The sequence below is a fragment of the Streptomyces sp. NPDC056452 genome, from assembly GCF_042796085.1.
Taxonomy (GTDB): domain Bacteria; phylum Actinomycetota; class Actinomycetes; order Streptomycetales; family Streptomycetaceae; genus Streptomyces.
Window position 1 is genome coordinate 1 of record NZ_JBHTRI010000050.1, and the last position, 43,197, is coordinate 43,197.

The following is a 43,197-nucleotide window of genomic DNA, read 5'->3' on the forward strand; positions in this document are numbered from 1 at the left end:
GTCCTCGGTCGCGTCAGGCGCCGTCGCGCTGCCACCGGTAGAACTGCTGGGCCATCGCGTCCTTCGGACCACGCCAGGTCTGCGGGTCGTAGGGGCTCACGAAGGCGGTGAGCCGGTCGCTGATGGCCTTGAACTCGGGGTGCTGCGTCACCTTGGCGATCTCCGGGCCGGGGGGCCGGTCGGATTCGATCAGGTGCAGGTACACGTCGCCGAACTGGAACAGGGTGCGCCTGTTGACGCCGACGAGGTGGGGAAGCTCGGTGTTGTCGGATTCGGCGAACAGCTCGGCGATGTCCGGGGCGGACTCGGGCGCCATCCGGGCGACGATCAGGGCGTGGTGCATCGGGCTGCCTTTCTGGTACCCGGACGGCCGGACCCGGTGTCGCGGGCCGGCCGTGGACGGGTACGGCGTTCAGTTGGCCGGGACCGAGGCGGAGCGGCGCTCCCGGTCACGCTGCTCGATCTTGTCGCGGATGAGTTCCAGCTGGACGCGGGAGTTGCGGTTGATGTTGTCCGTCATCCACGCGTCGTCGACCGGTGCGTCCGGACGCATCGCGAAGTCCTGGCGCCAGTGCATCCGCGTGCCGCCGGGGACCTCCGAGTACTCCCACCGGATGTCCATGTGCTGGAACGGTCCGGGCTCGACACGGCGGGCGTTCACGGTGCGCCCCGGCCGGTCGGTGGTGCGCTCCGAGACCCAGCTCCAGACCTTGCCGTTGTCGTCCGGGTGCATGGTGAGCCGGAACCTCGTCGTCTGGCCCTTCCGCTCGATCACCTCGACGGACGCGTACTCGCTGAACAGCTGCGGCCAGTGCTCGAGGTCGTTCGTCATGTCCCAGACGAGGTCGAGGGGGGCAGCGATGGTGATCTCGTTCTCCGTGTGTCCGGACACTTCAGGCTCCTGTCACGAGGGTGTTGTTGACGAGGTCGAGGAACTCGCCGGGGGTCTTGCAGCGGTCGGCGTCGGCCGGCAGCGGTCGGCCGAACCGGTTCTCGAGCACGGCCACGATGCCGAGCAGGCCGAGTGAGTCCAGGCCGTACTCGTCGAAGGCCGAGCCGGGACGGCTCTCCATCGCCAGCGGGTCGACCGTGAGGCCTGCGCCGTTCTTCATGAGCGCGGCCAGTTCCTCGTAGGTCAGTTGAGTGGTCATGCGTGACTCCTTCTCACTGAGGGGTGTCGGTGGTGCGGCGCAGCACGAGCGCCGCGTTCGAGCCCATAAGCCCTCGGCTCAGTACCAGCGCCGTCCGCAGTTCCGCGGGGCGCGCGCGGCCGGTGACCACGTCGAGGTCGTGGCACACCTCGAAGACGTTGGGCGTCGGCGGGATGAGACCGTGCTCCATCGCGAGTACCGCGGCGGACGTGTCCAGCACGGGTGCTCCGCAGTAGGCACGGCCGATCCCGGTCTTGGGCGCCGTCACCGGTACGCGCCGTCCGTGCGGGCCCAGCGCGTCGGCGATGGCCAACGCCTCGGCGCGGTCGGCCGAGGGCACACCGAGCGCGTCCGCGAAGACGACGTCGATCTCCTCCGGCGCGCAGCCGGCCTCCTCCAGCGCCCCTTCGATGGCGTGCGCGAGTCCCTCGCGGGACTGCTCCCACCGGGACGCTCCGGTGAAGGTGGCGGAGTGGCCGGCCAGTTCGGCACGGATCCGGGCCCCGCGGTCGAGGGCCGCCCTCTCCTCCTCGACCACCAGCATCGCGCCGCCCTCGGCCGGTACGAATCCGCAGGCGTCCGAGGTGAACGGGCGGTAGGCGCGGGTGGGTTCGTCGCAGGTGCTGAGGTCCTCGTAGCCGAGCTGGCAGACGACCGAGTACGGCGCGAGGGGCGCTTCGGCGGCGCCGACGACGACGGCGTCGGTGCCGCGCCGGATGGAGCGTGCGGCGTGCATGAGCGCGTCCAGGCCACCGGCCTCGTCGCTGGCCACGACGGCGCACGGTCCCTTGAAGCCGCCGCGGATCGATATCTGGCCGGTGCTGGCGGCGTAGAACCAGGCGATGGACTGGTACGGGCCGACATAGCGGGAGCCCTGCCCCCACAGCCGCTGCAGTTCGCGCTGCCCGAACTCGCCGCCGCCGGACCCGGCGGCGGTCACCACGCCCACGCTGAACGGGGCGCTCTCGTAGTCGGCGCGGCCGAGCCGTGCGTCGTCGAGGGCCAGATCGGCGGCCGCCATCGCGTAGTGCGTGAAGCGGTCGGTCTGGACGAGGTAGCGCTCCTCGATGAACGCGACCGGGTCGAAGTCCCTGACTTCGCCCGCGACGCGCAGCGGAAGGTTCTCGCAGCCCTCGCGGGAGACGAGGTCGAGGACGCTGACGCCTTCCTGCGTCTGTTTCCAGAAGGCACCGGCGCCGGTCCCGTTGGGGGCGACGACACCGATCCCCGTAATGACGGATCGCCGGTGTGTCCGGTTACTCATGGGGTCCTCCCGCCTGTTCGGGTCAGAGCGACGGCGGACTGGAATCCGCCGAACCCGCTGCCGACCGAAAGCACGCTGCGCAGCTTCAGGGGCCGTGCGGTGCGCGGCACGTAGTCGAGGTCGCACTCGGGGTCCGCGGTCTCGTAGTTGGCCGTCGGCGGCACCGTCTGGTGCTCGATGGCCAGCACGCACGCGGCGATCTCGATGGCGCCGATGGCGCCGAGCGAGTGGCCGACCATGGACTTGATCGAGCTCATCGGCACCTTGTACGCGTGTGCGCCCAGGGCCCGTTTCACCGCTGCCGTCTCGTGCCGGTCGTTCTGCTTGGTGCCCGAGCCGTGCGCGTTGACGTAGTCGACCTGCGAGGCGTTGATCCGGCCGTGCGCGAGGGCGGTGTTGATGGCCTCGGCCATCTCGAGGCCTTCGCCGGTCAGCCCGGTCATGTGGTAGGCGTTGCCGAAGGTGGCGTAGCCCGATATCTCGCAGTAGACGGTCGCCCCGCGGGCACGGGCGTGTTCGAGCTCCTCGAGTACGAGGACGGCGCCGCCCTCGCCCATGACGAAGCCGTCCCGGCGGGCGTCGAACGGCCGGGAAGCGTGCTCCGGGTCGTCGTTGTTCGCCGAGGTCGCCTTGATCGCGTCGAAGCACGCCACCGTGATGGGGGTGATCGGTGTGTCCGAGGCGCCGGCGATGCAGACGTCGACCCGGCCTTCCTCGATGGAGTGGAAGGCGTACCCGATCGCGTCGAGGCCCGAGGTGCAGCCCGTGGAGACGGTCTGTACGGGCCCGTGGGCGCCGACCTCCTCGGCCACGGCCGAGGCGAGGGTGCTGGGCGAGAACGCCCGCTCGAGGTGGGCGCCCGCCGGCCGGTGGTCGACGTCCCAGCGCTTGCCGCTCCCGCTGACGGCGACGTAGTCGTGCTCGAGGCGGGTGGTGCCCCCGACCGCGGTGCCGAGGGACACCCCGATGCGCCAGGGGTCCTCCTTCTCGGGGTCGAGTCCGGCGTCGTTCAGCGCCTCCCGGGCGGCCACCAGGGCGAACTGGACGTAACGGTCCGATCGTGCGACCAGGTCCTCGTCGAGGCCGTGGGCCGCAGGATCGAAGTCGCACTCGGCGGCGATGCGCGAACGGAAGGCCGCCGGGTCGAACAGGGTGATGCCGCGGGTCGCTGTACGTCCGCTGGAGAGGAGGTCCCAGAACGCCGGGACTCCGATGCCGCCGGGTGCGACGACGCCCACTCCGGTGACGGCCACACGACGGGTCATGACGCAGCCTCCGTTCGTTCTGGCGGGGCTCCGCGCTCGGCGACGTCCGTGTGTTCGGTGTCCACGTGCCCGAGTTCGGGGCGCGGGGCGAGCGGACCGAGGTGGAAGACCATGCGCGCTTCCACGTCGCCCACGTTGCGGAAGCGGTGGCGGACGTGCGGGGGGATCAGCAGCCCCTGGTCGGGCCGCATCGCGTGCGGCTCGCCGTCCAGGTCCACTTCGAGGAGTCCTTGCACGACGTACACGAATTCCTCGGAGTACGGGTGGTAGTGCTCGCCGATGCGCTCACCCGGGTTGACGATGGCCAGCCCCATGAAGCCGCTGGTGGCGCCCACGGCGGTCGGTGTGAGCAGGGCGCGCAGGTCGCCTCCGCGCCTGCGGTTGGGCTGAGTCTCGCTGAGGTCCACGATGCGAGGCCGGTGCGTGGTCATGACTGCTCTCCTCCAGGCGCGTTGTGCGGTGTGACGGCAACCCGGGGCGGTCCCCGGTGATGCCGGTGAAACCGTTCAGGACTCGGTGGCCCGACGGTCGGTGATCAGGCTCATCTCTGCCTGGGCGAGGAAGCGCGCGGCCTCCTGGTCGGTCGTCGGCATGCCGTTGGCACCGCCGTCGAGCAGCCGGCCGAGCATGGCCGCCTTGCGGTTGCCGCCGATGCCCAGCGCCTGGGTGGGCTGGGCGTCGAACGGGCCGCTCACTTCGAGGAGCCGCACCACGATGTCGTCGCGCTGGAAGATGGTGCTGCTCTCGATGGGGCTGGCGACGTCGTCCGCGGCCTCCTCGTCCTGGCCTGCGAGCAGCCGGGCCAGGGCCATGCCGCAGCCTTCCTTCGCCTGGTAGAACAGCGCGTGCCGCTGGACGTCCGCGGCTGCGTGACGGCCGGCCTTCACGTGGTGGACGGTCGGGAGTGCGGCCCGGGTGAAGAACATCCGGGCGGAGTCGGGGTCGCTGAGGTCGCGGTCCTGCTCCAGGTACGGGTTGATGGCCTCCTCGACGGCCCTGACCTCGGGCTGACGCGAGACGTGGCGCAGCGCCGCCATCAGGTCGCCCTCGACCTCGACCGCCCGCACGACACGGTTGCCGTGCATGAAGAGCGAGGTACGGCACAGCCGGGTGTTCTCGTCGACGCGTGCCTGCGGGGAGTCGTAGTCGGAGAGGATCTTCGCGACCATCTCCTCCGTGCCCGGCTTCACCGTGAAGGTGAGCGCGTGGCGTACCACTCCGTCGCCCAGTCGCGGGGCGGCCTGGAGGCGGCCCTTGGCCGGCTCCGGGGTCCGCTGCTCGAAGGCGACACCGGTCTCGCGCAGCACGCTGAAGCGGAGGGAGCGGGTGTCGCGCACGCAGCTGTGCAGCGGCTGCACCGTCGCGACGTGCTCCTCGCTGTTCACCCAGGCGAGGAAGGGCGGGGCGCTCTCCCACTCGCTGGTGATGAGCCACTGCGAGGGGTTCTCGATGGACTGGCACAGCTGGTCGCTGATGTGCCCGGGGATCGAGGCCACCTGGTTCCGCATGTGCTCGTACGCCTCGAGGAACTGGTTCTGGGCGCCGTCGTGCAGATCCAGCAGCAGTATGACCCGGAGCCTCGAACCGTCGAAGGCGGACTGCGATATGCGTTCCGAGAGGGTTGTCATCTTTCGCTCTCCTTCGAGACGGATCGGCGGCCACGTCCCGTGGTCCCTCGTCATCCGTCGGTTTCGGTGGAAGCGGAGCAGGTCCCTGTCCGCTGATGCGTGTGTCGCCCCCGCATCGCGAGTTCGCTCCCGCGACTGATCGTGGAACGCTGGTACGGGCGGCGCGAGATTTATGAACCGTTCAGGTGAGGCGGTGACCGAAGCCTCCGCACGAGGGCATGGACACTGCATCCGTCCTGCGTCCGAGCTGGAGCAACTGATGAACGAGAAGACCGACCTCCGCGTACCAGTCCTCATCGTGGGCGGCTCCCTGGTGGGCCTGTCCGCCTCCCTCTTCCTGAGCCGGCTCGGCGTCCGCCACCTGCTCGTCGAGAAGCACGCGAACACCTCGACCCACCCCCGAGGGCGCGGCAACAACGTCCGCACCATGGAGCTGTTCCGCACCGCCGGTGCCGAGCAGCTGATCCGGGACGCCGCTTCGGTGCTCGAGGACAACCACGGCATCCTCCAGGCGGGGTCGCTCACCGGCGACGACCAGGAGTGGCTGTTCAAGGAGATCGACCCGGGTGGCGGTCTCGCCCGGTTCAGCCCGAGCGGCTGGTGCCTGTGCAGCCAGAACGATCTGGAGCCCGTGCTCGTCACCCACGCCCGTGACCAGGGAAGCGAGCTGCGGTTCTCCAGCGAGCTCCTCACCTTCGAGCAGGACGCGGACGGTGTGACCGCCGTGGTGAAGGACCGGGAGACCGGGGAGCACACCACGGTGCGGGCGGACTACCTCGTCGCCGCAGACGGACCGCGCAGCCCGATCCGGGAACAGCTGCGCATCGGCCAGTCGGGGCCCGGCGATCTGTTCCACAACGTGAGCATCACCTTCCGGTCCCGGCAGCTCGCCTCGGTCGTGGGCGACCGGCGCTTCATCGTCTGCTACCTGACCAACCCGGAGGCGGACGGAGCGCTGCTCCCGGTGGACAACGAGGAGCAGTGGGTCTTCCACGCGCCGTGGCAGCCGGACCGGGGCGAGACGCTGGAGGACTTCAGCGACGAGCGGTGCGCGGAGCACATCCGCAGGGCGGTCGGAGCGCCCGGTCTCGACGTCGAGATCACGGGCAAGGCACCGTGGCACGCCGCGGAGCGGGTCGCGGAGCGTTACGGGTCGGGCAGGGTCTTCCTGGCCGGTGACTCGGCCCACGAGATGTCCCCCACCGGGGCGTTCGGCTCGAACACCGGCATTCAGGACGCGCACAACCTGGCGTGGAAGCTGGCTGCCGTGATCGCCGGCGAGGCGGGGCCCGGACTCCTCGGGACGTACGAGGCGGAGCGCCTGCCGGTGGCGAAGGCCACGAGCGCCCGCGCGTCCGCCCGTTCGGGGGAGCACAGCCACCCGGGTTACGCCGGGTCACCCGGTCCGACCGGTGGGCGCAAGGGCGGCATGCTCACGGTCGCGCTCGGATACCGCTATCTCCGGGGCGCGGTGCTGGGCACGGACCCCAGCCTGCCGGTGGTACCCGAGGGAATGGGCCTGGCGGGCGAACCCGGCACCCGCGCACCGCACATGTGGGTCGAAAGGGGCGGGGTGCGCCTGTCGACGCTGGACCTGTACGAGCAGTCGTTCGTGCTCCTGTGCGACGCCGGCCACCCGGAATGGCGCGCCGCGGCGCTTCGGGCGGCGGAGCGTCTGAAGGTCCGTCTGGAGGCCTTCACGATCGGTTCGGGCGCGGGTGCCGATCTGGAGCCCGCGAACGAGGCGGACTGGAGCGCTGCCCACGGCACGAGCCCCGAAGGTGCCGTGCTCGTGCGCCCCGACGGCTTCGTGGCCTGGCGGTCCGAGGACGGCGTGGCCGACGCCGAGGCGACGCTGTACGAGGCGCTGACGACGCTGCTCCACCGCGACTGACCTGTCGCCCGGCGCACCTCGTCGACGACGACCTCACCCGCCGCTCCTCACCCGACGCCGAACGACCTCAGGGCGGTGAGGAAGGCGTCCGGGTCGTCGTGGTGCACGAGGTGGCCGGCGTCGACGCGGACGTACTGCCCGCCGGGTATCCGGCGGGCCATCCACGCCAGTTGCTCCTGGTCGATGTGGCTGTGGGATCCGCCGACCACGAGCGTGGGCGCGGTGATCTCGCCCAGGCGCTCCCGTACCGCCGGATCGGGGGCGTTCAGCTGGGCGTCGATGGATCCCACCACCGGCCAGTCGAAGCCGAGCTCTCCGGCGGGCCGCTCGGCCGGTGCGCGGGGCGGGTCGAGCGGGAGCAGCGGCGGGGCGTCCTCGATGACGAGTCCGCCGATCAGCCCCGGGTACTGCTCTGCGAGCATCAGGGCCGCCGCGCCTCCCATCGAGTGCCCGACCACGACGGCGCCGGCCAGATTTCGGACCTCCAGGAACGCGTGCAGATCGTCGCGGAAGAACTCGAAGGAGTAGCGGCCGGGCCAGTCGCTGAGTCCATGGCCCCGGAAGTCGAGTGCGTACACCCGGTGCCGTACGGCGAGTCGTTCGGCGATTCCCGTCCAGTCCAGGCTGTTGCCGCCCCGTCCGTGGGCGAGCACGACGGGCGGGGACGCGGGGTCACCCCAACTTCGGTAGGCGAGCCGGTTTCCGCCTGCCTGCACGCTGCTGACGCCGGGGTCGAGGAAGGCGGTGACGGTGCGGACGAAGGCGCCTGGGTCGTCCATCCACGGGTAGTGTCCGGCGCCCCGCTGGACGACGAGCTCGCCGTGCGGGAAGAGCGCGGCGAGCTCGGCCGCGCGGTCGGGGCTGGGGCCGCCGTCGTACTCCCCTGCCACGACGAGTACCGGTGCTTCCAGCTTCCGCAGGGCCTCGACGACTGCGGCGGTCTCCAAGCCGTCCTGCGGGTAGTGGAGCGAGCGCGCCTCGGCGTTGGTCTGGGCGGCGGCTTCGCCGGCGTGTGCCCGGGCCCGGGCGTCCCAGCGCCCGTAGGTGAACGGCAGGGTGGCGGCCCAGACGTCGGCCGTGGCGCGCCCGGCCCAGACCTCCTCCAGCGCGGCCCTGGCCTCGGCGTACCAGGGCTCCTGGCTGCGCAGTTCCGAGGCCTGGCGCCAGTCCTCGTCGGTGACGGGGATACCGGTGGCGCGTGTGCCGGGGGTGACGAGGGTGAGGGTGCGCAGCCGCTGCGGGTACTTCGCGGCGTAGAGGGCCGCCAGGCTCCCGGACGCGGAGTGGGCCAGCAGATCGATCCGTTCGAGGCCGAGGTGCTCACGAAGGGCCTCGACGTCTTCGACGATCCGGTCGCAGCGGTACGTCGAGGTGTCCTCCGGGACTGCGGAGTCGCCGGTGCCGCGCAGATCGAGGAGGACCAGCCGGCGCACGCGGGAGAGCCCGCCGAGGTCCCCCAGGTAGCGGGCGGCCCGCATCGGGCCGCCGGGCAGGCAGATCAGCAGGGGGCCGTCACCCGCGAGGTGGTAGGCCAGTTCGGTCCCGTCGTACGTGCGGAAAGTCGGCATGCCTGCCATCCAAACAGGGCAGGCGGGCGGCTGCGGGCGCATACGCCCACAGCGATCAGGCGGGCACGCGGCCGGGAAGGAGCAACGGGGCTGCCTGCCCGGCACCCCTTGATGGGCGTCCAGCCCCTTGCCATGGCGTCGGCATCCTGAATTACTACTCCCAGGGACATCGACCGAACGATCGGTCGTCTGCTTCGGCGAGAGGATCATCCGCATGACGGCTCTGCTGGACGCTGCCGAGCGGCTCGGCCGCGACGAGCTGGAGGCCCTGCAGCTGGAACGGCTGCGGACCACGCTGCGGCACGCGTACGACAACGTCGGCTTCTACCGGGAGGCCTTCGACAAGGCGGGCCTGCGGCCCGAGGACTGCCGCACGCTCGCCGACCTCGCCCGCTTCCCGTTCACCGTGAAAGCCGACCTGCGGGACAACTACCCCTTCGGGATGTTCGCCGTCCCCGAGGAGCGGGTACGGCGCATCCACGCGTCCAGCGGGACGACCGGCCGGCCGACCGTGGTCGGGTACACCGAGCGCGATCTGGACACCTGGGCGGACGTCGTCGCCCGGTCGATCAGGGCCGCGGGCGGGCGTCCGGGCCACAAGGTCCATGTGGCCTACGGGTACGGGCTGTTCACCGGCGGACTCGGGGCGCACTACGGGGCGGAACGCCTCGGCTGCACCGTCATTCCCGCGTCCGGCGGCATGACGGCCCGCCAGGTTCAGCTGATCCAGGACTTCCGTCCCGAGATCATCATGATCACGCCCTCGTACATGCTGACCCTGCTGGACGAGTTCGAGCGCCAGGGGGTCGATCCCCGTTCGACGTCGCTGAAGGTCGGCATCTTCGGCGCCGAGCCGTGGACCGAGCAGATGCGCCGGGAGATCGAGGAGCGCTTCGCCATCGACGCGGTCGACATATACGGGCTGTCCGAGGTGATGGGCCCGGGTGTCGCGCAGGAGTGCGTGGAGACGAAGGACGGGCTGCACATCTGGGAGGACCACTTCTACCCGGAGGTCGTCGATCCGTTCACCGGCGAGGTGCTGCCGGACGGCGAGGAGGGCGAGCTGGTCTTCACCTCGCTCACCAAGGAGGCCATGCCGGTGATCCGCTACCGGACCCGTGATCTGACGCGGCTGCTGCCCGGTACGGCGCGGGTCTTCCGGCGGATGGAGAAGGTCACCGGGCGCAGCGACGACATGGTGATCCTGCGCGGCGTGAACCTCTTTCCGACGCAGATCGAGGAGATCGTGCTGCGGACGCCGGGGGTGGCGCCGCACTTCCAGCTGAGGCTGACCCGCGAGGGCCGCCTGGACGCGCTGACGGTACGCGCGGAGGCGCGGGCCGGGGCCACGACGGACGAACGTGCCGCCGCCGCCCGGTCGATCGCGGCGGCCGTGAAGGACGGGGTCGGGGTGACGGTCGGGGTCGAGATCGTCGATCCGGAGGTGCTGGAGCGGTCGGTCGGGAAGATCAAACGGATCATCGACCTCAGGGACGCCACCTGAGGCACGGCCCGGTGCGGACCCGGCCGGTCAGCGGGTCGCCGTCAGAGCGGCGAAGACGACAACATTGCTCCGGTACCCCGACTTCTTGGTATAGCCCCCGCCACAGGTGATCACCCGGATCTCGGGGCGGGCCGACGGACCGTAGACCTTCTTGTCCGGGAAGTTCTTCTTGTCGTAGGACTCGACGGCGTAGACCGTGAACACGGCGGTGCGCAGGTCCGCCCGGACGACCTCGATCGTGGCGCCCTTGCGGACGGATCCCAGCCGGTGGAAGACGCCGGGTCCGACACGGGTGTCCACGTGCCCGGCGGTGATGGCGGTGCCGACGGCGCCGGGAGCGGTGCCGTCGGCGTACCAGCCGGCGAGGACCGGGTTGTCGTCGGGCGGAGGCTGCAGCGCCCCCGCCGCGTCGAGGGCCAGCCGGGCGACCGGGGCGTCCACGCCGACTGCGGGGATACGCAGCCGGACCGGGTCCGACGGCGGGAGCGGGTCGACGGCGGGCCGCGCAGCCGGGGCGGTGCGGCCGGGGGACGGGGCCGCCGGGGCGGGAGTCACGGGGGCCGGGGGCACCGGGGCCGGCGTGGCCGGCAGGGGACGCAGGGGGGCCGGACGTACGGGTGGCCGGGGTGCGAGCTCCAGCGGCACGAGGGCGGGGCTCACATAGGCGGGTACCGCACGGGTGGCGCCCACCGGGGCCGTGTAGGCCTGGGAGACCGCCGGTCGCGCGGGAGGGGCGGCGGCCGGCGCCGGAGCGCTGCGGACGGGCGCGGGAGGTGCGGGAGCCGCGATGGCCTGCGTGGCCGGCGGCTGCGGTGGTGTGTCGTCACGCATTCCGCTGATCACGAGCGCGGTGCCCGCGACCAGGGCCCAGACAAGATGCTTGACCGCGGGGAACGACTGCGGTGACGTGCTGGACCTGCGCCCGGTTTCCATCTCGTGTGCCTCTGCTTCGCAGCGGGTGAATTACTGGAGGGGGTGGAAGCCCGCGGGCTCCCGGGCCGGTACGGCATCCGGGGCCCGCGGACAGGACACGGCCGCGATCGGGACACGACACGGGCCGCGGTCGGAACAGGAACGCGGTCAGGCTCCGACGGTGCTCACCCGACGGCGCATCCTGACCACACCTCCGGCGAGGGCACCGGCCAGCAGCACGCTGCCCGCGGCGAGCTGCGTGCCCTTGTCCGTGGGAGCCCCGAAGCCGGCGTCGACGCCGCCGCTCGGAGTACCCCCGCCGTTCGGGGCACCACCGTCGTTCGGTGCGCCACCGCCGCTCTGGACGCGGTCGGCGATCTTGTACGTGTCAGTGATCATGATCCTCGGCGGGCACTTCACGATCACGGTGTCGGTGCGGGCGACGGTCCCCGCCGGGATCTCGAACACGCCGACGAGCGTGCCCTTGCGCTCACCCGCGAAGAGGTGGAACGCCCCTCCGACCTCCGACGTGCCCTTGCCATAGGTCTCTTTCCCGCATGCCCTGGTACTGACCGTGACCTGGGAACCGGGCGTGGCCTTGCCGGGGCTGATACGGATGCTGGGCTCGGCGGCGGGTCCGGCGGCGGCGACCGCGGCCGGGGCCGAGAGCCCGAGGGCACCGACGATCAGACAGATACCCGCACCGACGCGTGTGTTGCGCATGAGGATCCTCCTACGGGAGCAGGGTCCGGCCTGTCTGCGCGGTACCTCTGCTGTGCTCCGTTCCTGAGGCAACCGACAGTCCGTCACATCCGCAACAGGACATGTCGCCGTGCGCGTCACCCGCCCAGGCGCAGGAGGCCGCCCCTGCGTGATCGTTTACGCAGGTCACCGGAGCGGAGGCAGGGACGGGGGAGGAACCGACGGTCGGACGGCGAACGGGCTAAGCGCGGCGGGTGATCCGACCGTCCCGGAGGCGGAGGGAGCCTGCGGCCTACTCCCCCGGCCTCAGGGTCCGGCTGCCGGAATACCGGTCCCTCAGCTCCCTCTTGAGGATCTTTCCGCTGGCGTTGCGCGGCAGCCCGTCCACGAAGAGGACCCTCTTCGGGGCCTTGAAGTGGGGGAGCTTCTCGCGGGCGTACGCGATCAGTTCGGGCTCGGTGGCCTCGCCACGCAGTACGACGATCGCGGTGACGGCCTCGATCCAGCGCTCGTCGGGCAGCCCCACGACGGCCGTCTCGGCCACTGCCGGGTGGGTGTAGAGGGCATCCTCCACCTGGCGTGAGGCGATGAGCACACCTCCGGAGTTGATGACGTCCTTCACCCTGTCGACGACGGTGAAGTAGCCCTGTGCGTCGCGGACCGCGAGGTCGCCGGAGTGGAACCAGCCGTCACGGAACGCCTCCGCGGTCTCCTCCGGCTTGTCCCAGTAGCCCTGGCACAGCTGCGGGGAGCGGTACACCACTTCGCCTGCCGTGCCGTCAGGTACCTCCTTGCCGTGCTCGTCGACCACCTTCGCCTCGACGAAGAGCACGGGCCGCCCGCACGACTCCATCCGGCCCTCGTGCTCGTCGGGGCCGAGCACGGTGGCGAGCGGGCCGATCTCGCTCTGCCCGAAGCAGTTGTAGAAGGCCAGCCCGGGCAGCCGATCGCGGAGCCGTTCCAGTACGGGCACCGGCATGATCGAGGCGCCGTAGTACGCCTTGCGCAGGGCGCCGAGCTCACGCGCGGCGAAGTCCGGGTGGTTGGCGAGGCCGATCCAGACGGTGGGCGGGGCGAAGAGGCTGTCCGCCTGCCCCGCCTCGACCAGGTCGAAGATCCGGCCGGCGTCCGGGGCGTCGAGAATGGTGTTCTCGGCACCCACGGCGAGGTACGGCAGCAGGAACACGTGCATCTGCGCGGAGTGGTAGAGCGGCAGCGAGTGCACGGGCCGGTCGGTGGCGCGCAGGTCGAGCGCGGTGACGGCGCTGACGTACTCGTGGACCAGGGCGCCGTGCGTCATCATCGCGCCCTTGGGCCGGTCCGTGGTGCCCGAGGTGTACAACAGCTGGACCAGGTCGTCGGCGCCGGGCGCGCGGTCGGGAGTGAAGGGACGCGGGGTGTCCAGTTCGCCGAGGAGCGAGTCCGGAGCGTCGCGCAGTGCGCGTACGGCATGTCCGTCGGGGATGCGCGGGGCCAGGTCGGGGTCGGTGAGGACGAGGGCGCTGCCGGACTGTTCGAGGATGTACGCCAGGTCGTCACCGGTGAGGTTCTGATTGACCGGCACATGGACCAGCCCTGCCCGGGCGCAGGCCAGATAGGCGATCAGATAGACGTCGGAGTTGTGGGCGAAGGAGGCGACCCGGTCACCGGGACGCAGTCCGTGTGCGCCGGTCAGCACGGCGGCGGCCGTGCTGACGGACGCGTCGAGGGCCGCATAGGTCCAGGACCGCCCGGCGTAGCGGACGGCGATGTGCTCGGGGGTCCGCCGGGCGCTGCGCGCCACGACTCCGTCGACTGTGCTGCTGCGTACACCTGTCATGGCGTGATCCTGGGCGGCCCGCCGCCGGGGGTCAAGGGCCCGGATACCGACCAGCCGGTTGACAGGTGCACGGGTGGGCTGACTGAGTGGCGCGTGGTTGTCCGGGACTCCTGGGCAACCGCTTTTCCCACCCGCACAGTTGGGAGGACCCTTGCCCCTCCGTAACCGTCTGAGACTCCTCGCGGTCTCCGGACTCGCTCTGTTCACCGCGGCCGCGTCGCTGCCTCCGGCCGCGGCCCGCACCTCGCCCGAGCACCGTCCTTCGGGCGGCGGACTGTCCGCCGTCATCCGGTACACCGAGTACGGCATCCCGCACATCGTGGCCAAGGACTACGCGGCTCTGGGCTTCGGCAACGGCTGGGCGCAGGCCGCCGACCAGGTGTGCGTCCTCGCCGACGGATTCGTCACCGTGCGCGGTGAGCGGTCGGCGTACTTCGGTCAGGACGCCGCCCCGGACGGCTCGTTGTCCTCGGCGACGAAGAACCTCTCCAGCGATCTCTACTTCCGCGGGGTACGCGCGAGCGGCACCGTCGAGAAACTGCTGAAGGTCCCGGCGCCGGCCGGTCCGAGTCATGACGTCAAGGAGACCATGCGCGGCTGGGCCGCCGGGTACAACGCGTGGATCAAGCAGAACCGGATCACGGATCCGGCCTGCCGGGGAGCCTCCTGGGTGCGGCCCGTCACCGCGCTGGACGTGGCCGTCCGGGGCTTCGCGATCTCCGTGCTCGGCGGTCAGGGCCGTGGCATCGAAGGCATCACGGCCGCTCAGCCCCCGTCCTCGGTCCCGGCTGTCCCGGGTGTGTCTCCCGAGGAGGCAGCCGGCGCCGCGCAGCGGCTGCTGTCCACGCAGAACGCCGACATGGGGTCCAACGCCGTCGCCTTCAACGGGTCCACGACGGCCGGCGGGCGGGGGCTGCTGATCGGCAACCCGCACTATCCGTGGCAGGGCGGGCGCCGGTTCTGGCAGTCCCAGCAGACCATTCCCGGCGAGCTGGATGTGGCGGGCGGTTCCCTGCTCGGCTCGACGACGATGTCGATCGGGCACAACAGGAACATCGCCTGGAGCCATACCGTCGCCACGGGCGTCACGCTCAATCTGCATCAGCTGACGCTCGATCCGGCCGATCCGACGGCCTATCTGGTGGACGGCCGGAGCGTACGGATGACCAAGCGGACGGTCACGGTGCCCGTGAAGGGTGCCGCCCCGGTGACCCGCAGCCAGTGGTGGACCCGCTACGGCCCCGTGGTCACCTCGCTGGGGGCGGGGCTGCCGTTGCCCTGGACGGCGACGACCGCGTACGCGCTGAACGATCCCAACGCCTCGAACCTGCGCGACTCGGACACCTCGCTCGGTTTCAGCAGGGCGCGCAGTACGGCGGACATCGAGGCTGCGCTGCGCCGCACCCAGGGCCTGCCGTGGGTGAACACGGTCGCCGCCGATTCGCGGGGGCACTCCTTCTTCTCCCAGTCCCAGGTACTGCCGAGGATCACCGACGACCTCGCCCAGCGCTGCTCCACCCCGCTGGGCAGGGTCACGTACCCCTCGTCGGGACTTGCGGTCCTCGACGGATCCAGGAGCGGGTGCGCGCTCGGATCCGACCCCGACGCCCTCCAGGCGGGCATCTTCGGGCCGGGCAGGATGCCCGTGCTGAAGGACGCCCCGTACGTGGAGAACTCCAACGACAGTGCCTGGCTGACCCATGCGGACACACCGCTGACCGGCTACGAGCGTGTCTTCGGCACCATCGGCACACCACGGTCCATGCGTACCCGCGGTGCGATCGAGGACGTGTCCGCGATGGCGGAGACGGGGCGCCTGACCGTCGGTGACCTGCAGCGCCAGCAGTTCGCGAACCGGGCGCCCGCCGGTGACCTGGCAGCCGGTGACCTGGCGCGTGCCTGCTCGGCGCTGCCCGGCGGCACCGCGTCCGGCACCGACGGTTCACCGGTCGACGTGTCGGCGGCGTGCGGCGTGCTGAGGCGCTGGGACCGGACCATGGACACCGGCAGCGCCGGAGCCCTGCTCTTCGACCGCATCTGGCGCAGGGCCACCGGGACTGTCCCCGCCGACAAGCTGTGGAAGGTGCCGTTCTCCGCCGCCGATCCGGTCCGGACCCCGAACACCCTGAACACCGCGGCGCCCGGTGTCACCGCGGCGCTGGCCGACGCGGTGGCCGAGCTGCGGGCGGCGGGGATCGCGCTGGACGCGCCCCTGGGCAGTCATCAGTCCGTCGTACGCAACGGGAAGCGCATCCCGGTGGGCGGCGGCACGGAGTCACTCGGCGTCTGGAACAAGACCGAGCCCGTGTGGAGCGCCGCGGGAGGCGGCTACACCGAGGTGTCGGCCGGTTCCAGCTACATCCAGGTGGTCGGCTGGGACGGCGGTCCGTGCCCGGTGGCCCGGACCCTGCTCACGTACTCCCAGTCGTCGAACCCCGCGTCGCCGCACTTCAGCGACCAGACCCGGCTGTACTCGGGCGAGCGCTGGGTGACGTCGCGGTTCTGCGAGAAGGACATCGCACGCTCACCCGCGCTGCGGGTCGTGCGGGTCCACGAGAAGCGGTAGGCCTTCCGTCCGGCCCGGGCCGGCCCCTGACGCACCGGCAGGACGCGTCAGGGGCTGATCGCCAGGAAGACGAACGCGGCGAAGATGATGAGGTGCACCCCGCCCTGGAGGAGCGTGGCACGCCCCGGTACGACGGTGAGGGCGCCCACCACGACGGTCAGGGCGAGCAGCACCATGTGGGTGGCGCCGAGGCCGAGGTGGAGCGGTCCGTCGAGCCAGATCGAGGCGAGCGCGATGGCGGGGATGGTGAGGCCGATGCTGGCCATCGCCGAGCCGAGGGCCAGGTTGAGGCTGGTCTGCACCCGCTCCCGCCGCGCGGCCCGTACGGCGGCGAGGGTCTCGGGCAGGAGGACCAGCAACGCGATGACGACGCCCACCACCGATTGCGGCATCCCCGCGGCCTCGACACCCGACTCGATGGTCGGCGATACGGCCTTGGCGTCGCCGACGACCGCGACGAGCGCCACCAGGAGCATGACCAGGCTGAGCGCGGTCGCGCCCCGGCCGGGCAGCGGCGCGGGGTCGTCCTCGGCCTTGCGCGGCCGGCCGTCCTGGGTGAGCGGCAGGAAGTACTCGCGGTGCCGCACGGTCTGAACGGCGACGAACAGCCCGTACAGCAGGAGTGAGGCGACGGCGGCGAACCCGAGCTGGGCGGAGGAGAACTCGGGGCCGGGCTTTCCGATCGTGAAGGTGGGCAGGACCATGCTCAGGGTGGCCAGTGTCGCCACCGTTGCCAGCGCGGCGCCGGTGCCCTCGGCGTTGAAGACGGCCACCCGGGTACGTACGGCCCCGACCAGGAGGGAGAGGCCGACGATGCCGTTGCAGGTGATCATGACGGCGGCGAAGACCGTGTCACGGGCGAGGGACGAGGCCTTCGGCCCGCCGTCGACCATGAGAGTGACCACCAGGGCCACTTCGATGACGGTCACGGCGACGGCGAGGATGAGCGAGCCGTAGGGGTCACCGACCCGGTGCGCGATCACCTCCGCATGGTGGACGGCGGCGAGCACGGCGCCCGCGAGGCACAGGGCGACCACGGCTACGGCGATCGGGGGCAGTTCACGGCCCCAGCTGAGTACCAGCGCGACCGCCGCGATCACCGGTACCGCAACGGTCCACCGGGTGGCCAGGGACCGGACCGTTGCGCTCACGTTCATGGCCACAGGCTGCCAGAGGAGGCCCGGGAGCGCTCGGCGGGACGGCACCCCGCGCACACGGGAACGCGGGGACCGACGTCTTCGCGATCGCCAATGCGCCGTGATCCGCACGCACAGCGTTTCCTGATGTCACGTCAGATTCTTCTGTCCGTCAGAGGCGTACGGGACAGCGGGCGTGACAGTAATCTCTGCTTCGGCAGGAAGTTTCAGACTCGGACGAGATTTCGAAAGTTACTTTCGCGCAAGTGCTTTCCACATCAGGGGAAGGGGTTCCGGATGGCCGGGGACGTGTCGGGCAGGGGAATGAGCCGTCGGAGGCTGGGCGGCGGGATACTGGCGCTGGGCGGAGCCCTCGCCCTCGCGCCGATGCCCTTCGCGGGAGCGGCGGCGGCCGCCGGGCGCGGGGCGGAGGCGGACACACAGTCGGGAGCTGGTACGGGTATGAGGCCGGGGCAGGGCAGGCCCACACTGCGCCGCGGTTCGGCCGAGCGCGCGGGGCTGCTGTCCGAGCAGCTCGACCGGCTCGTCACCGACGCGGAGACGTATCTCGCCGACTCCCCCAAGCACCCCTGGTACGCGGGGGCCGTGCTGCTCGCCGGGCGTGGCGGGACCGTCGCCCTGCACCGGCCCATCGGCAAGGCGGTGCGCTACGCGGCGTACGACGAGAAGACCGACACCGGGGTGGAGTTCCCCGCGGACCAGCAGATCGCGATGGCCGCGGACACGGTCTTCGACCTGGCGTCGGTGTCCAAGCTGTTCACCTCGATCCTGGCCGTGCAGCAGATCGAGCGGGGTGCGCTGGAGCTGGAGGCGACGGTCGCCGCGTATCTGCCGGACTTCGCGGGCGGCGGCAAGCAGGACGTCACCATCCGTCAGCTCCTCACGCACACCTCGGGCTTCCGGTCCTGGATCCCGCTCTTCAAGGAGCCGACCAGGGAGGGGAAGCTCCGTCTGCTGTGGAACGAGGTGCCGGCCTCCGCCCCCGGCACGAAGTACCTCTACTCCGACCTCAACCTGATCTCGCTGCAGCTGGTCCTGGAGAAGATCACCGGCCGCACCCAGGACGTCCTGCTCCGCGAGGAGATCACCGCTCCGCTCGGGATGCACCGCACCCGCTACAACCCGCCCGCCTCCTGGAAGCCGAAGATCGCCGCCACCGAGGATGCCCGGCTGCCCTGGTCCGGCCTGGACCGCGGGCTGGTCTGGGGCGAGGTCCACGACGAGAACGCCTTCAGCCTGGACGGCGTCGCCGGGCACGCGGGGGTCTTCTCCTGTGCCTGGGATCTGGCGGTCCTGGCCCGCACGCTGCTCAACGGGGGCGTCTACGGCAGGTCCCGGATCCTGTCCGAGGACTCCGTGGAGCTGATGTTCACCGACTTCAACACCGCGTTCCCGGGCGATGAGCACGGCCTGGGCTTCGAGCTCTACCAGCACTGGTACATGGGCGCGATGGCCACGCCGCGCACCGCGGGCCACACCGGGTTCACCGGTACCAGCCTGGTCCTCGATCCGACGACGGACTCGTTCCTGATCGTCCTCGGCAACTCGGTGCACCCCGTGCGCAGCTGGCGCTCGGGCAGTGCGCCGCGGGTCGCCGCGGCCAACCGGATGGCGCGCGCCGTTCCTGTCCGTCCCGCCCAAGGCCGTACCGCCTGGTTCTCCGGCACGGCGAGCGCCACGACCGCCACGCTCGCCCTGCCGGCGCTGCGTCCGGCGTCCGCGCACGCGGTGCTGAGCTGTGCGCTCTGGTGGGACACCGAGCCGGGCTCGGACTCCCTGCGGCTGGAGGCTTCCTCTGATTCCGGGGGGACGTGGCAGCCCGTGCCGTTCACGACCGTGCCGAGGGACGGAGGCCGTCCCCCGCAGCCCGAGCCGCACCCGGCGGGCTCGGTGTCGGGCTGGTCGGGCCGGGTCTGGCACCGTCTCGAGGCGGACCTGGCCGCCTGGCGCGGCACGGAGGTCGTGCTGCGATGGCGGTACACCACCGACCAGTTGTACGTCGGGCGCGGCGCGTACGTCGACGGTGTACGGGTGAGGGACGGCGGCCGCACGCTCTTCGACGGGGAGCGTCCCGGCGACTCATCCCGTATCGAGGCGACGGGCTGGATCCTCTCAGCCGACTGAGCTGTCCAGGTGCTTGGATGACGGTATGAATGGAACTCAGTCCATAGATGCCCCGTGGGGCGTGTCGGTGTTCGGTGCGGCCAGTGTGGATGCCGCACCCGACCTGGCGCGCCTCCGCGTCGCGATCGAGCAGACCAGGAACAAGCCCGGTGAGGCCTTCGCCGCCACCCGGAGCGGCGTGAACCGGATCCGGGAGGTCCTGCGCGGGCACGGGGTCCCCGAGGGCGCCGTGTCGACGTCACGGCTGAACCTGTCGTCCCGGTGGAGCTACGGCGACGAGCGCAAGTTCCTCGGCTACGAGTGCACGGCCTCGTTCGTGATCGAGCTGCGGGAACTGGACATCCTGGAGACCGTTCTCATCGATGTCGTCGACGCGGGGGCCAACCAGGTCAAGGGTGTCGAGTTCGACGTGAGCACGAAGAAGGAGCTGCGCGCCCGGGCGCGTACGGCGGCCGTGGCCTCGGCACGGGAGAAGGCCGCCCTGTACGCCGAGGCGGCCGATGTGCGGCTCGGACCCGTGATCCACATCAAGGACGTGGACTCCGAGCAGCTGCAGAACTACCGCGGCCACGGCGGGCAGAGCGGCGGCGGCGAGGGCGATCTGACGCCGGGCAGGGTGTCCGTGTCGGCGGGCGTCGTGATCGGGCTTTCCCTCAGCAGCGACTGAGACGGGCGCGTCGGCGCGAGGAGCACGAAAGGCGGACAGTGAGCGCGGGCCTCCCTGAGGGGGGTCCGCGCTCCGTCATTTCAGGCACCGAAACTTTCGTACCCACTCATGAACGTCTTTCGTAATGCTCGACGGCGATTACGTGAGGCTCCGCCGGATGGATTCCCATACGCACCGGAGTCGCCCCGTCTGCGCAGGTCATATCGCCATCCACTCACAGATGAGCGGTTATTCGCTCGGAAACATTTCGGAAATGCGGCGTTGACGGTTCGTCACGTTGGGCGCATACTCTCCCTCGCGCCCCCTGCTCCCACGCTCGTCCTCCCGCCGCGGGTGCGCCCACCGGGTGCACCCGCGGCGGCTGCACAGCACCTCGAACGGTCCGAACCCCCTTGCCCGGGCACCCAGTTCGCTCCGCCCGGCAACCGGAAGAAGAGGCTGGAAACGTGATGGCCAAGAAGTCCCCCGGCGACACCTTCGCCCGTCCGCACCTGCCGGCCCGTGCCAGACGGGTGGTCTCGCTCATCACGGCGGGTGTCCTTGCCGCGGCGGGCGTGGTCTCTCTCGCCGGTACGGCCGAGGCGGTCGGCACGCTCGGCAACGCCGCCGCGGCCAAGGGCCGGTACTTCGGTACCGCCGTGGCCGCCAATCACCTCGGCGAGGCGCAGTACGCGTCCACGCTGGACGCCCAGTTCGACTCGGTGACACCCGAGAACGAGATGAAGTGGGATGCGGTCGAGAGCACCCGCAACTCGTTCAACTTCTCGTCCGCCGACCAGATCGTCAGCCGTGCCCAGGGCAAGGGCATGAAGGTCCGCGGGCATACGCTCGTGTGGCACTCCCAGCTTCCCGGCTGGGTCGGCGGCCTGGGCACCTCCGATCTGCGTACGGCGATGAACAACCACATCACCCAGGTGATGACGCACTACAAGGGCAAGATCCACTCCTGGGACGTGGTGAACGAGGCCTTCCAGGACGGCAGCAGCGGGGCACGGCGCAGTTCACCGTTCCAGGACAAGCTCGGCAACGGCTTCATAGAGGAGGCGTTCCGCACCGCCCGCACGGTCGATGCCAACGCCAAGCTCTGCTACAACGACTACAACACCGACGGCCAGAACGCGAAGAGCAACGCGGTCTACGACATGGTCAAGGACTTCAAGGCGCGCGGTGTGCCGATCGACTGCGTGGGCTTCCAGTCGCACTTCAACAGCAACTCCCCCGTCCCCAGCGACTTCCAGGCCAACCTTCAGCGCTTCGCCGCTCTCGGCGTCGACGTGCAGATCACCGAGCTGGACATCGAGGGGTCCGGCTCGACGCAGGCAGCCAACTACACCAAGGTGGTGAACGCCTGCCTGGCCGTGTCGCGCTGCACCGGGATCACCGTCTGGGGTGTCACGGACAAGTACTCGTGGCGCAGCAGCGGCACTCCGCTCCTGTTCGACGGCAACTACAACAAGAAGCCGGCGTACGACGCGGTGCTCGCCGCGCTCGGCGGGTCCACCGGTGGGGGCGACGGCGGTGGCGGCACCGGCAGCTGCACCGCCACGTACACCCAGACCGCCACCTGGAACGGCGGGTACAACGGACAGGTGACCATCAAGGCCGGCAGTTCCGCGATCAGCACCTGGACGGTCCCGGTGACCGTGACCTCGCCGCAGAAGGTCAGTGCGACCTGGAACGGCTCCCCCACCTGGGACTCGAGCGGAAACGTGATGACCGTGAAGCCGAGCAACAACGGGAGCCTCGCCGCGGGTGCCTCGACGAGCTTCGGGTTCACCGTCGCGACGAACGGCAACACCTCCGCGCCCACCGTCGGTTCCTGCACCGCCTCCTGACCGGAGTCGGCCACCGGCCGGAACGGGGCGCGTGAAACCCGCACCCACCCGCCCCGTTCCTCATCACCGCCCCGCCCGGTCCCGAGACCTGGCGGGGCGGTTCGCCGTCGCTGCTATCCGGCCTCGGCCAGGGCGGGAGCGGGGGCCGGTGCCGAAGCGGCGGCCGGCGCCGGTGCCGTGGACTCCCGTACCACCAGGCGGGGCCTGATCAGCAGAGACCGCCCGGCACCCGGAGCCGAGTCGATCCGGGCGCGCAGCTGCTGGAACGTCTCGGCCGCCATCTCCGGAAGCGGCTGGCGGACCGTGGTCAGGGGTGGTTCGAAGAGATCGGCGAGCAGGATGTCGTCGAACCCGACCACCGAGACGTCCCGCCCCGCGCGGAGTCCGGCGTCCTTGGCGCCGCGGCAGATGCCGATCGCGCACATGTCGTTGATCGCGACGAATCCGGTGGGCGGGCGCGGCCGCGACAGCAGTTCCCGGGCGGCGTTCCGGCCCAGCTCGGCGGCGTCCTTGTCCCCGAATTCGGTGGTGTCCGCACCGGGCCACACGATCGCGTCGGCCGGGTCGAGGCCCGCCGACTCGAGCGCGGCCCGAAAGCCCCGCAGTCGCTCCCGGCGGTTGACGCTGTTGACCGAGCCTGAGACGAACGCCAGTCTCCGGTGCCCCAGTTCGATCAGATGGCGGGTGGCGAGTTCGGCGCCCATCGCGTTGTCCACACTGATGCTGGACAGCGACGCCGGATCACCCGCCTGCGCGGTCCGGTCGAAGGCGACCATCTTCAGACCCCGGCTGAGCAGCGGGGCGACGTGGTCGAGCGAGGGCAGGGAGGAGCACAGGACCACCCCGCTGACCCCGTCGGCGAGCAGCTCCTCCCCGTACTTGAGCTCACGGGCGGGATCGCGCTCACTGTTGCACAGCAGTACGTGGTAGCCCTCGGCCAGGGCGATGGCCTCCAGTTCTCTCGCGAGCGCACCCCAGAAGGGGTTGGCGACGGAGGGGACGATCAGGCCGATGACCTTGATGCGGCCGGTGCGCAGCATGCGTGCCGCCCGGTTGGGCCGGTAGCTGAGCTGCTCTATCACCTGCTCCACACGAGCCAGGGTGGCCGCCTGCATACGGTCCGTACGTCCGTTGAGGACGTTGGAGACCGTGCTCGCGGAGACTCCTGCTGCCTCCGCGACCTGATGGATCGTTACCCCGCTCATGCCACCTCCGGTTCGGAACGCACTGCTGAGCTTAGTGTACCGATTTACTGAACGCGCTCCACCGGTATACCCGTTAACATCCCTGAAAATTCTTGTGCATCAGCTGTTGACGCCACTCTCAACGCGTTCTTAGCATCAGTGCATCGATTTACCAGCGCTTCCCAGCCATGTCCGGGAGGTCATCGCTGGATCGATCCACTGACTCCACCTCAAAAGGGGTGTCCCATGGAACTCAACAGACGATCTGTGCTCGCCGCCATCGGCGCGGGTACGGCCACTGCCGCGCTCGCCGGCTGTGGTGGCGGCTCCACGGCCGCCGGTTCGGCCGACGGCCCCGCCGAGGGCGAGATCACGCTGCTCACCCCGATCTACGAGGGCGCGAAGGGCAAGGTCCTGCTGGAGCAGGAGATCCTCGGCGGGTTCCGGAAGAAGTATCCGGACGTCAAGGTGAACGTGGACTACACCACGTACGCGCAGCTCAACGAGAAGATCACCACCGGTCTCGCGGGCGGGCTGCTGCCGGACGTGCTCATGATGGGCGTCGGCTGGATACCCCCCTTCGCCTCGAAGAAGGCGATCGCCGAGCTCCCGGAGGCGCTCGCCACCGCGCACGACTACGAGAAGCGCGTGCTGGAGCCGTCGCGTTACGACGGGAAGCTCTACGCGCTGCCCGTGGTCCTGGACACCCGCATCGTCGTGTACCGCAAGGACCACTTCGCGGAGGCCGGGATCAAGAAGACCCCGGCCAACTGGGCGGAGCTGCGCGCCGTCGCGAAGCAGCTGACGAAGGACGGCCGTGTCGGATTCGACCCGTTCTCCATCGATCTGCGCCAGTGCTGGGAGACCTTCCTCTTCGCCAACGGCGGCCAGTTGTTCAGCGCGGACGGCAAGAAGGTGCTGTTCACCGATGCGCGCGGCGTCGAGGCCCTGCAGTTCTTCAAGGACCTGGTCAAGGACGGCTCGGCGGACTACGCGAAGAAGACGGATGCCGGTGCCCCGTCCAACGTACAGACGGGCAGGGCGTCGATGATGATGTCGACGAGCGCCCTGTGGGTGCAGGCCAAGGAGCAGAACCCGGAGCTCATCGAGGGCGACAAGCTCGGCTCGTTCGTCCTGGCCAATCGCAGGCCCGCGATGCTCCAGGGCGGCACGCTCGTCACCCAGTCCGCGCGTTCCAAGCACCCGGCCGCGGCCCGTGCGCTCGTCGAGTACCTCGCGACGCCCGACTCGATCCTCGGTGCGGCGAAGCAGCGCGGCTCGGTACCGGGTCTCCGGGACCTCAACGAGTCCGGTTACGTCAAGGAGAACGAGTTCGTCGACCTCTCCCTGCAGAACCTGGAGCACGCCGTCTCGGAGGGCGGCACCGCGGCCTGGATGGAGATCCGCGAAAAGATCAAGCCGACGCTGGAGCCCGCCATCGTGGGCGGTCAGTCCGCGAAGGACGCCATCGCGGAGCTCGGCCGTCTCGCCGAGGCCGCCATCGGCCGGATGTAAGGACCCGACACTGTGCCAGCAATATCCGTAGTGAAGGCACGGCCCCGGCCGCCTTCCCCTCCCGAGGCACCGAGAACGACGCGTACGGGCCGGGTCCCCACGGGCCCGGGACGGCGTCGGCGCCGTGCGGGCATGCTGATGGTGGCGCCCGCGCTGCTGCACGCCTCGCTGTGGATCGGTCTTCCGGTCGTGGTCTCGGTGGCCCTGGCCTTCACGAAGTACGACGTGCTGACGGCGCCGGAGTTCGTGGGTCTGGGCAACTTCCGGGACATGCTGGACGACGCGGTCTTCGTCAAGTCCATCGGCAACACGCTCGTCTACACCTTCTTCACGGTGCCCTTCGGTATGGCCCTCGGCCTGCTGGTGGCACTGGCTCTGCACACCGGCCTCAAGGCGCGCGGCATCTTCCGCACCGCGGTGTTCCTGCCGCAGGTCACCGCGACCGTCGCGATCGCCCTGGTCTGGCTGTGGATCTACAACCCCGGCAACGGACTGCTCAACACCCTGCTGTCGTTCCTCGGCATCCAGGGGCCCGCGTGGCTCTCCTCGACGACGTGGGCGATGCCCTCGGTGATCCTGGTGGGCATCTGGCAGGGCATCGGTATGAAGATGCTCATCTATCTGGCCGCGCTCCAGTCCCTGCCCAAGGAGCTGTACGAGGCGGCGTCCGTGGACGGCGCGTCCAAGGTCCGGCAGTTCTTCTCGATCACACTGCCGCTGCTGAAGCCCGCGACGTTCTTCGTGCTCATCACCTCGATGATCAGCGCCTTCCAGTCCTTCGACCAGATCTACATCCTGACCGACGGCGGCCCAGCGAACAGCACCACGATGATGACGTACGAGATCTACAAGTCCGCCTTCCGGGAGTTCCGCGTCGGCTACGCCAGCGCACAGTCGCTCGTGCTCTTCGTGCTGCTGATGGGCTTCACCCTGGTCAACAAGCGGATCATGGGAGGCAGTCGTGGCCACAGCTGAGCTGCAGAAGCCGGCCCCGGCTCCGGTGCCGAGGACCACGAGCAAGGGCAGGCCGGTCTCCGCCGGACGGATCGCGCTCTACGTGACGCTGTCCGTGGTCTCGCTGCTGATGATGGTGCCGTTCGCCTGGATGATCCTCACCTCGCTCAAGACGCCGGTGGAGATAGCGTCGCAGGACGCCGGACTGCTTCCGGAACACTGGCAGTTCGGGAACTACGCCGACGCGCTGAAGGCAGCGCCCTTCGCCACGTACGCCCGGAACAGTTTCGTCATCGCTTTCAGCCACACCGTGCTCAACGTGCTGATCGCCTCGATGGCGGGGTACGCCCTCGCGCGCATCAGGTTCCGCGGCAGCGAGACGATCTTCTATCTCTTCATCGCGGCCCTCATGATCCCCACGTACACCAAGGTGCTGCCCGAGTTCCTGATCGTCCGCTTCATGCCGCTGGCCGGCGGGAACGACATCCTCGGCCAGGGCGGAAGCGGGTGGCTGGACAGCTGGTGGGCGCTCATCATCCCCGGCGCCGTCACCCCGTTCGCGGTCTTCCTCTTCCGGCAGTTCTACCTGGACCTGCCGGTGGAGCTGGAGGAGGCCGCCCGGCTCGACGGCCTCGGCGAATTCAGCATCTACGCCCGGATCATGAGCCCGCAGGTCAAGCCCGCGTTCATCACCGTGGCGCTGCTGACCTTCGAGTCCTCGTGGAACAACTTCCTCTGGCCGCTCCTGGTGACCCATACGGACAGCATGCGGGTGATCCAGGTCGGGCTCTCCGTCTTCAAGACGGAGAACGGCACCCAGTGGCACTTCCTGATGGCCGGCACCACGCTCGCCACCCTTCCCATGGTCGTCCTCTTCCTCATCGGCCAGCGCTACTTCGTACAGGGCTTCGCAACCGCCGGTCTCAAGTGACCGGTTCCGGCCCCTCGTGGGCCGGTCACCGAAAGGGCTTCACCCATGTCTGCTGATCTCAACGGCTCCCGCGCACTGGTGACGGGAGCGGGCCACGGCATCGGCCGCGCCATCGCCGTCGCCCTGGCAGAGGCCGGCGCCGACGTCGCCGTCCACTTCCACTCCTCCGCCGAGGAGGCCGCGAAGACGGTCTCGGCCATCGAGGCACTGGGCCGCAGGGCCAAGGCGTTCCAGGCCGACGCGACCGTGAGCGGCGAGGTGGACGCACTGGTCGAGGAGGCCACCGGATTCCTCGGCGGTCTGGACGTCCTCGTCTGCAACGCGGGGCATCTGATCGGCCGCGAGAAGATCGCGGCCATGTCGGACGATCACTTCGACCAGGTCATCTCCGTCAATCTGACATCGGCGTTCCGCACGGTGCGTGCAGCCCTGCCGCATCTGACGCAGTCCTCGGCCGGACGCATCATCACCATGTCGTCGCTCGCCGCGCACAACGGCGGCGGCCCCGGCTCGGTCGCCTACGCTGCTGCCAAGGCGGGCATCCGCGGCTTCACGAAGGGCCTGGCGAAGGAACTCGCGGGCACGGGGATCACCGTCAACACGGTGGCACCCGGCTTCATCAAGGGCACCGCCTTCCACGACACGTTCACCGCTCCCCAGGCCCAGCAGGCGATGGAGGCCGGCATCCCCGTCGGCCGGGCCGGCACGCCGGAGGACGTCGCCCACGCCGTCGTCCATCTGGCCTCGCCCGCCTCGGGCTTCCTCACCGCCACCACGGTGGACATCGACGGTGGCGTGTGGCCGCGTTGAGGCGCATCGCCCGGGAGCGGGGCGGCTGGTGGCACGCGTACGTCTGCCCGGCGCACGGAGTGGAACTCGACCACGGTGATCTCCTCGGCGGAGTCTTCCCCGAGGACGGTGCGCGCTGCGCGCACGGCTGCCGGGTGGACACGGAGGCGGTGCGCGGCGCCTGGGTGGTGCTGTCGCACCAGGCGTGGGCACGGCATCTGCGGGTGCTCGCCCATCGCGGGGAGCGCGCGGAGGCGGTGGCCCGGCTCGTCGAGTACGCCGACGTGTACGCCGGCCTCGCCACGGAGCGGCACGGCGAGGCGCAGACATGGATGCTGCGCGGCCGGCTCTTCCACCAGGCGCTGACCGACGCGATCTGGGCGGTGAACATCGGTCACGCGGTGAACACCCTCGCCGCCAAGGACGCGGAGGGGCTGGCGGCGGTACTTCCGCTGCTCGACGGCCTGGAGCAGGCCGCGCTCGACGCCCGCGACGTGCTGACCGGCCAGGGGCACCTCGCGTCCAACTACACCGCGTGGCTGAACGCGGCAGGTGTGGCCACGAGCCGGGCCGCGGCCGCGGTCCGCGGCCGGGAGTGGGACGGCGCCGGGCAGTGGCTGGAGGGCGCCCACGGCCTGTACGCACATCTGCGCGTGGCGGTCGCCGAGGACGGCTGGGAGTGGGAGGGCAGCACCTACTACCACGGGTTCGTGCTGCGGGCGGCCCTGCTGGCACTGCGCTCCACCGACCCGGCGGCGATCCCGTCCGATGTGGTGGGCGTGCTGGCCGGGATGACGGACGTCCTCGCGGTGATCGCGACGGACGGCGGCATTCTCCCGGCGTTGCACGACGGTCCCTACCTGCGGCCCCCGCTGGCCCTGGAGTGGCTCGAACTGGTAGCCCTTGCCGAGCAGTTGGTGCCGTCCGCGGCACTGGATGCGGTGGCGGTACGCGCACGGGCCGAGCTCGGCGAGCACGACGACGGGCTGGACCGGGAGCTCGGCGGCTGGTTCGCCGGGCCGCCGCTCCCCCGCCGGGCGGCGCCCGGCGCCGTCACCGTTTTCCCGTCGGCGGGCTACGGAGTGGTACGGGCGGCGGGCATCCACGCGCTGCTGGACTTCGGCCCGCACGGCGGTTCGCACGGGCACCGCGACAAGCTGTCGCTGTACCTGTACGGGGACACGACCCCGTGGCAGCCGGACCCCGGACAGGTGCCCTACGCGCACGCCGAGTTCCGCGATCTGTACACGTCGACGGAAGCGCATCCGGCGTTCCGGGTGGACGGCGCCGAGCAGGCGGAGTGCACGGGGGCGCTGCTGGCTTCGGACACCGCCTCGGTGTCCGCCGAGGTCACCACCGCGTACGAAGGGGTGCGCGCGGTACGGCGCGTGGCGGCCGGCGACTGCTACCTGGTGGATCTGCTGACGGTGACGGGCCGGGAGGCGCGCCGGGTCACGGCCCAGCTGCGCCCGGGAACGGCGCTCGACATCCAGCTGCAGGCAGCCGGTCCCGTGCGCACCACCTGGTACGGCGACGAGACCCTGCACGGCTGGCACACCCACACCGCCGGGGTGCCGGTCCGGCCCGTGACCCGGCCCGGCCCGGGGCCGGCCGACGATCCGCAGCGCATGCGCACCCGGGTCGACTTCACCGCCGAGGCCGAGCGGGTCACCTTCGCCTCGGTGTACCAGGCGGCATCGGCGGGGCCCGCGGTGAGCGAGGTGCGACTCGACGGGGAGGAGCTGACGGTGGAACTGGCGGACGGCTCCACCGCGCGCTTCCGGACGGAGGGCTGAGTCGTGCTGCTCTCCGCCACTCCGCCGCCCGGCCCGCGCCCCGCGCAGGAGGTCCGGCTGCGGGAGGAGGCCGCGCGCCACCGCGGTCTCACCCCGCCCCGCACGCACCCCCTGGCCAGCATCACCTGGCTGGGCCCCGCCGCCTCCAACCCGGCTCTGGCGTACCGCACCACCGGCGACCGCGCGCACCTGGACGAGAGCCGGCGCTGGATCGAGGCGGCCGTGCGGCTGCCGCACTGGGGCCGGGCCCATCTGCCGGACCACGACCTGGACGCGGGCTGGCTGCTGCACCACCTGTCGCTCGCCTACCGGTGGATCGGCGACGAGCTGCCGGACGGGGTGCGGGCGCTGCTGCGGTACAAGCTGCTGCTGCAGGGCCGTCGTATGTACGAGTTCGCGGTGGCGAGCGAGGGCCGCTGGTGGTCGTCGTCGTACTGGCAGAACCACAACTGGATCTGTTACGCGGGCCTGGCGACCGCCGGCTACGTCCTGGGCAAGCAGGAGTGGACCGAGCGCGCCAAGGACAACCTCGGCACGGTCCTGGACCTGATGCCGGCCGACGGTTCGCACGCCGAGGGTGTCGTGTACTGGCGCTACGGGGTGCCCTTCCTGGCGATCCATCTGGATCTCCTGAAGGAGGCGGAGGGCGTGGACTGGTGGGAGCGGGGCGGTTTCCTCGCCAACACCTTCCGCTACCGGCTCCACCAGACGGCGCCCGGCTTCGCGTTCAACGTCGACCACGGTGACTGCCACGACCGGCGCAGTGGTCACAGCGCGGGGCTGTACTACCGGCTCGCCGCGCAGTACGGCATCGCGCAGGCCCAGTGGATGGGCGATCTGGCCTCGGGCGAACTGCTGTGGCAGGAGGCGGCGGAGAGCGGGGTACGGCCGGGAATCCTGCCGGAGGCCTATCTGGAGTACCTCTGGTACGACCCGTCCGTACCGGCCGCCCGGCCCACCGAGACCCGTGCGTTCTTCCCTGACCTCGGGCTGCTCGCGGCCCGCACGGGGTGGGACAAGGATGCGACGCTGGTGTCGTTCAAGGCGAGTCCGGGCGGGGGCCACACCGCGTGGGAGACCTCGGCGAAGCACCGGGCCGAACTGGGCTGGGAGACCCTGAACCAGGGGCACCACCACCCGGACTCGGGGTCGTTCGTGCTCATCTCCCAAGGGGCGTTCCTCGCCGTGGACGAGGGCTACAGCAACCGCAAGCGGGCGGCGCACCACAATCTGCTGCTGGTGGACGGGCAGGGGTACGCGGACGAGGACCGTTACCACGTCTACAAGGACATTCCGCACGAGCGGCAGGCCAGGCAGCGCGACGTGCTGGTGGACGCCGAGGCCGGCTGGGCCCACGCCACCGCGGAGATCGCCGCGATGTACGACCCGGACCTCGGTGTCCGGCGTCTGGACCGGACCCTGGTGTTCACGCCGTCGGGCCGGCTCGTGCTGTTCGATCTGGCCGAGGCGGAGACGGGGCGGGAGTGGACGTTCCTGCTGCAGACCGACCGCCCGACGGAGCCGCAGCCGGACGGCAGCCGGCTGATCAGGTCGGGAGCGGCCACCGCTCTCGTACGGCAGTTCGCGCCTCACGACGCCTCGGTCGTCTGCGAGGTCACCGAGGTCGAGGCCAATCCGACGTCCAGTACACCGGAGCTGCGGCTCACCCGGACGCTCCACACACTCCGTTCGACCGCCCCGCGGTCGCCGGGCGGTCTCTTCCTCACCGCCATCACGCCCGGGGGAGCACCGGCCGGCGATCAGATCGCGTGCCTGGAAGGGCGCGGTGTCACGTTCACGGACGCGGAGGAGACCGTCCTGCTGTCCCCGGTCACCCGGCGGATCCGCACGTCACGGGTGAGCGCCGACGCCGCGGCCCTGCTGACCTCCGCGGACGCCCCGCCGTTCGTGGTGCGGTGCACGCGGCTGGAGCTGGACGGGCACGTGCTCCTCGATGTTCCGGAGCCGTACACAGGAAAGGTCGGCTGATCATGCAGGCAACACTTTCGTCCGGCTGGCCGACGCTGTTGCGGCGTCTGGAGTTCATCGCGTACCCGGCCGTCGCCGGGGCCGCGTGCACCGTGCTGTCCCTGGGTGTCGTCACCTGGCTGCCCGCACTCGCGGCCATGGGCCACGCGCTGCAGTTGTGGCGGGCGGAAGGGGACAGCCGCGTGTTCGTCAACGCGTTCGCCGCGTTCCCCCGCTACTGGCGCGCGCTGTGGCGGCACGGATTGCTGTCGACGGCGGCGGCGGTCGTCCTCGGCGCGAACATCGTGTACCTGCTGTCCCGTTCGGAGCCGTGGACGTTCGTCGTACTCGCCGCGCAGGTGGGCATCGCCGCCGCGCTCGTCATCCATCACATCGCGCTCGCCGCCGAGGCCGGACGGACACCGCTGGGCTCGGTCCGCACCTGGTCGGCCGGGGCGCTGGCGCTCGGCTTCGGGTCTCCGGCCCGGGGCACCGCACTGCTCGGCGCGGTGATCTCCGCCGTGCTGCTCTCCCTCGTCGTACCGCTGGGGCCGCTGCTGCTGGGCCCCAGCATCCCCGTACTGCTCGCTCTGTCCTTCGCTGATCCCAGGAGGCACATCTCATGAGCCATGCACTGCGCACCACCCTGGCCGCCGCGCTCGCCGCGGGCACCTCGCTCCTCGTGCCGGCGCCGTCCGTGGCCGCCGAGGCGGCGACGGCGTACTACGTCTCGCCGTCCGGCAGTGACGCCAACGCGGGTACGTCGGCGGGGGCGCCGCTCGCCACGATCCAGAAGGCCCTGGACCTGGCCCCCACGGGAGCGGTGGTGAACCTCGCGGCGGGCACCTACCGGCAGGACGTGGTGACCGTGCGCCCCGGTGTCACGCTCACGGGCCCGTCGAGCGCCGTGGTGAAGGGGGCGGGCGACGCTCGCATCATCCAGGTGCAGCACGACTCGACGACGCTGAGCGGCTTCACGGTGGACGGGCTGCACGGCTCGTCCACCGAGGTGGCGGGCTACCGCCCGAAGCTCATATATGTCATGAGCACGACTGCCGGAAACGGAGTGGGCGGCCTGCGCATCACCGGCATGACGCTCAAGAACGCCGCCGACGAGTGCGTGCGGCTGCGCTATCTGGTCACCGGCGCGGAGGTGGACGACAACACGATCACCAACTGCGGGGTCGCCGACTTCAAGTTCGGCGGGGGCGGCAAGAACGGCGAGGGCATCTACCTCGGCACGGCGCCCGAGCAGCAGGGCGCGAACGGTGCCCCGGACGCCGCGGCGGACATCAGCAGGAACAACCGCATCCACCACAACACGATCGCCACCCAGGGCAACGAGTGCGTCGACGTGAAGGAGAACGCCACCAACAACTACGTCGAGTACAACGACTGCAGCGGCCAGAAGGACTCCAGCTCCGGCGGCCTCGACGCACGCGGCAGCGGCAACATCTTCCGCTACAACACCGTGCACGACAACGTCGGCGCCGGTGTACGGCTCGGCGGTGACACCGCGACCGACGGCATCGACACGAGCGTGTACGGCAACACCATCACCGGTAACGCGGGCGGCGGCATCAAGTTCATGCGCACCCCGCAGGGCCCGGTGTGCACGAACACCATGAGCGGCAACACCGGTGGCAACGCGGTCGGTACGTACGCGAGCGAGTACGAGCCGACCGGTGCGTGCCCGCAGTGACCGGCCGGGGGCCCGCGAGACGCGGGCTACTGACAGCGGCGGCGGGCGTGGCGGCGGTCGCCGTCGCCGCGCCCGGAGCCCAGGCCGCCCCGGCCACGCGGGGCAACGGCGGCGGGGCCGGCAGGTCGCGCTGGGCCACGTCATGGGCGACTGCGCAGACCGCGCCGACCGAGACCGACACGGTGGCGGCCGGCGGCCTCACCGACGGCGTGTTCACTGCCGTCCTGCGGCTGTCGGCCGGCGGGCAGGTACGTCTGCGGTACGCGAACGCCTTCGGCGCCGTACCCGTCCTGATCGGCCCGGTGACGGCCGGCGGGCGTGCGGTGACGTTCGGCGGCCGACGGCAGGCGTGGCTCGCCGCGGGCGCCTCCCTGACCAGTGATCCGGTCGACGGGCTGAGCGTGCCGGCGTCGTCGCGGCTGACGGTGGAGACCCGGCTGCCCGGCCCCACCGGGCCCCTGTCCTTCCACCGCAACACCCATGCCTCGCACTCCGTGGACGGGGTGCGGACCGCCTCCGTGTTCCTGCTGACCGGGGTCGAGGTGACCGGCGCCCACGGTCCGGTGCTCGCCGTGCTCGGCGACTCCATCGCGGAGGGCGTCGGCACACCCGACGACGCGGACCTGCGCTGGCCGGACCAACTGGCCCGGCGGCTCCCCGGATCGGCTGTCGCCAACCTCGGCATCAGCGGCAACCGGCTGCTGCTCGACGACGCCCGTTTCGGGCCCGGCGGGCAGGCGCGGTTCGACCGCGACGTCCTCCCGCTGCCCGGGCTGCGGACCGTACTCGTCCATCTCGGCATCAACGACCTCCAGCAGCCGCCCGCCCAGACGGACCCCGCGCTCGTCCTGGCCGGCTACCGCCAGCTGGTCCTGCGGGCCCGGAACGCTGGGCTGCGGATCGTCGGGGCGACCATCACCCCGTTCGAGGGGTGGATCCGCTGGACGCCGGAACTCGACGCGGTCCGGCAGCAGATCAACCGCGCTGTGCGCACCGGGCGGTTGTTCGACGCGGTCGCCGACTTCGACCACGCGCTGCACGATCCCGCACAGCCCTCGCGCCTGCTGCCCGCGTTCGACAGCGGCGACGGCCTGCACCCCAATCCCTCCGGTCACGCCGCGCTCGCCGCGGCCGTCGACCGCCGACACCTCCTGTGAGGGCCCGACACATGACCCCAGGCACCGGCAGAGGCACCACCCGACGCACCGTCCTGGCCGGAGCGGCGGCGCTCGGCGCGGCCGTCACCCTGCCCCTCACCCTCACCTCCGGGGCCGCGCACGCGGCTGTCGGGGACGCGGCCGCACTGCGCGCCCGCTGGCACACCCTGCTCACCGGGGGCGCCGGTCTCGATCTGGCGGACGAGCGGATCGCGGCGGCAGTCGCCCGGACAGGCCGGGCCGCGACCACCGCGGCGACGGGCCTGGACCCGGCGCGCGCCGAGGGCCTGTTCCCCGACCTGACCAGCACCACGCTCTCCAACCACGTCACCACGTCGTTCAAGCGGCTCGCCACGATCGCCACCGCGTGGGCGGTCCCCGGCACCCCGCAGTACGGTGACGCGGCCCTCGGAGACCTGCTGCTGGCCGGCATCGACTGGATGCTGACACACCGCTACGGCCCCGAGCACACCCGGTTCGACAACGACTGGGACTGGGAGATCGGCTCGGCGCTCGCGCTCAACGACGCGTCCGTGCTGCTGTACGACGTGCTCGGCACGGAGCGCCTCGCGCGAATCACCGAGGCCGTGCGGCACTACACACCCGACCCGAACCTGTGGCGCGCGGACCGGCAGATCGCGACCGGGGCGAACCGGGTGTGGATCTCCACGGTGGTCGCGGTCAACTCCGTCCTCCGCGACGACGGGGACGCACTCACCCGGGTCCGCGACGCTCTTTCGGACGTCGAGGGTTCAGGTGCCAACAGTGTCCTGGCCTTCAACGACCGCGCGGACGGCTCGGCCGGCACGGGCGAGGGCTTCTACTCCGACGGCTCGTTCCTCCAGCACTACAAGCACCCGTACAACGGCGGCTACGGCAAGGAACTGCTCAACAACCTCTCCCGGCTGCTGAACCTGCTCGCCGGCACGGGCTGGGCGGTCACCGACCCGGACCTCGACAACGTCCGCGGCTGGGTCGACGACGGTTTCGACCCGCTGCTCGCCCGGGGCGATGTGATGGCGTCGGTGTGCGGGCGTGAGATCGCGCGTCCCAGCAAGCAGGGCCACGCCTCGGCGCAGACGGTCATCGAGGCGGTGGTGCGGCTGATACCGAGCTTCCCCGGAGCCACGGCCGACCGCTTCACCGCACTGGTCAAGCAGTGGATCGCCGAGGACACCTACCGGGACTTCCTGGCCGTCACCGATCTGGCCTCGCTCGTCGCCGCCCGCCGGATCCTCGACTCGCCCGTCCCCGCGCGCGGCCCGCTGGTGGCGCACAAGCAGCACCCGCGGATGGACAAGGCGGCGCACCACCGGCCGTCGTTCGCGCTGGGCATCTCGGCGTACTCGAGCCGGATCTACAACTACGAGTCGATCCAGAACGAGAATCTGCACGGCTGGCATCTCTCCGACGGCATGGTGCTGCTGTACACCGACGACCTCGGGCACTACAGCGAGGACTACTGGCCCACCGTCGACCCTGCCAGGCTGCCCGGCACCACGGTCGTCGCGGGCCGGCCGGCGGACGCGGCGGGGCAGCGCACGACGAGCACCGCCGACTGGGCGGGCGGCACCGCACTGCCGGGGACGACGCTCGGCGCCTACGGCATGGAGCTGCGGGCGTACGGAAGTTCGCTGCGCGGCCTCAAGAGCTGGTTCTGTCTGGACGACGTCATCGCGTGCGTCGGCTCCGGCATCACGGCGGACGCGGGACCGGTGGAGACCGTCGTGGAGAACCGCAAGCTCCGCGACCCGCACGCCACGCTCCTCGTCGACGGCAGGGCCGCCCCGGCCGACGCCGGCTGGTCCGCGCAGCTCGACGGTGTGCGCTGGCTGCACGCCGAGGGGACCGGCGGCTATGTCTTCCCGAAGCCCGCCACGCTGCGCGGTCTGCGTGAGGAACGGACCGCGACCTGGCGGGAGATCAATCTCAAGTACGGCACGGACACGCCTGTGACCCGCCCCTACCTGACGCTGTGGCAGGACCACGGCGCGGCACCGGACGGCGCGGGGTACTTCTGGCTGCAGGCCCCGGCGGCCTCCGCGGCGCGCACCAGGCAGTGGGCGGCTGCGCCCCCGGTGGAGCTCGTCTCCGACTCGACGGCCGTGCACGCAGTACGCCGCTGTGCGGACGGTCTGCTCGCCGCGAACTTCTGGACCGCGGGCACCGCGCAGGAGCTGACCGCCGACGGCCCCGCCTCGGTGCTGGTGCGGGCGGACGGCCGGACGGTCACGGTGGCTCTCTCGGACCCGACGCAGCTGCGGTCCTCGGTGGTCATGGACCTCGCCCGGCGCGGCCTGACGGTCGTCGCGGCGGACCCGGGCGTCAGCGCCACCTCCACCGGCCGCGGCATCCGGATCACCGCCGACACGGCGAACCGGCACGGCGCAACCCTCAACCTCACCCTGAAGAGGAGCTAGACCCTTGCTGTTCGACATGCCCCTGGAGCGGCTGCGCGAGTACCGGCCGCGGCCGGAGGAACCGGCCGACTTCGACGCCTTCTGGGATAAGACGCTGGCCGAGACGGCCCGGCACGACCTGGACGCCGAATTCGTACCGTACGACGCCGGATTCGCGACCGTGGACGTGTTCGACGTGACGTTCCGCGGCTGGGGCGGCCAGCCGGTGAAGGCCTGGCTGATGCTGCCGCGTGTCCGCTCCGGGCCGCTGCCCGCGGTGGTGCAGTACATCGGCTACAACGGTGGCCGCGGCATCCCGTACTCCTGGCTGACCTGGAGCGCGCTCGGCTACGCCCACCTCGTCATGGACAACCGGGGCCAGGGCGGCGGCGGCAAGAACACCTCGGACACCCCAGACTTCGGCCCCGACGGTCATGGCTCCTCCTCCCCCGGGTTCCTCACCCGGGGCATCGAGGATCCCGCCCGTCACTACTACCGGCGGCTCATCACCGACGCGGTGCGGGCCGTCGACGCGGCGAAGGCCCACGAGGCCGTGGACTCCTCCCGGGTCGCAGTCCTCGGCGGCAGCCAGGGCGGGGGCCTCGCCCTCGCCGTGGCCGGGCTGCGTGAGGACGTGGTTGCGGCGGTGGCCGATGTGCCGTTCCTGTGCCACTTCCGGCGCGGGTCGCAGATCACGGACGCGGGACCGTACGCCGAGATCGCCCGCTGGCTGTCGGGACACCGCTTCCGGGTCGAGGAGGCGATGCAGACCCTGTCGTACTTCGACGGCGTCAACTTCGCGGCACGGGCGACCGCTCCGGCGTGGTTCTCGGTGGGGCTGATGGACCGGGTCTGCCCGTCCTCGACCGTGTACGCGGCCTACCACGCCTATGCCGGTCCGGCCGAGATCGAGGTGTTCCCGTACAACGGCCACGAGGGCGGCGCGGAGTACGACCTGCCGCGCAAGCTCTCCGCGCTGCGCGGCGTGTTCGGCCAGTAGGCGACGGGCGGTCCGTCACCGGCCCAGCGCCGCCATGGCGGCGTTGTGGCCGGGGACGCCGCTGACCCCGCCGCCACGCACCGCGCCCGCCCCGCACAGCAGGACGTTGGCGTGTGCGGTCTCGACGCCCCAGCGGCCGGTGTCCTCGGTGGCGTACGGGAAGGACAGGTCCCGGTGGAAGATGTGGCCGCCGGGCAGTCCCAGGTCCTGCTCCAGGTCGAGCGGCGTCTTCGCCTCGATGCACGGCTCGCCGTTGCCGTCGAGGGCCAGGCAGTCGGCGATCGGCTCCTCCAGATGGGCGTCGAGTTCCGCGAGGGTGGCCTTGAGCAGGGCGGCGCGCGTGGCGTCGTTGTCCGCGGCGAAGAGCCGGGCGGGGGTGTGCAGCCCGAAGAGGGTGAGGGTCTGGTAGCCGCGTGCGGCGAGGTCGGGACCGAGGATCGACGGGTCGGTCAGTGAGTGGCAGTAGATCTCGGACGGCGGGGCGGCGGGCAGCAGTCCCGCCGCCGCCTCGCGGTAGGCGTCGGCCAGTTGCCCGTACCCCTCGGCGATATGGAAGGTTCCGGCGAACGCCCGGCGCGGGTCGACGGAGTGGTCACGCAGCTTCGGCAGCCGCGTGAGCAGCATGTTCACCTTCAGCTGCGCCCCCTCCGCCCGGGCCGGCGGCTCGTCACCGAGGAGCGCGGCCAGCGCCTGCGGCGATGCGTTGACCAGGACCTTGCGGGCGCCCAGCACCCGTTCTCCGGCGGGCGAGCGGACGGTGACCTCGGCGTGGGTCCCGTCGGTCTCGATACGGGTGGCCTCGTGCAGGACGCGGATCTCGGCGCCCGCCGCTCGGGCCGCTCCGGCCAGGGCATCGGTGAGTGCTCCCATGCCGCCGACCGGGACGTCCCAGTCGCCGGTGCCTCCGCCGATGACGTGGTAGAGGAAACAGCGGTTCTGGAGCAGGGACGGGTCGTGGGCATCGGCGAAGGTGCCGATCAGGGCGTCGGTCAGCACCACTCCGCGTACGAGGTCGTCGGTGAACCGCTCCTCGACGGCGACGCCGATGGGCTCCTCGAACAGTGTGCGCCACGCTTCGGCGTCGTCGATCCGCGCCCGGATGCCGTCGCGGGTCGGCAGGGGTTCCGTGAGCGTCGGGAAGGCACGTTCGGCGACCCGCTGCGTCATCGCGTAGAAGCGCTGCCAGGCCTCGTACTCGCGGTCGTCGCCGGTGAGTTCCGCGAACGATGCCCGGGTGTTGTCGCCGCCGACGAGCAGTCCGGTGGCCCGTCCGCCGCGCACGGCCGGGGTGTACGAGGAAACCGTGCGCTTGCGGACGGCGAAGTCGAGGCCGAGATCGCGGACGATCTTCTGCGGGAGCAGCGAGACGAGGTACGAGTAGCGGGAGAGCCTGGCGTCGACCCCGTCGAAGGGGCGGGTCGACACAGCCGCTCCCCCGGTGCTGCCGAGGCGCTCCAGGACGAGGACGGACTGCCCGGCACGGGCGAGGTAGGCAGCGGCCACCAGACCGTTGTGGCCGCCGCCGACAATCACCGTGTCGTAGCTGTCGTGCGCGGGTGTGCCGGGCGTGTGCGTCTCGTCTGTGGGCATGGCCCCTTGGTAACACGGAAGGATCGTCCCTGGCCAGAGGGCCGGAGAGGGTCGGTGCCCGGTTGCCGGGAGGGCCGGCGGGGCGGGCCGGGTCGCACCGGCACGGAAATCGTTGGGCGGCCCGGGGCGGCTGTGGCAGGGTGCCTTCCCGAAGCGTTCACCACCGAACCGCACCACCGACCCGCTCCGACCCGCCCCCGCAACAGGAGAGTTCATGGCAACCCCGGCACGCCTGATCCCACTGCTCGAGCAGTTCGACTGGGCGCGTGAACGCCTCGGCAACCGGATGGCGGGGCCCGTCGTGGACAGCGGCAACGGCACCGACGTCGAGGCCCCGCCGATGACCGACGAGGAGTACCTGTGGGAGCCGGTGCCGGACTGCTGGTCGGTCCGTCGGCGTACCGCGGGTCCCGGACCGCGTGCGACCTCTCTGGCCGGCACCGGTGACTGGGGGCGCGACACGGCGGCCTTCCCGCACCCCTCGCCGCCGCCGTTCACCACCATTGCGTGGCGCCTGAGTCATCTCACCGAACTGCTGGCCCTGCGCGCCGACCATGCGGCGGGCAGCCACGGTCTGACCCGGGACGACTTCCGCGTCGAGGGTGACGCGGCCGGGGCACTCGCCGCCTTCGCGACCGCCGCCGATGCGTGGCGAACGGCCCTGCTGGGCGCCGACGACACCGCGCTCGACACGGTCGGGTACAGCACGTACCCGCACGGCAGCGACCCGGAGGACCCGTTCATCGACATCGTCTGGTGGGTCAATCAGGAGCTGCTGCATCACGGGGCCGAGATCGCGCTGCTCCGTGACCTGTACCGCGGGCGGACCATCTGACGCCCGCTCAGTGCGGCGGCATCCCGCGCTGCCGGCGCAGCGTCGCGACCCTCCGGTAGAGGTCCACCGCTTCGGTGCTGCGCCCGAGCTGTTCCAGGCAGTGGGCCTCGTCGTTGCGGCTGGCGAGCGCATCGGGGTGGTCGGCGCCGAGGACCCGCTCACGGGCCTCGGCGACCTTCCGGTAGTCCGTGAGGGCGTCGGCCCACCGGCCCAGCCAGCCCAGGCCGACGGCGACCTCCCGGCGGCTGACGAGCGTGTCGGGGTGGTCGGGTCCCAGGGTGCGTTCCCGGATCGCGCACACCTCGCGTGATTCGACGAGCGCCTCCTCCCAGCGGGCCATCCGCCCCAGGTTGACGCCGAGTCCGTGCCGGGCGCGCAGGGTCTCCGGGTCGGCGGCTCCGTCGACCCGGGTGCGGTCGTCGACCAGCACGCGGTACAGCTCGAGCGCCTCGGCGCTGCGGCCCAGCCTGCCGAGGCTGATACCGACCTCGTAGCGGGCGGAGAGGGTGTCCGGGTGGTCGGCCCCGAGCGCCACGGCACGGGCCTGCGCGACATCGCGGTAGGTCTGCAGCGCCTCCGGCCACCGGCCCAGCTGGCCGAGCGTGTACGCCACTTCGTACAGCGTGACCAGGGTGTCCGGGTGGGTCGCGCCGAGGAGGCGGCTGCGCGCGTTCGCCACGTCGCGGGCCATGCGGTACGAGTCCTCCAGGCGGCCCAGCCTGCTGAGGTTGAACGCCAGGTTGTGGCGGCAGCGCAGGGTGTCCGGATGGTCCGGGCCCATCGAGCGCTCCCGGGAGGCGAGCACCGCCGCGTACACCTGGTGGGCTTCGAAGTGCCGGCCGAGCTGGCCCAGGACGTACGCCGTCTCCTGCCGGGCCGCGAGGGTCTCCGGGTGGTCGGGCCCCAGGGTGCGTTCGCGGCCGTCCGCGACCCGGCCGAACTCGCGCAGGGCATCCGTGGCGCGTCCGGTGCGGCTGAGGGTGAATCCGACCTCGTACCGGCTGGAGAGGGTGTCGGGGTGGTCGGGGCCGAGGGCCTGCTCGCGTTCGGCGGCGACCGCCCGGTGCACTTCGCCCGCCTCGTCCCAGTGGCCGAGACGCCCCAGGTTGAGGCCCGCGCTGTGCCTGCTGGCCAGGATGGCGAGCAGCTCGGGCGACGGCGTGGGCCGGTCGGGCCGGGCCGCGGGAAGGCCGGCGGGCAGAACCCGCAGGTCGGTTCCGGTCGTCCAGGAGCCGGTCAGGCCGAGCGAGAGGTCGATGGGGGCCGTCCCCGGGGGTATCGCACCGGTCGCCTTGTGACCGGTGGTCATGTTCCGGGTCCAGGAGGGCAGTCCCTGAGCGCGGCCCGCCGGCCGGCGGGCGGGGTGCAGGACGGGGGCGGGCGGGGCGAGCCGGACCCTCCCGGCGTCCGGGCCCTGCGTCTGCTCGCCGGTGCGTCCGAGCGCGATGCGCCTGCGCAGGTCGCCGGCGTCGGCGGGCCGCCCCTCGGGGGTCTTGGCCAGCAGGTCCAGGACGACCCGGTCGAAGAACCCGGGAAGTTCGGCGCGGTGGGTGCGCAGGGGCTCGGGCTGGGTGTCACGGTGTCCGACGAGGACCGCCCAGGCGTCGTCCAGGTCGAACGGCGGTACGCCCGTGGCGATCTCGTACAGCACACAGCCCAGCGAGTAGAGATCGCTGCGGTGGTCGACCTCACCGCCGCTGATCTGCTCGGGCGACATGTAGTGCGGGGTGCCCATGGCGATGCCCGTGCCGGTCAGGCGTGAGGTGAAGCCGATGTCGTGTCCGAGCCGGGCTATGCCGAAGTCGCAGATCTTCACCGTGCCGTCGCCGAGCCGCATGATGTTGGCGGGCTTGAGGTCGCGGTGCACGATGCCCTGCTGGTGGGTGTAGCCGAGGGCGTCGGCGACCTGTTCCGCGATGTCGACGACGTCGGGTACGGGCAGGGGGTGCTGTTTGTTGTCCTCGAGGAGCTGGCTGAGGTTGCGCCCTTCCAGGAGCTCCATGACCAGGTAGAGGACGCCCTCGGACTCGCCGAAGTCGTGGACGACGGTGACACCTCGGTGCTGGAGCGCCGCGGCCACCCGCGCCTCGCGGCGGAAGCGTTCGCGCAGGATGCGGGTGAAGGACGGGTCGTGCTGGGGCCCCATCGGTTTCAGGCACTTGACGGCCACCTGGCGGCCCAGGGACTCGTCGCGGGCACGCCACACCTCGCCCATGCCACCGCGCCCGATCAAATCGAGCAGCCGGTACCGGCTCTGGATCAGCCTGGTGTCCGCCATCGCCTGCTGTCGCCCCCGTCGCATCGCCTACTGCTGCGCCCTCCCCGGCCCGTCCAGTATGGCGGCCTGTCTGCGGAGTTTGTACGGGGCGGGGCGGCTGCCGGGGCCGAGTCGTGCCATCGCCTTCACGATGTGCCCGGGTGGCAGGCACCAGCGGAGGCGCGCGGGGATGCAGCGCAGGGCGGTGCCGGTGGCGCGCAGGCGGCGGTCGACGGCTTCCGGGGGCGGTGCCGGCCTGCCGTACAGCGCGTGGGCGTACGGGGGCAGTGAGTCGTACGCGAGTGCCGCCACGCGCCGCCACAGCAGTGCACGCGCCGGGGCCAGCAGGGCGTGGACCGGGGGGTTGCGCAGGAAGTCGTCGACGTCCAGCGCGTCCGGGCCGGCGACGAGTTCGGGGCGGACCCGGTCGAAGTAGTCGGCGAGTGCCGCGGTCGTGGCGGGGACGCCGGCGGGGTCGAGGCCGACGAGGCGGGCGCTCTCGCACTGTTCGCCGATGTACCGGTCGGCCTGGGCGTCGGTGAGCCGGAAGCCTGAGCGGCGTTGCACCTGGAGGTAGGAGTCGACCTCGGCGCAGTGCACCCAGAGCAGGAGCCCGGGTTCGTCGATGCCGTAGCTCTCGCCGGTCTCCGGGTCGGTGGCTTTGAGGAGCCGGTGGATCCTGCGGACCCGGGCGCCGTACTTCTCCGCTGCCCGGGTGGTGTCGTAGGTGAGCGTGCCGACGAAGTCGGCCGTGCGCATCAGGCGCCCCCAGGCGTCCTTGCGGAAGTCCGAGTTCTGCATGACGCCGCGTACCGCGCGCGGGTGCAGCGCCTGCAGGTAGAGGGCGCGCACTCCGGCGACCCACATCATGGGGTCCCCGTGCATCTGCCAGGTGACGGAAGCGGGGCCGAAGAGGCCCGGGTCTGCGTCGCTCATCGGCTCGTACCTTCCGCTCGGCTGTGGAACGGGGAGGCCTCGCCATACATGCATACCGCAACCACGGACGTTCCGGGAGGGGCGGGCCATGGGCGGGCGGCACGGGGGCGGGCCCCCCCCCCCCCGGC

At 71.2% G+C, this 43,197-nt stretch carries 34 protein-coding genes; 18 read left to right on the forward strand and 16 right to left on the reverse strand.

Annotated features, from left to right (window positions below):
* Positions 1 to 13: 13 nt before the first annotated feature.
* From ACFQ6X_RS33220 to ACFQ6X_RS33250, 7 genes are all read right to left on the reverse strand, one after another.
* On the reverse strand, positions 14 to 343 hold the full coding sequence (locus ACFQ6X_RS33220; RefSeq protein ID WP_329214414.1) for a TcmI family type II polyketide cyclase: 330 nt from the start codon (positions 341 to 343) through the stop codon (positions 14 to 16).
* A gap of 69 nt (positions 344 to 412) precedes the next feature.
* A complete protein-coding gene (locus ACFQ6X_RS33225; RefSeq protein ID WP_383187178.1) occupies positions 413 to 892 on the reverse strand; it encodes an SRPBCC family protein in 480 nt (159 codons plus the stop codon).
* A 1-nt stretch (position 893) separates the two neighbouring features.
* Positions 894 to 1,151 carry an acyl carrier protein gene (locus ACFQ6X_RS33230; RefSeq protein ID WP_329214410.1) on the reverse strand — a complete coding sequence of 86 codons (258 nt, stop codon included), beginning with the start codon at positions 1,149 to 1,151 and terminating at the stop codon, positions 894 to 896.
* Between the two features lie 13 nt (positions 1,152 to 1,164).
* Entirely contained in the window at positions 1,165 to 2,415 is a 1,251-nt protein-coding gene (locus ACFQ6X_RS33235; protein ID WP_383187181.1) for a ketosynthase chain-length factor, read from the reverse strand.
* Complete coding sequence (locus ACFQ6X_RS33240; RefSeq protein ID WP_383187184.1) at positions 2,412 to 3,680, reverse strand: beta-ketoacyl-[acyl-carrier-protein] synthase family protein; 1,269 nt, start codon at positions 3,678 to 3,680, stop codon at positions 2,412 to 2,414. Before ACFQ6X_RS33240 ends, ACFQ6X_RS33235 begins: the two co-directional genes overlap by 4 nt.
* Positions 3,677 to 4,111, reverse strand: a complete 435-nt coding sequence (locus ACFQ6X_RS33245) for a cupin domain-containing protein (protein WP_329214404.1) — start codon at positions 4,109 to 4,111, stop codon at positions 3,677 to 3,679. Before ACFQ6X_RS33245 ends, ACFQ6X_RS33240 begins: the two co-directional genes overlap by 4 nt.
* 75 nt (positions 4,112 to 4,186) lie before the next feature.
* Complete coding sequence (locus ACFQ6X_RS33250) at positions 4,187 to 5,308, reverse strand: SchA/CurD-like domain-containing protein (RefSeq protein WP_383187187.1); 1,122 nt, start codon at positions 5,306 to 5,308, stop codon at positions 4,187 to 4,189.
* Positions 5,309 to 5,567: 259 nt separating this feature from the next.
* On the opposite strand from ACFQ6X_RS33250, the gene ACFQ6X_RS33255 reads away from it, so the two are divergent.
* Positions 5,568 to 7,202, forward strand: a complete 1,635-nt coding sequence (locus ACFQ6X_RS33255; protein WP_383187189.1) for an FAD-dependent oxidoreductase — start codon at positions 5,568 to 5,570, stop codon at positions 7,200 to 7,202.
* Positions 7,203 to 7,249: 47 nt separating this feature from the next.
* Here ACFQ6X_RS33255 and ACFQ6X_RS33260 read toward each other — a convergent pair whose 3' ends face one another.
* Positions 7,250 to 8,770, reverse strand: a complete 1,521-nt coding sequence (locus ACFQ6X_RS33260; protein ID WP_383187190.1) for an alpha/beta fold hydrolase — start codon at positions 8,768 to 8,770, stop codon at positions 7,250 to 7,252.
* A gap of 214 nt (positions 8,771 to 8,984) precedes the next feature.
* Here ACFQ6X_RS33260 and paaK point away from each other — a divergent pair, with 214 nt between their 5' ends.
* The gene (gene paaK / locus ACFQ6X_RS33265; RefSeq protein ID WP_383187193.1) at positions 8,985 to 10,274 is read left to right on the forward strand and encodes a phenylacetate--CoA ligase PaaK; all 1,290 of its coding nucleotides are present in this window, start codon (positions 8,985 to 8,987) and stop codon (positions 10,272 to 10,274) included.
* Positions 10,275 to 10,301: 27 nt separating this feature from the next.
* Here paaK and ACFQ6X_RS33270 read toward each other — a convergent pair whose 3' ends face one another.
* The 3 genes from ACFQ6X_RS33270 to ACFQ6X_RS33280 all read right to left on the reverse strand — a co-directional run bounded on the left by ACFQ6X_RS33270 (position 10,302) and on the right by ACFQ6X_RS33280 (position 13,707).
* Positions 10,302 to 11,207, reverse strand: coding sequence for a class F sortase (locus ACFQ6X_RS33270; protein ID WP_383187195.1), 906 nt, complete (start codon positions 11,205 to 11,207; stop codon positions 10,302 to 10,304).
* Between the two features lie 147 nt (positions 11,208 to 11,354).
* Positions 11,355 to 11,909: a sortase gene (locus ACFQ6X_RS33275; protein ID WP_383187198.1), complete on the reverse strand. Its 555-nt coding sequence runs from the start codon at positions 11,907 to 11,909 to the stop codon at positions 11,355 to 11,357.
* Between the two features lie 271 nt (positions 11,910 to 12,180).
* On the reverse strand, positions 12,181 to 13,707 hold the full coding sequence (locus tag ACFQ6X_RS33280; RefSeq protein WP_383187200.1) for an acyl-CoA synthetase: 1,527 nt from the start codon (positions 13,705 to 13,707) through the stop codon (positions 12,181 to 12,183).
* Between the two features lie 151 nt (positions 13,708 to 13,858).
* Between ACFQ6X_RS33280 and ACFQ6X_RS33285 the strand changes: the two genes are divergently transcribed.
* A complete protein-coding gene (locus ACFQ6X_RS33285) occupies positions 13,859 to 16,273 on the forward strand; it encodes a penicillin acylase family protein (protein ID WP_383187203.1) in 2,415 nt (804 codons plus the stop codon).
* Between the two features lie 47 nt (positions 16,274 to 16,320).
* On the opposite strand, the gene ACFQ6X_RS33290 is transcribed toward ACFQ6X_RS33285, so the two are convergent.
* Positions 16,321 to 17,430 (reverse strand): calcium:proton antiporter, encoded by a 1,110-nt coding sequence (locus tag ACFQ6X_RS33290; RefSeq protein WP_383187206.1) that lies wholly within the window; start codon positions 17,428 to 17,430, stop codon positions 16,321 to 16,323.
* Between the two features lie 276 nt (positions 17,431 to 17,706).
* Between ACFQ6X_RS33290 and ACFQ6X_RS33295 the strand changes: the two genes are divergently transcribed.
* The 3 genes from ACFQ6X_RS33295 (at position 17,707) to ACFQ6X_RS33305 (ending at position 22,056) form a co-directional block, all read left to right on the forward strand.
* Positions 17,707 to 19,554: a serine hydrolase gene (locus ACFQ6X_RS33295; RefSeq protein ID WP_383187209.1), complete on the forward strand. Its 1,848-nt coding sequence runs from the start codon at positions 17,707 to 17,709 to the stop codon at positions 19,552 to 19,554.
* Positions 19,555 to 19,579: 25 nt separating this feature from the next.
* Positions 19,580 to 20,221 carry an SIMPL domain-containing protein gene (locus ACFQ6X_RS33300; protein ID WP_383187212.1) on the forward strand — a complete coding sequence of 214 codons (642 nt, stop codon included), beginning with the start codon at positions 19,580 to 19,582 and terminating at the stop codon, positions 20,219 to 20,221.
* Positions 20,222 to 20,670: 449 nt separating this feature from the next.
* A complete protein-coding gene (locus tag ACFQ6X_RS33305) occupies positions 20,671 to 22,056 on the forward strand; it encodes an endo-1,4-beta-xylanase (protein ID WP_383187214.1) in 1,386 nt (461 codons plus the stop codon).
* Between the two features lie 113 nt (positions 22,057 to 22,169).
* Here the strand turns inward: ACFQ6X_RS33305 and ACFQ6X_RS33310 are convergent, their stop codons facing one another.
* A complete protein-coding gene (locus ACFQ6X_RS33310) occupies positions 22,170 to 23,261 on the reverse strand; it encodes a LacI family DNA-binding transcriptional regulator (RefSeq protein ID WP_383187217.1) in 1,092 nt (363 codons plus the stop codon).
* 225 nt (positions 23,262 to 23,486) lie between these two features.
* On the opposite strand from ACFQ6X_RS33310, the gene ACFQ6X_RS33315 reads away from it, so the two are divergent.
* The 11 genes from ACFQ6X_RS33315 (at position 23,487) to ACFQ6X_RS33365 (ending at position 37,451) form a co-directional block, all read left to right on the forward strand.
* Positions 23,487 to 24,755, forward strand: coding sequence for an ABC transporter substrate-binding protein (locus ACFQ6X_RS33315; protein WP_383187220.1), 1,269 nt, complete (start codon positions 23,487 to 23,489; stop codon positions 24,753 to 24,755).
* Positions 24,756 to 24,887: 132 nt separating this feature from the next.
* A complete protein-coding gene (locus tag ACFQ6X_RS33320) occupies positions 24,888 to 25,730 on the forward strand; it encodes a carbohydrate ABC transporter permease (RefSeq protein WP_383187222.1) in 843 nt (280 codons plus the stop codon).
* Positions 25,717 to 26,640, forward strand: coding sequence for a carbohydrate ABC transporter permease (locus ACFQ6X_RS33325; RefSeq protein ID WP_383187226.1), 924 nt, complete (start codon positions 25,717 to 25,719; stop codon positions 26,638 to 26,640). The genes ACFQ6X_RS33320 and ACFQ6X_RS33325 overlap by 14 nt, the downstream gene beginning before the upstream one ends.
* Before the next feature lie 45 nt (positions 26,641 to 26,685).
* Complete coding sequence (locus tag ACFQ6X_RS33330) at positions 26,686 to 27,450, forward strand: SDR family NAD(P)-dependent oxidoreductase (protein ID WP_383187228.1); 765 nt, start codon at positions 26,686 to 26,688, stop codon at positions 27,448 to 27,450.
* Positions 27,438 to 29,225, forward strand: coding sequence for a heparinase II/III family protein (locus ACFQ6X_RS33335; RefSeq protein WP_383187231.1), 1,788 nt, complete (start codon positions 27,438 to 27,440; stop codon positions 29,223 to 29,225). The genes ACFQ6X_RS33330 and ACFQ6X_RS33335 overlap by 13 nt, the downstream gene beginning before the upstream one ends.
* Positions 29,226 to 29,228: 3 nt before the next feature.
* The gene (locus ACFQ6X_RS33340; RefSeq protein WP_383187234.1) at positions 29,229 to 31,214 is read left to right on the forward strand and encodes a hypothetical protein; all 1,986 of its coding nucleotides are present in this window, start codon (positions 29,229 to 29,231) and stop codon (positions 31,212 to 31,214) included.
* A 2-nt stretch (positions 31,215 to 31,216) separates the two neighbouring features.
* Entirely contained in the window at positions 31,217 to 31,819 is a 603-nt protein-coding gene (locus tag ACFQ6X_RS33345) for a hypothetical protein (RefSeq protein WP_383187237.1), read from the forward strand.
* Positions 31,816 to 32,895: a DUF1565 domain-containing protein gene (locus ACFQ6X_RS33350; protein ID WP_383187238.1), complete on the forward strand. Its 1,080-nt coding sequence runs from the start codon at positions 31,816 to 31,818 to the stop codon at positions 32,893 to 32,895. The genes ACFQ6X_RS33345 and ACFQ6X_RS33350 overlap by 4 nt, the downstream gene beginning before the upstream one ends.
* Positions 32,883 to 34,052 (forward strand): SGNH/GDSL hydrolase family protein, encoded by a 1,170-nt coding sequence (locus ACFQ6X_RS33355; RefSeq protein ID WP_383187240.1) that lies wholly within the window; start codon positions 32,883 to 32,885, stop codon positions 34,050 to 34,052. The genes ACFQ6X_RS33350 and ACFQ6X_RS33355 overlap by 13 nt, the downstream gene beginning before the upstream one ends.
* A gap of 11 nt (positions 34,053 to 34,063) precedes the next feature.
* On the forward strand, positions 34,064 to 36,472 hold the full coding sequence (locus tag ACFQ6X_RS33360; protein WP_383187242.1) for a polysaccharide lyase 8 family protein: 2,409 nt from the start codon (positions 34,064 to 34,066) through the stop codon (positions 36,470 to 36,472).
* A 4-nt stretch (positions 36,473 to 36,476) separates the two neighbouring features.
* Positions 36,477 to 37,451 (forward strand): acetylxylan esterase, encoded by a 975-nt coding sequence (locus tag ACFQ6X_RS33365; RefSeq protein WP_383187245.1) that lies wholly within the window; start codon positions 36,477 to 36,479, stop codon positions 37,449 to 37,451.
* Positions 37,452 to 37,466: 15 nt separating this feature from the next.
* Here ACFQ6X_RS33365 and ACFQ6X_RS33370 read toward each other — a convergent pair whose 3' ends face one another.
* The gene (locus ACFQ6X_RS33370) at positions 37,467 to 39,041 is read right to left on the reverse strand and encodes a phytoene desaturase family protein (protein WP_383187248.1); all 1,575 of its coding nucleotides are present in this window, start codon (positions 39,039 to 39,041) and stop codon (positions 37,467 to 37,469) included.
* Between the two features lie 214 nt (positions 39,042 to 39,255).
* On the opposite strand from ACFQ6X_RS33370, the gene ACFQ6X_RS33375 reads away from it, so the two are divergent.
* A complete protein-coding gene (locus tag ACFQ6X_RS33375) occupies positions 39,256 to 39,876 on the forward strand; it encodes a DinB family protein (RefSeq protein WP_383187251.1) in 621 nt (206 codons plus the stop codon).
* Positions 39,877 to 39,883: 7 nt separating this feature from the next.
* On the opposite strand, the gene ACFQ6X_RS33380 is transcribed toward ACFQ6X_RS33375, so the two are convergent.
* Both ACFQ6X_RS33380 and ACFQ6X_RS33385 read right to left on the reverse strand, forming a co-directional pair.
* Positions 39,884 to 42,154: a tetratricopeptide repeat protein gene (locus tag ACFQ6X_RS33380; protein ID WP_383187256.1), complete on the reverse strand. Its 2,271-nt coding sequence runs from the start codon at positions 42,152 to 42,154 to the stop codon at positions 39,884 to 39,886.
* 27 nt (positions 42,155 to 42,181) lie between these two features.
* Entirely contained in the window at positions 42,182 to 43,069 is an 888-nt protein-coding gene (locus ACFQ6X_RS33385) for an oxygenase MpaB family protein (RefSeq protein WP_383187253.1), read from the reverse strand.
* Positions 43,070 to 43,197 lie beyond the last annotated feature (128 nt).

Coding starts and splice junctions, on each gene's coding strand:
- ACFQ6X_RS33220 (WP_329214414.1), bottom strand. CDS start 343: ATGCACCACGCCCTGATCGTCGCCCGGATGGCGCCCGAGTCCGCCCCG.
- ACFQ6X_RS33230 (WP_329214410.1), bottom strand. CDS start 1,151: ATGACCACTCAACTGACCTACGAGGAACTGGCCGCGCTCATGAAGAAC.
- ACFQ6X_RS33235 (WP_383187181.1), bottom strand. CDS start 2,415: ATGAGTAACCGGACACACCGGCGATCCGTCATTACGGGGATCGGTGTC.
- ACFQ6X_RS33240 (WP_383187184.1), bottom strand. CDS start 3,680: ATGACCCGTCGTGTGGCCGTCACCGGAGTGGGCGTCGTCGCACCCGGC.
- ACFQ6X_RS33245 (WP_329214404.1), bottom strand. CDS start 4,111: ATGACCACGCACCGGCCTCGCATCGTGGACCTCAGCGAGACTCAGCCC.
- ACFQ6X_RS33250 (WP_383187187.1), bottom strand. CDS start 5,308: ATGACAACCCTCTCGGAACGCATATCGCAGTCCGCCTTCGACGGTTCG.
- ACFQ6X_RS33255 (WP_383187189.1), top strand. CDS start 5,568: ATGAACGAGAAGACCGACCTCCGCGTACCAGTCCTCATCGTGGGCGGC.
- ACFQ6X_RS33260 (WP_383187190.1), bottom strand. CDS start 8,770: ATGCCGACTTTCCGCACGTACGACGGGACCGAACTGGCCTACCACCTC.
- paaK (WP_383187193.1), top strand. CDS start 8,985: ATGACGGCTCTGCTGGACGCTGCCGAGCGGCTCGGCCGCGACGAGCTG.
- ACFQ6X_RS33270 (WP_383187195.1), bottom strand. CDS start 11,207: ATGGAAACCGGGCGCAGGTCCAGCACGTCACCGCAGTCGTTCCCCGCG.
- ACFQ6X_RS33275 (WP_383187198.1), bottom strand. CDS start 11,909: ATGCGCAACACACGCGTCGGTGCGGGTATCTGTCTGATCGTCGGTGCC.
- ACFQ6X_RS33280 (WP_383187200.1), bottom strand. CDS start 13,707: ATGACAGGTGTACGCAGCAGCACAGTCGACGGAGTCGTGGCGCGCAGC.
- ACFQ6X_RS33290 (WP_383187206.1), bottom strand. CDS start 17,430: ATGAACGTGAGCGCAACGGTCCGGTCCCTGGCCACCCGGTGGACCGTT.
- ACFQ6X_RS33295 (WP_383187209.1), top strand. CDS start 17,707: ATGGCCGGGGACGTGTCGGGCAGGGGAATGAGCCGTCGGAGGCTGGGC.
- ACFQ6X_RS33300 (WP_383187212.1), top strand. CDS start 19,580: ATGAATGGAACTCAGTCCATAGATGCCCCGTGGGGCGTGTCGGTGTTC.
- ACFQ6X_RS33305 (WP_383187214.1), top strand. CDS start 20,671: ATGGCCAAGAAGTCCCCCGGCGACACCTTCGCCCGTCCGCACCTGCCG.
- ACFQ6X_RS33310 (WP_383187217.1), bottom strand. CDS start 23,261: ATGAGCGGGGTAACGATCCATCAGGTCGCGGAGGCAGCAGGAGTCTCC.
- ACFQ6X_RS33315 (WP_383187220.1), top strand. CDS start 23,487: ATGGAACTCAACAGACGATCTGTGCTCGCCGCCATCGGCGCGGGTACG.
- ACFQ6X_RS33320 (WP_383187222.1), top strand. CDS start 24,888: ATGCTGATGGTGGCGCCCGCGCTGCTGCACGCCTCGCTGTGGATCGGT.
- ACFQ6X_RS33330 (WP_383187228.1), top strand. CDS start 26,686: ATGTCTGCTGATCTCAACGGCTCCCGCGCACTGGTGACGGGAGCGGGC.
- ACFQ6X_RS33345 (WP_383187237.1), top strand. CDS start 31,217: ATGCAGGCAACACTTTCGTCCGGCTGGCCGACGCTGTTGCGGCGTCTG.
- ACFQ6X_RS33350 (WP_383187238.1), top strand. CDS start 31,816: ATGAGCCATGCACTGCGCACCACCCTGGCCGCCGCGCTCGCCGCGGGC.
- ACFQ6X_RS33360 (WP_383187242.1), top strand. CDS start 34,064: ATGACCCCAGGCACCGGCAGAGGCACCACCCGACGCACCGTCCTGGCC.
- ACFQ6X_RS33370 (WP_383187248.1), bottom strand. CDS start 39,041: ATGCCCACAGACGAGACGCACACGCCCGGCACACCCGCGCACGACAGC.
- ACFQ6X_RS33375 (WP_383187251.1), top strand. CDS start 39,256: ATGGCAACCCCGGCACGCCTGATCCCACTGCTCGAGCAGTTCGACTGG.
- ACFQ6X_RS33380 (WP_383187256.1), bottom strand. CDS start 42,154: ATGGCGGACACCAGGCTGATCCAGAGCCGGTACCGGCTGCTCGATTTG.
- ACFQ6X_RS33385 (WP_383187253.1), bottom strand. CDS start 43,069: ATGAGCGACGCAGACCCGGGCCTCTTCGGCCCCGCTTCCGTCACCTGG.